The organism is Kitasatospora sp. YST-16 (assembly GCF_026802215.1).
Lineage (GTDB): Bacteria > Actinomycetota > Actinomycetes > Streptomycetales > Streptomycetaceae > Kitasatospora > Kitasatospora cineracea.
The window spans coordinates 963220-1019114 of the sequence record NZ_CP113837.1 but is presented as its reverse complement, the minus strand read 5'-3'; the positions used below and the strand labels follow the sequence as shown (position 1 = coordinate 1019114).

Below are 55895 nucleotides of genomic sequence, written 5' to 3'. Positions count from 1 at the left end.
GGGCGCCGGTGAACATGCGGCGGGCGATGGTGTCGGTGGTGGCCTGGTGGGAGTGGAAGGGCGGGTTCAGCAGTACCAGGTCGGCGGAGGCGTCCGGGAGGTCGGCGAGGGCGTCGCCGACCAGGAACCCGGCGGGGCGGTCCGGGCCCAGGTTGGTGCGGAAGGTCTCCTCGGCGGAGGCCGCGGCCTGGAACGACTCGTCGACGAAGAGCAGTTCGGCGTCCGGGTCGGCGAGGGCGGCGGCGGTGCCGACGACGCCGTTGCCGCAGCCCAGGTCGATGATCCGGCGGGGGGTGCCGGTCGGGGCGGGCAGGTGTTCGAGGAAGAACCGGGTGCCGATGTCGAGGCGGTCCGCGCAGAACACGCCCGCCTGGTTGGCGACCTGACGGCCCGACAGGACGCCGATGCCGTCCGGGAGCCGGTAGCGCAGCGGCCACGGGTTGGCGGGGCGGGCCAGGTCCGGGTCCGGGGTGGTGCGGATCAGGCGGGCCTTGCGGACGGCGAGGGAGGTGCGGGTCGGGCCGAGGATCCGTTCGAACAGGTTCAGGGTGGAGGTGTGGATCTCGGTGACCATGCCGGTGCCCAGCACCCGGGTGTCCGGGTGCACGGCCGGGGCGAGGCGGTGCAGCTGGTCCTCCAGCAGCGCCAGGCTCTTCGGGACGCGCACCAGCAGCACGTCGATCCGCGGCGGCGGGGCGTCCTGGGTGCTGCGGACCGCCACCGCGGCCGGGTCCAGGCCGTTGCGGGCGAGGTTCGCGGCGATCGCCCGGGAGGCCAGGTAGGAGTCGGTGACGGCGGTGAGGCCGGCGGCCTTCGCCGCCAGCGCGGTCGACAGGGCGCCCCAGCGGTCGCCGAGCACGGTGACGGCCCCGTCCAGCGGCACCGCCTGCTCGTGCAGGTCGCGCAGCAGGTACTCGTCGGCGGCGTCCCAGGCGCGCAGCTGCTCGCGCGGATCCTCCGGGAAACGGGCCAGCTCGAACTCGCCCCAGGCGGTGGTGAAACAGTTCATCGTGCCCCCAGGCTAGCGGAGGGCGACGAGGTGACCGGACGGCGACGGACGGCGACGGAGGGTGGCGGTGGGCGTGCTGGAACGGCGGGAGCGGGTGGTCGGGGCGGTGCTCGGCTCGGCGGTGGGGGACGCACTCGGGGCGCCCTTCGAGTTCGGGCCGGCCGGGATGTTCGGGGCGCGGTTCCCCGGCGGGGCCGCGATGTGCGGGGGCGGCGGGTGGGAGCCCGGGGAGGCCACCGACGACACCCAGCTGGCCGTCCACCTCGGCGAGTCGCTGCTGGCGGCCGGCGGGCTCGACCTGCCGGAGATGTTCGAACGCTTCCGGGGCTGGGCGGCGGGCGACCCCAAGGACATCGGCATCCAGACCGAGATCGTGCTCGGCGGCGGCCTGCCCTGGGACCTCGCCGCGGCCGTCCACTTCCAGACCGAGGGCCGGGCCGCCGGGAACGGCGCGCTGATGCGGGCCGTCACCGGCGCGGTGTGGTTCGCCCCGCAGGGGCGCGCGGCGAGCATGGGTGCGGCTCGCCGGATCACCGCGCTCACCCACGGTGACGGCGCGGCCTGGGAGGGGACCGCGATCCTGCACGAACTGCTGCGCGTCGCGTTGGACGGCGGCGACCCGGTGGCGGCCATTCCGGGAGTGCTGGCGGCGGTGCGGGAGGAGCACCGGGGGCGGTGGGCGCGGGTGCTGGACGAGCGGTGGCGGCCGGAGCTGGCGACGGAGAGCAACGGGGCGGTGTGGGCGTGCCTCGGCTCGGCGGTGTGGGCGCTGCGGAGCACCGGGAGCTTTCCCGGTGCGCTGCGGGCGGTGATCGACCTCGGGGGCGACACCGACACGACGGCCGCCGTCACCGGCGGGCTGGCGGGGGCGGTGTACGGGGCCGGGGCGATCCCCGGGGACTGGCGGGAGGCGCTGCACGTGCCGCTGCCCCCGACCGGGCGGGTGCTGCGGGCGGGGGAGTTGGCGGCGCTCGCGGTGGCGCTGGACGCGGGTGGGCGGGCGGCCGCGGGGTGAAGGGGGTGCGGCTCAGGTGGTGAGGACCAGGCAGGCGTTGTGGCCGCCGAAGCCGAAGGCGTTGGTGAGGGCGGCGGTGTGGGGGAGCGGGCCGGCGGTGGTGACCAGGTCGAGCGGGAGGCCGGGGTCGGGGGTGGTGAGGTTGCGGACGGCGGGGGCGTGCTGGTGGTGGAGGGCGTAGGCGGTGGCGAGGGCGGAGAGGGCGCCGGCGGCGCCGAAGAGGTGGCCGGTCATCGACTTGGTGGCGGTGACGGCGGGGCGGTGGGCGCCGAAGACGCGGGTGAGGGTCTCGGCCTCGGTGAGGTCGCCCAGGGGGGTGGAGGTGGCGTGGGCGTGGACCAGGCCGATCGCCTCCGGGGGCAGGCCGGCGTCGGCGAGGGCGCGGCGGACGGCGCGGGTCTGGCCGTCGGGGTGGCCGGCGGTGATGTGGTGGGCGTCGGAGGTGACGGCGGCGCCGGCCAGGGTGGCGTAGCGGCGGGCGTCCGGGCGCAGGTCGGCGCGTTCGAGGACGAGCACCGCGGCGCCCTCGGCGATGACGAAGCCGTCGCGGCCGGTGTCGAAGGGGCGGGAGGCGCCGGCCGGGTCGTCGTTGCGCAGCGAGTGGGCGCGGGCCTGGGCGAAGCCGGCCAGCGGGAGGGGGTGCAGGCAGGCTTCGGTGCCGCCGGCCACGACGACGTCGGCGCGGCCGAGCCGGATCAGGTCGAGGCCGAGGGCGACGGCCTCCGCGCCGGAGGCGCAGGCGCTGACGGGGGTGTGGGCGCCGGCCTTGGCGCCGAGGTCGATGGATACCCAGGCGGCGGGGCCGTTGGCCATCAGCATCGGGACGGTGTGCGGGGAGACCTTGCGGACGCCGGAGCGTTCCAGCACGTCGTCCTGGTCGAGCATGGTGACCGCGCCGCCGGTGCCGGTGCCGATGACCACGGCGAGCCGTTCGCCCTCGACGGCGGGGCGTCCGGCGTCGGCCCAGGCCTCGCGGGCGGCGATCAGGGCGAGCTGTTCGCTGCGGTCCAGGCGGCGGGCCTCGATCCGGTCGAGGACGGTGGCGGGTTCGACGGCGAGCTGCCCGGCGATCCGGATCGGCAGGTCGGCGGCCCAGGGGTGGTCGAGGGCGCGGATGCCGTTGCGTCCTTCGCACATGGCCTGCCAGGTGTCGGGGGCGGTGCCGCCGAGCGGGGTGGTGGCCCCCAGGCCGGTGATGACGACGGTGTCGTGGGCGGTGCGCATGGCGATACTCCCGTTGTGATGGCAGCACAATGATCGGGCTCTCCGGCGTTCGGCCGGACGATCCGATGTGTTCACTCTGCCAAGGGAAACGGGTGTGGAAGGCTGCCGGGCGGAACCGAGTCGCGCACGGTGGGTTTGTAGATTTACGACAAGTTTGGCTGATGGGGTGTCAGGGCAATGGGGTGCGCGCCCGGGCGGGCAGGGCGAGCAGCAGGGCGACGGTGCGCTCGTGCTGTTCGAGCACGCCGGGCGGATCGTCCTCGGGCTGCGCGCCGACCTCGCCGCCTTCGCCCTCGACCCGCTCACCGCCGACGTCGACGTCGACGCGTTCGCGGGGGCGGCGGTGCCGCTCACCATGTCGAACGGCGTGGTGGCCAACCGGGGTGTGGTGTAAGGGAATTCGGGGATCCGGCCGGATCGGGGGGGTGGGGTCAGGCCGGGTGGTCCAGGTAGGCGTGCAGGGCGGCCGCGCCCGCGAGGAGGGCGCGGCCGCGGGCGGTGAGGCGGGACTGCCAGGCGGCCAGGGTGGGGCGGACGGCTTCCGGGGAGCCCGCGGAGCGCAGGTGGTGCAGGATCTCGGCGGTGCGGGCCAGGCCGTGGCCGCCGCGGCGGAGCTGTTCGGCGAGCAGCAGCTCGCGGACTTGGGCGGGCGGGTAGACGCGGTAGCCGGTGCGGGCGTCCCGGAGCGGGGAGACCAGGCCCGCGCGCTCCCACGCGCGGAGGGTGGCCGGGCGCAGGCCGAGGCGGTGGGCGAGCGGGCCGATGTGGGTGCCGGGAGCGGCGGGCGGGTCGTCGACGGGCGGGTCGGCGGCGGGGAGGTGGTCGAGGGCGGTGCGGACGGCGTCCAGGGTGCGGCGGTCCTCGGCGAGCCGGGCGTGGCCGTCGTCGACCAGGCGCAGGGCCGCGGGCAGGTCGCCCGCGTTGACGGCCTGCATGATCGCGGTGGCGGCCGGGTGGCCGTGCCCCGGCAGCAGGGCGAGGAAGGCGCGCAGCGCCGCCGCGTGGCGCTCGCCGTAGCGCCGGTACCCGTGGGCGGAACGGTCGGCGGGCGGCAGGACGCCCGCCCGCTCGTAGTTGCGCACCGCCTGGGTGGACAGGCCGTGCTCGCGGGCGAGGTCGATCGGGCGGAAGGACATGGGGTTTGAAGGTTTTCTGCTCGATTCCCGGGCCGGGAGTGGAAAAGTTTACACCGTGGCTTCAACGATACGGTGGAAGTCATGACTCCCCAGCTCAGGGCCGCCGCCCGCCCCTTCTCCGCCGCCGCCCTCACCGACCTCGTCCCCGCCGGCACCCGGCTGCTCGCCCTCGGCGAACCCACCCACGGCGCCGAGGAGTTCCTCGACCTCCGCAACGAGCTCTTCCGCCACCTGGTCACCGCGCACGGCTACCGCTCGATCGCGGTCGAGAGCGACTGCCTGGCCGCGCTCGCCGTCGACGCGTACGTCGGCGGCGCGGCGGGCGAGTTGGACACCGTGGTGCGGGAAGGGTTCGGCCACGGGTTCGGGGAGTACGCCGGGAACCGCGAACTCGTGCGCTGGATGAGGGAGTTCAACGCGGGTGCAAAGGAGGGGGAACGGCTGCGGTTCTACGGGGCGGACGGGCCGCTGGAGATGACCGGGGCCGCCGCGCCCGGCCCCGCGCTGATCCGGCTGCACGACTTCCTGGCCGAACGGCTCCCGGCCGAACTGCTGCCCGAACGCGAGGAGTTGCTGCGCCGGTGCGGACCGGACGACCGCTGGACCGAACCCGCCGCCGCACTCGACCCGGCCCGCTCGGTGGGGCGCACCGCGGACGCCGACCGACTGCGGCTGCTCGCCGACGAGCTGGGGCTGCTGCTGGCCGCGCACTGGCCGCAGTTCCACGAGGACGCGGACGCGCTCTGGCGGGCCGAACTCGACGCCCGCACCGCCACCGGACTGCTCCGCTACCACGCGGCGACCGCCGGGGACGGGCCCGACCGGATCAACTCCCTGATGCGGCAACGCGACTTGATGATCGCCGACAACCTGGAGGCGATCCTCCACCGCGAGGCCCGCCGCGGCCCGACCCTCGCCTTCGCCCACAACCGGCACCTGCAGCGCGAGGCCAGCCGCATCCCGCTCGGCGACCACCAACTCCTCTGGTGGAGCGCCGGATCCCTCCTCGAATCCCGCCTCGGCGACGGCTACACCTTCCTTGCCACCACCTTCGGCCACCGCGCCCCCGACGACCACCCGGCCCCCAACACCCTCGAAGGCCTCCTCGCGACCCTCCCGGAACCGCGCACCGTCCTCGACCCCGGTCTGCTCGCGGCAGCGCTGGGGGAGGCGGGGGCGGTGAGGGCGCGGGTGCCGGCCGACCACACGTATTTCGGGTTGGATCCGGCGGCGTTGGGGTGGGTGGATGGGGTGGTGTTCGTGCGGGGCATCGGGCGGCAGCGGGGGTTGTTCGGGGGAGAGTGAGGGGGGTGCTGGAATGGCTCGCGGCAGCGTTGGGGGAGGCGGGGGAGGAGGGGGAGGCGGGTGTGGTGAGGGCGCGGGTGCCTGCTGACCATACGTACTTCGGGTTGGATCCGGCGGCGTTGGGGTGGGTGGACGGGGTGGTGTTCGTGCGGGGCATCGGGCGGCAGCGGGGGTTGTTCGGGGGTGGCTGAGGGGGCTCCGGCTGGGGAAATGGGTGGCCGGGGCGGGGGTGGGTGGGGAGGATGGCGGGATGCGGCGTGTGTGGGAGGGGCTGGCGGGGAACCCGGCGTTGCCGGGGGAGGCGGTGGAGCGGCTGGTCGGGCTGGCGGAGCCGGACCTCTCGGTGGAGTTGGCCGGGCGGGCGGACCTGACCGACCGGCAGGTCGAGGTGCTGGCGGAGCGGGGGATCGCGGCGGCCGAGCGCCTGGTGGAGGCCGGTCGGCTGGTGGTGGAGCGGGTCGACCCCCGGCGGCAGCCGATCGCCGCGCTGGCGCTGCTGCGGGCCGGGCGGGCACCCGCCGGGTGGGCGGAGCTGCTGGTCGAACGGCGGGAGCTGTGGCCCGAGTTGGCCTCCACCGAGTGGCTGCCGGCCGAAGCCGCGCGGCGGCTGCTCGCCGGGGCGGACCGGCAGGTCCTGGTGGAACTCGCCGAGGCACAGCCCGACCCCGGCGTCCTCGCCGTCCTCGCCGCGCACCCCTCGCAGCACGTCCGGCAGGCCGTCGCCTGGAACCCGGCCGCCCGGCCCGCCGTCCTCGCCGACCTGCTGAACGACCGTCCGCCGCTGGAGAGTTGCGAGGTCTGCGAACGCCACCCCGTCCCGTGGACGCACCCGCCGGACTGCCCGGACCCGGGCTGCGACCTGCCCGGCGGGGCCGCCTGCGACGGCAGCCACCAGTACGCCCGGCACACGATCGTGCAGGCGGCCCTCGGGCATCCGGCGGTGCCTGCCGTCGACGCCCGGCGGTATCTGGGGGCGGCGTCCCCGTTCCTGCGGGCCCGGCTCGCCGGGCACCCCGGCCTCGACCCGGACGCGTACGCGCAGCTCGCCGCCGACCCCGCGCTGTGGGTGCTCGAGGAGCTCGCCGGGAACCCGGCGATCGGGGAGGGGCTGATCCGCCGGCTCGCCACCGTCCCGCACGAGTCGGTGCGCCGGGCGGTGGTCGGCAACCCGGCCGTGCCGCTGGACGTCCTGGAGCGGGCGTGGGAGGGCGTCGTCCTCAAGCTCGGGACGATGCTGCCGCCCCGGATCGCCGCCGCCGACCCCGCCGAGACCGAGTGGCTCGCCGCCTCCGCGGATTCCGAACTGCGCCGCCTGCTCGGGCTGCGCCGCGACCTGCCGCCGCCCGTCCGGGACCGGCTCGCCGACGACCCGGTGGCCAAGGTCGCCAACGCCGTCGCGCCCCACCCCGGCCTGGACGAACGGCAGTTGAGGGACGTGCACCGGCGCCACGGCCGCGCCGTCGGCCCCGGCATCGCCGCCAACCCGGACGCGACGACCGCCCTGCTGCGGGCCCTGGTCACCGCCGAGCACAACGTCGCCACCCTGCGCGCTGTCGCCCGCCACCCCGCCGCCGACGGCCCGACCCTGACCGCCTGCCTGCGCGACCGCCGGGCCCGGGAGCAGGCCGCCGCCCACCCGGCCCTGCCGCTCGACCGGATCCGCGCCCTGCTCGCCGACCCCGCCACCGTCCACCTGGCCGCCGCCAACCCGGCCCTCCCGGCCGCCGACCTGCTGCGCCTGATGCCCCCGCCGTGAAAGCGGGGCCGCCCCGGACGCGCCGCCCCGGACGCGCCGCCCCGGGCACGCCGACACGGGCCGCCCCCCGGGGAGTGGGGGGACGGCCCGTGGGCAGGGGGAGCCGTCAGCGGGTGGTCTCCTCGCGGCTCTCGACCAGGACGGCGGGCTCCAGCGGGGAGGCGATCTCCTGCGGCTTGCTGCGCGAGGCCCAGTCGCGGATGCCGAGCACCACCATGACGAAGAAGATCGAGTACACGATGCCGGAGAAGTACAGCTCCGAGTGCACCGCCAGCGGCACGCCGACCAGGTCGACCGCCAGCCAGACGAACCAGAACTCGATGTAGCGGCGGGCCTGGCTGTACATGGCGAGGATCGAGCCGACGAAGATCCAGGCGTCCGCGCTCACCATCCACATCGGCGCGCCGGGGTAGAACGAGGCGTCCTGCCACCTCAGCACCGCGGCGAACGCGATCGTGCCGAGCACCATCGCGGCTATCAGCACCGCGCGCTCGCCCCAGTTCGCCCAGCGGACGTTGATGGCGCCCTCCTGCTCGCGGCTGCGCTTCCAGGTCGCCCAGCCCCAGGACGCCGAGACGATGATCACGACCTGCCGGGCGGCGTTGCCGCCGAGGTGCACGTTCAGGCTGGCGACCAGCAGGAACACCGAGCCGAGGATCTGCACCGGCCAGGCCACCAGCGACCGGCGCAGGGCCAGCCAGACGGTGGCGAGCGCCAGGATGTTGCCCAGGAAGTCGGACCAGTAGACGGGGAGGCCGAAGAAGCTGAACTGCTCGTTCAACCAGTGGAATGCGCTCATGACTCACACCTTTGTTCGTACGGAGCGAGGTGGTGGGGAGGAGCGGCCGGCCCGTGGAGGGGGGAGGGGTCGGCCGGGCACGCGGGCATCGGGCGCAGTGACGGGGGTGGGGGTGGGGGTGCGTGCCAGGAGGGGGTTCGTTGTGGAGCGGGGTGGTGCGGTGGAGACGGCCGGCCCGTGGAGGGGGAGGGGTCGGCCGGGCACGCGGGCATCGGGCGCAGTGATGGGGGTGGGGGTGGGGGTGCGTGCCAGGAGGGGTGGGGAACGGTCGGCCCCGCCGGGAAGCGGGGGAGAGGCGGGGCCGACCGGGTTCAGGGGTGGGGGCGGCGGGGCGGGGTGCGGAGGCCAGCAGGGCGTCCGAGCGGCGGACGTCCTCGCGGGCGGCGCGCAGCAGGTCGTCGACGTCGGCGAACTTCTCGGTGTCGCGCAGCCGGGCGACGAACCACAGCTCGACGCGTTCGCCGTACAGGTCGTCCGAGGTGTCGTGGCAGTGCACCTCGACGTGCACCTCGGACGAGTCGCCGAACGTCGGGTTGGTCCCGATGCTGATCGTCGCCCGGTGCACGCCCCCGGTCGCCGGGCGGGCCAGCCAGCCGCTGTAGATCGCGGGCGGCGGGACGGCCGTGCCGGGTGCGGGGGAGAGGTTCGCGGTGGGGAAGCCGAGGCCCTTCCCCCGGCCGGCGCCGTGAACGACCGTGCCGACCAGGGGAGTTGACGGGAACTCAGCCATGGGGGGTGAGCTCGCGGAACTGGCTGGTGTGGAAGACCAGCGGCTCCACGCCCGGGAACAGCTCCGCCGAGAGCAGCTCCAGCAGGACGATCTCGTGGTCCCCGCCGTCGTACACCGGGCCGACCCGGGCGGTCAGCCACAGCGCGGCGTCGTGGATCAGCACCGCGCCGTCGGCCGTCGCCTGCCAGGGCGTGCCGTCGAACCGGTCGCCCGCCCGGGAGGCGAGCTTGCGGCACAGCGCGCCCTGGCCGTGGCTGAGCACGCTCAGGCCGAGCACCGGGGCCTCGGCCAGCCGGGGCCAGGTGGTGGAGGTGCGGGCCACGCTGATGGCGACCATCGGCGGCTCCAGCGAGATCGACACGAAGGAGCTGGCCGCGAAGCCGACCGGTTCGCCGTCGCGCAGCGCGCCGATGGCGACCACGCCGGTGGGGTACGCCCCGAAGGCTTGCCGCAGCGCGCCCGCGTCCAGGGCTGAGGGGTGGTGAACGGTGGTGGCCATGGCCGGTGCCGTCCTCTCGTGGTGCCGAAGGTGGTACGGGGGAGCGGGGGTCAGTGGCGGTGCCGGGCGGCCGGGTGGCCGGCGGGCAGCGCCCGGTCGCCGGAGCCGGTCAGGCGCTCGCGCAGCGACTCGCCGGCCGCGTACTCGCCGCGGAACACGCCGCGCTCGCGCAGGATCGGCAGCACCGACTCGACGAACTCGACCGTGGAGGCGGGCTGCACGGTCGGCGAGAGCAGGAAGCCGTCCAGGTCGGCGCCCTCCGCCAGGGCGCAGATCTCGTCGGCGATCTCCTCGGCGGTGCCGACCACCGGACGGGCGCCCACGCCGTGGGTGTGCCAGTCGGCCAGCACGTCGCCGACCGTCTTGCCGGCGAACCGGGCGACCTGGGTCTGCGACATCTCGGTGGACAGCTCGGTCATCGGGGTGTCCGGCGCGTACGAGGACAGGTCCAGGCCGGTGAACATCGCGTACGAGGCGACGGTCACCTCGGGGCGCTGCGCCTCCAGGATCCGCTGCCAGCGGCGTTCGGCGTCCGAGGTGGTGGCGCCGACCACGCAGGAGAACGCCGACATCACCTTGACCTCGTCGGCCTTGCGCCCGGCGTTCACGGCCTCCGCGCGGATCGCCTTCGCGTGGCCCGCGAGCTGCTCGACGCTGCCGCTGCCGACGAACATGCACTCGCCGTGCCGCCCGCCGACCCGGCGGCCGGCCGGGGAGGCGCCGGCCTGGAACAGCACCGGGGTGCCCTGCGGGGAGCGGGCAGTGTTGCCGTAGCCGTGCGAGCGGAAGTACGGGCCCTCGTGCTCGACCAGGTGCACCTTGGCCGGGTCGGCGAACCGGCCGGCCTTGTCCTTCTCCAGGGCGTCCGGCTCCCAGGCGCCCTCCCAGTACTTGTAGACCAGGTCGAGGAAGTCCTCGGCCATCGCGTACCGGTCGTCGTGCGCGACCATGTCCATCCCGAACGCCTTGACCGCGGTGTCGGCGGTGCCGGTGGTGACCACGTTCCAGCCGAGGCGGCCGCCGGAGAGCTGGTCCAGGGTGGCCAGGCGGCGGGCGAACGCGTACGGCGGCTCGACCAGCACCGAGCCGGTCACCACCAGGCCCAGGTCGGTGGTGGAGGCCAGCAGCGCCGAGGCGATCACGAACGGGTCCAGCCGCGGCAGGTCGAGGGTCTCCTCGGTGGCGATCGGCGGGCGGACCCCGTTGATCTCCGACCAGCCCCAGGCGTCGGCCAGGAACAGGAAGTCCAGCTTGGCGTCCTCGCACAGCCGGGCCACCTCCTGCCAGTAGCCGAGGGTGTCGAACAGGTGGCGGCGGCTGTCGGGGTGGCGCCAGGTGGCGGTGCCGCTGGCGTTGGTCTGGGCGTTCTCGAACAGGCCGAGCTTGAGGCTGCGCATGGGTGTTCTCCGTTGAACAGGCAGGTGGTGCGGGGGAACTGACGGAGGATCAGGGAACGGTGTCGAGCTGCGCCGCGTAGGGCATCGAGGACTGGGCGCCGAGCCCGGTGACGGCCAGCGAGGCCGCCCGGACGGCGCGGGCCGCGGCCGCGGGCAGGTCGGCGCCGCGGGCGAGCGCGTCGGCGAGGGCGCCGCAGAAGGTGTCGCCGGCGCCGACGGTGTCGACGGCGTCCACCACCGGGGCGGGCAGGTGGACGGCCGGGCGGCCCGGCTGCTTGATCAGCGCCCCGTCCGCGCCGAGCGTGACCACCACGGCCCCGCACGGCAGGTCGGCGCGCTCCAGCAGTGCGCGGGCGGCGGCGAGGCCGGAGGCCGGTTCGGCGCCGAGCAGCGCGGCCAGCTCGCCCAGGTTGGGCACCAGGACGTCGACGGCGGCCAGCACGGCGGGGGCGACCGGACGGGCCGGGGCCGGGTTGAGGACGACCGTGCCGCCCTGCTCCCGGGCCCGCAGCACCGCGGCGGCCACCACCTCGGCGGCCACCTCGTGCTGGACCAGCACCACCTCGCCGGGCGTGCGGGCCAGCCACTGCGGCAGGTCCTCGACCGACAGGACGGCGTTGGCGCCCGCGTTGACCACGATGGTGTTCTCGCCGGCCCGGTCGACCACCACCGAGGCGATCCCGGTGCCGGCGTCCGGCGCGGTCAGCACCGCGTCCAGGTCGACGCCCTCGGCGGCCAGCACCCGCCGGATCGGCTCGCCGTCCGCCCCGACCCGGGCCACCAGGCGCACCTGCGAGCCGAGCCGGGCGGCCGCGACGGCCTGGTTGGCGCCCTTGCCGCCGACGCCCTCGACGAAGCCCCGCGCGAGCACGGTCTCGCCGGGCCGCGGCAGGTCCTCGACGGTCAGGACGAGGTCGCGGTTGACCGAACCGACGACGGTGATGGACGGCATCTGGGACTCCTCGGGAGCCGTGGGAGATCGATCTCCCACACTGTGGACCAGCACTCACGAGGCGTCAAGTACCCTCGTGCTGCGCATTGCGCCAGCTCAGGCCCGCCAGGGTGGCGCCTGCCGGAACGAGACCCGGCCGACACCGTTCCGAGACCGGGAACGCGCCGCGCAGCCCGCGCACCGCTTCCGAGACCGCTTCCGACACCGTTCCCGAGACCGTTCCCGAGACCGCTCCGACCGGGGAGGACCCCCACGTGACAGCGCCCCGACTCCTCGACGTGGCCGCGGCCGCCGGCGTCTCCCGCGCCACCGCCTCGCGCGTCCTGGCCGGCACCCCGCGCAACGTCGACCCCGACCTGGCCCGCCGCGTCGAGGAGGCCGCCCAGCGCCTGGGCTACCGCACCAACCACTCCGCGCGGGCGCTGCGCACCGGCACCACCGGCACCGTCGGCGTGGTCGTCCCCTCGCTCGCCAACCCGTACTTCGTCCAGCTCGCCGACGCCCTCGCCCAGCGGGTCCGGGCCGCCGGCGGCCAGCTGGTCGTCTCCGACGCGGCCAACTCGCCCGCCATCGAGGCCGAACAGATCGAGACCCTGCTCAGCGGACGCGTCGACGGACTGCTGGTCGTCCCGGTCTCCGCCGCGGCCTCCGGCGCCGCCGTCCGGGCCGCCGCCGAACGCGCCCCCGTCGTGCTGTTCGACCGCTGGGCGCACGGCTCCGGCACCGTCGCCGTCACCCTCGACAACGCCGCCGCGATGCGCCTGCTGCTCGGCCACCTGGACGCCCTCGGCCGCCGCCGGATCGCGCTGGTCGCCGCCGACCAGGCGTCCTCCTCCGGTGCCGAACGCCTCGCCGCGTTCACCGCCGCCCGCGGCGCCGACGCCACCACCGTCCTGCTGCCCAGCTTCACCACCGACGCCGGCCGCACCGCCGGCCGCCGGATCGCCGAACGCCGCGCCGAGGTCGACGCCGTCGTCTGCGGCGCGGACGTCCTCGCCGTCGGCCTGGTCAGCACCCTGCAGCGCTCGGCGGTCTCCGTCCCCGGCGAGATCGCCGTCACCGGCTTCGACGACACCGAGATACTCGAACTCCTCGACCCCCCGATCACCTCCATCCGCCACCCGCTCACCGACATGGCCGAACGCGCCCTCACCCTCCTCCAGGGCCCGGCCACCGACCGCGCCGAGAACGTCGAACGCTTCGCCCCGCAACTCGTCGTCCGCGCCTCCACGGACGCGGACGCGGGCGCCTGACGGCCCGTCAGATCTGCTCCCCGGAGCGGGACTTCGATCGATCCGCGCCGACCGGGCGCCGCACACCGCCCGGTCCGGGCGCCCCGGGCGGGCGACTCCGGTGCCGTGACAGCGAGTTGACGGCGCGACGGCAGCGGGGCGGCGCAGGCTGGACGGCATGGCAGAACTCCTCGCACCCGTCCCCGGCGGCACCCCCGCCACCGCCCTCCTCGACGACGGCGCCGGGCCGCCGCTGCTGCTGGTGCACGGCAGTGCCGGCAGCCCCGCGGACTGGGACGGTGTGCTGCGCGGGCTGGGCGGCTTCCGGACCGCCCGGGTCCGCCGGCGGCGCTACCTGCCGGGGCCGGGGCCGGTTCCCGCCCACCCGGTGGCGGTCGAGGCGGCCGACGTCCTGGCGGTGGCCGCGCTGCTCGACCGGCCCCCGCTGCTGGTCGGGCACTCCTCGGGGGCGACCGTCGCGCTGGAGGCCGCCGCGGCCCGGCCGGCGACCTTCGCCGGGCTGGTGCTGTACGAGCCGCCGCTGCCGGTGGACGGCCCGGTCGGCGGTGGGGCGTCCCGGCGGGCCCGGGCGGCGCTGGCGGCGGGCGACCGGGCCGGGGCGATGCGGATCCACCTGGGCGAGAACGCCGGGATGCCGCCCGCGCTGCTCGAAGCCGTGTTCGCCGACCCCGCGGAGCGCGAGCGGCTGGCCGCCGGGGCGGACGCCCAGTTCGCCGACCTCGACGCCATCGACGCCCTCGGCCCCGGCACCGACCGCTACCGCCACCTCGCGCTGCCCGTCACCCTGCTGGAGGGCGCCGACAGCCCCCGACACCTCCGGCACACCCTCACCGCCCTCGCGGCCGCCCTCCCCGACGCCCGCCGGGTCACCCTCCCCGGCCAGGGCCACACCGCCCACGTCACCGGCCCGCACCTGCTCGCCGCCGAGATCCGCGCCGCCGCGCAGCGGGCGTTCGCCTGACGCGGTGCGGCGCGGTGCGGTGCGGTGCGCTGCGGCGCGTTCGCAGGTTCGGGCCCGCACCGCCGCGCCTTCATCCGACCCGGCGTCAACTCACCTCCACCGCAGGGAAGTCGGCTCACGCCACCGACGGTCGGCGCGGATCCAGCGGCTCGATCCCGTGTCCGTCGAAGAGCCGCTCCAGCGCCTCGTGGCCGTGCGCGCGCCGGAACGCCGCTTCGGTGGCCGTGATCGGGAGCAGCCACAGGACGCGGGCGTGCCCGCCGTCCGGCAGCGGGCAGTGCTCCAGTTCCGGGCCGTGCAGGTAGGGCAGGCTGACCAGCAGGTGGTCGCAGGCGGAGCCGGGCAGCCACGGCTCGCCGATCGGCAGGCTGTGCTCCACGTCCAACCGGTGGGCGGCGTGGTAGGAGGCGACCATGCCGAGCAGTTCGGCGAAGCGCGGGTCGTCCGCCGCTCCGCACAGCACGAACTCCACCGCCCCGCACCCGGCCGTCAGGTACGACCACCCGCCGCCGCGCGGCCCCGGCCCGGCCGCGAGGATCCGGAGCCCGGAGCCCGGGGCGGGGGTGGTGGAGCGGACGGGGTGGCCGGCGAAGAAGGCGCGGACGTGCGACTCCACGGCCGCGGCGGAGGTGTGGTCGGGCATGCCCGCGATGCTCGCACCCGCCCGGGCCGGGGCGCTGCCCGGGTGCGCGTCAGTCGGTGTGCTGCGGGGAGAACCGGTTGATGTGGGCCTGGAGTTGCAGCCAGGTGGGGTCGCCGGGGGAGGAGTCGGTGACCTCGGCCAGCTTCTCGCGGTCCCAGTCCTGCTCGCCGTCGGTGAAGTCCAGGTGGTGGTCGAGGTCGCCGTCGGCGGGGACGTCCCCGGTGCCGGCCAGGAACGCCGCCGCGTCCGCTGCCGCCGTGGCGGCCGGGGCCGGGGGCTCGCCCCCGGTGGGCGCGGTCAGCAGGGTGAGGCTGCCGTCCTCCCGGGCGACCAGCAGCTCGCCGGCGGCGGTCGAGGTCAGCGCGGTGACCGCCGCCCCGTCCGGGTTCCCTTGCTCGACGGCCTCCCGGGCCTCCAGGTCGAGTTCGACCAGGGTGCCGCCGGGGGTGCCGATCCACAGCACGCCGGGCTGCGGGCCGAAGGCGAGGTTCTGGCGCGGCCACTCCTCGTCCCGGGCCAGGTCGGTGTGCAGGACCTTGCGCAGCGAGGGGAAGGCGAAGACGTCCAGCGTTTCGAGGTAGGCGTTGCCGCGCAGGGCGAGGTACCGCCCGTCGGGGCTGAACAGCGGGGTGCCGTAGCCGTCGACGTCCAGGACCAGGGCCCGCCGCTGCTGCCGCATCGCCCCGCCCTCGCCGTCGGGGCGGGCGAACACGCAGAAGGTGGCGCCCTGGTCGCTGACCAGGGTGGCGACCAGCTCGCCGGAGGGGTGCACGCCGACGCCGGTGTCCCACCAGCGGGCGGGGGAGGCGGCGCCGGTGGCGGGGTCGAGGACCGCCGAGGCGTCGTCGCCGTCGATCGCGGAGACCCACAGGGCGCGGCCGTCGGGGCTGTGGGCGAGCGCCTCGCAGTTCTCGGGGGCGGGCAGCGGCTCGGCCCGGCCGTCGGGGGTCCAGCGGCGCAGCAGGCCCTCGTCGACGACGGTCAGCAGGGGTTCGTGCGGGTGCCAGGCGATCGGGGGCAGCCAGTGGTCGCCCCAGCCGCTGGTGAAGACCGCGACCTCGAAGGAGGCGAGTTCGCGCAGCCGCCCGCCGGAGCAGTCCCAGATCCGGACGCGCGAGCGGTCGGCCTCCTCGTCGGTGCTGATCCCGGCGGCCAGCGGGAGGCGGGGGTGGCAGGCCAGCAGTTCCACCGGGAGGCCGTCCCCGGTCAACAGGTGCGCCGCTGTGGCGAGATCGGTCATGGCCCGCACCCTAGGAGGTGGGGAGGACAGCGCCCGAACTGGCCGCATCCTTGCATGATTTTGCTAGCCTGCGTATATTCATGCTGGGCTTCAGGAGGGAACGCCATGGTATTGCGAGTAGCCGTCGCCGGAGCGAGCGGATACGCGGGCGGTGAGGTGCTGCGCCTGCTGCAGGCGCACCCCGAGGTGGAGATCGGCGCGCTGACCGGGGGCTCCAACGCGGGGCAGCCCTTCGGCGCGCTCCAGCCGCACCTGATCGGCCTGGCCGACCGGGTGCTGGAGCCGACCAACCCGCAGACGCTGGCCGGGCACGACATCGTCTTCCTTGGCCTGCCGCACGGCCAGTCCGCCGAGCTCGCCGCCCAGCTCGGCGAGGACGTCCTGGTGGTCGACCTGGGCGCCGACCACCGGCTGAAGTCCGCGGCCGACTGGGAGCAGTTCTACGGCTCCCCGCACGCCGGGACGTGGCCCTACGGCCTGCCCGAGCTGCCCGGCCACCGCGAGGCGCTGCGCGGCAGCAAGCGGATCGCCGTCCCCGGCTGCTACCCGACCGCCGTCACGCTCGCCATGTACCCGATGTACGCCGCGGGCCTGGCCGAGCCGGAGGCGGTGATCACCGCCGCGTCCGGCACCTCCGGCGCGGGCAAGGCCGCCAAGACCCACCTGCTGGGCAGCGAGGTGATGGGCTCGATGAGCCCGTACGGCGTCGGCGGCGGCCACCGGCACACCCCGGAGATGGCGCAGAACCTGACCCCGGTCGCGGGCGAGCCGGTCACCGTCTCCTTCACGCCCACCCTGGCGCCGATGCCGCGCGGCATCCTCGCCACCTGCTCGGCCAAGGCGAAGCCCGGCACCACCGCCGCCGAGCTGCGGGCCGCGTACGAGAAGGCGTACGGCGCCGAGCCGTTCGTCCACCTGCTGCCCGAGGGCCAGTGGCCGCACACCTCGTCCGTGTACGGCTCGAACGCGGCCGTGCTGCAGGTCGTGCTGGACGAGCACGCCGGGCGGATCATCGCGATCAGCGCGATCGACAACCTGGTGAAGGGCACCGCGGGCGGCGCGGTGCAGAGCATGAACATCGCCCTCGGCCTCCCCGAGGAGCTCGGCCTCCCGCTGAACGGAGTCGCACCGTGACCACCCAGGACCAGAACACCGGCAACGTCGGCGTCACCGCGGCCAAGGGCTTCCGCGCGGCGGGCGTCACCGCGGGCATCAAGGCGTCCGGCACCCCGGACCTCGCGCTGGTCGTCAACGACGGCCCGCGGCACGCCGCCGCCGGCGTGTTCACCTCCAACCGGGTGCACGCCGCGCCGGTCAAGTGGTCGCGCCAGGTGCTGAACGACGGCGAGCTCGCCGCCGTGATCCTCAACTCCGGCGGCGCCAACGCCTGCACCGGCCCCGAGGGCTTCCAGGACACCCACGCCACCGCCGAGAAGGTCGCTGCCGAACTCGGCATCGGCGCCATCGAGGTCGCGGTCTGCTCCACCGGCCTGATCGGCGTCCGGCTGCCGATGGACAAGCTGCTGCCCGGCGTCGAACTCGCGGTGGAGGCCCTCAGCGACACCGGCGGCGAGAGCGCCGCGATCGCCATCAAGACCACCGACACCGTGCACAAGACCGCCCAGGTCACCGCCCCGGCGGGCTGGACGGTCGGCGGCATGGCCAAGGGCGCGGGCATGCTCGCCCCCGGCCTGGCCACCATGCTGGTCGTGGTCACCACCGACGCCGTGGTCGACTCCGCCGCCCTGGACGCCGCGCTGCGCGACGCCACCCGCACCACCTTCGACCGGGTCGACTCCGACGGCTGCATGTCCACCAACGACACCGTGCTGCTGCTCGCCTCCGGCGCCTCCGAAGTCGCCCCCGAGCAGGCCGAGTTCGCCGAGGCGGTGCGCACCGTCTGCGCCGACCTGGCCCGCCAGCTGATCGGCGACGCCGAGGGCGCCTCCAAGGACATCCGGATCGACGTCGTCAACGCCGCCACCGAGGACGAGGCCGTCGACGTCGCCCGCACGATCTCCCGCAGCAACCTGCTCAAGTGCGCCATCCACGGCGAGGACCCCAACTGGGGCCGGGTGCTGTCCGCGATCGGCACCACCTCCGCCGCCTTCGACCCGGACCGGCTGGACGTCGCCATCAACGGCGTCTGGGTGTGCCGCGACGGCGGCGTCGGCGAGGACCGCGACCTGGTCTCGATGAAGGACCGCGAGGTCGTCATCACCGCCGACCTGAAGGCCGGTCAGGCCACGGCCAGCATCTGGACCAACGACCTGACCGCCGAGTACGTGCACGAGAACAGCGCCTACTCCAGCTGACCCCAGGGGGGACGACCCACCGCCATGCAGATCGCACCCAAGGGCGAACAGGCCCGCAGCAACGCCGCCCTGCCCAAGGCCCGCACCCTGATCGAGGCGCTGCCCTGGCTGGAGCGCTTCCACGGCAAGACCGTGGTCATCAAGTTCGGCGGCAACGCCATGGTCGACGAGGACCTCAAGGCCGCGTTCGCCCAGGACGTCGTCTTCCTGCGCTACGCCGGCCTGCACCCCGTCGTCGTGCACGGCGGCGGCCCGCAGATCAGCGCCCAGCTCGACAAGCTCGGCCTGGAGTCCTCGTTCACGGCCGGCCTGCGGGTCACCACCCCCGAGACCATGGACGTGGTCCGGATGGTGCTCGCCGGGCAGGTCCAGCGCGAACTGGTCGGCCTGCTCAACACCCACGGCCCGTTCGCCGTCGGCATGACCGGCGAGGACGCCCACACCATGACCGCCGCCAAGCGCTACGCCGTGGTCGACGGCGAGCAGGTCGACATCGGCCTGGTCGGCGACATCGTCAACATCGAGGCCGGCGCCGTGAAGGCGCTGATCGCCGACGGCCGGATCCCGGTGATCTCCTCGATCGCCCGGGGCACCGACGGCCACGTCTACAACATCAACGCCGACACCGCCGCCGCCGCGATGGCGGTCGCGCTCGGCGCCGAGATGCTGGTCGTGCTCACCGACGTCGAGGGCCTCTACAAGGACTGGCCGAACTCCGACGACGTGATCAGCCAGCTGAACGCCAGCGAGCTGGAGGAGATGCTCCCCACCCTGGCCACCGGCATGCTCCCCAAGATGGAGGGCTGCCTGCGCGCCGTCCGCTCCGGCGTGGGCACCGCCCGCGTCCTGGACGGCCGGGTCCAGCACAGCCTGCTGCTGGAGATCTTCACCGACGAGGGCATCGGCACCATGGTCGTGCCGGACGACGAGAGCACCGTACTGGGGGGCCTGGCATGAGCAACGAGAGCGTCATCGAGCGGTACGAGCACACGCTGATGCACAACTACGGCACCCCGCGGATCCCGCTGGTCCGTGGCGAGGGCGCGTTCCTCTGGGACGCCGACGGCAAGCGGTACCTCGACCTGGTCGGAGGCATCGCCGTCAACGCGCTGGGCACCGCCCACCCCGCGATCGTCGAGGCCGTCACGCAGCAGATCACCACCCTGGGCCACGTCTCCAACCTGTTCATGGCCGAGCCGACGATCCGGCTCGCCGAGAAGCTGGTCGAGCTGAGCGGCCGTCCGGGCCGGGTGTTCTTCTGCAACTCCGGCGCCGAGGCCAACGAGGCCGCCTTCAAGATCTCCCGGCTGACCGGCCGGACCCACCTGGTTTCGCTCCAGGGCGCCTTCCACGGCCGGACGATGGGCGCGCTCGCGCTCACCGCCCAGCCCGCCAAGCAGGACCCGTTCAAGCCGCTGCCCGGCGACGTCACGTACGTCCCGTTCGGCGACGTCGAGGCCCTGCGGGCGGCCGTCACCACCGAGACCGCCGCGGTCTTCCTGGAGCCGATCCAGGGCGAGAACGGCGCCATCCCGCTCCCGGCCGGCTACCTGAAGGCCGCCCGCGAGATCACCCGCGCCACCGGCACCCTGCTGGTCCTGGACGAGATCCAGACCGGCATCGGCCGCACCGGCCACTGGTTCGCCCACCAGGCCGAGGAGGGCGTCGACCCCGACCTCGTCACCCTCGCGAAGGGCCTCGGCGGCGGCCTGCCGATCGGCGCCGTGCTCGCCTTCGGCGACGCCGCCGAACTCCTGACGGCCGGCCAGCACGGCACCACCTTCGGCGGCAACCCCGTGGTCGCCGCCGCCGGCCTCGCCGTGCTGGACACCATCGAGCAGCAGGGCCTGCTGGAGCACGCCACCAAGCTCGGCGAGCGGCTGCGCACCGGCATCGAGGCGATCGGCGACCCGCTGGTCGACCACGTCCGGGGCAAGGGCCTGCTGCTGGGCATCGTGCTCACCGCGCCGGTCGCCGCCAAGGTGCAGGCCGCCGCCCAGGAGGCCGGCTTCCTGGTCAACGCCGCCGTCGCGGACGCCGTCCGGCTGGTCCCGCCGCTGGTGCTCACCGAGGAGCAGGCCGACGCCTTCCTCGCGGCGCTGCCCGCGATCCTCCGAACGGTCCGCGAAGCCGCCCCCGACGCGAACAGCTGAGCGTCCTTCAGGAGAATCATCAGTTATGACCGCACCCCGCCCCGAGCACACGACCCCCGCCACCGGCCCCACGCCGCAGGTCCCGCAGACCCGCACCGCGCGCCACCGGCGGATCGTGGACCTGCTGACCCGTCAGCCCGTCCGCTCGCAGAGCCAGCTCGCCAAGCTGCTCGCCGACGACGGACTCGTGGTCACCCAGGCCACCCTCTCCCGGGACCTGGACGAGCTCGGAGCGGTGAAGATCCGCAACCGGGACGGCGCGCTCATCTACGCCGTCCCGGCCGAGGGCGGGGACCGCACCCCCCGCGCTCCCATGGGCGAGTCCGCCAGCGAGGCCCGGATGGCCCGGCTGGCGGGCGAGCTGATGGTCTCCGCCACCGCCTCCGGCAACCTGGTGGTGCTGCGCACCCCGCCGGGCGCGGCCCAGTTCCTGGCCTCGGCGATCGACACCGCCGAGGTGTTCGAGATCCTCGGCACCATCGCGGGCGACGACACGGTGCTGCTGATCAGCCGCGACGCGGCCGGCGGGCAGGCGCTCGCCGACCACCTGATGCAACTCGCCCAGGCCAAGTCGCAGTAGTTGCGGGCCGTTCCGAACGCGCTGTGCGGTACTGGTTTGTGGACTCATACGCGGTGGTGCATACTTATGCCTAACGCCGCATGGAACCTGTGTTTGTGAATGGAGATAGCCGTGACCGATCGCGTCGTACTCGCCTACTCGGGCGGTCTGGACACGTCCGTCTGCATCGGCTGGATCGCCGAGGAGACCGGCGCCGAGGTCATCGCCGTCGCGGTCGACGTCGGCCAGGGCGGCGAGGACCTGGACGTCATCCGCCAGCGCGCGCTCGACTGCGGCGCCGTCGAGGCCGAGGTCGCCGACGCCCGCGACGAGTTCGCCGACGAGTACTGCCTGCCGGCCCTCAAGGCCAACGCGCTGTACCAGGGCCAGTACCCGCTGGTCTCCGCGCTCTCCCGCCCGGTGATCGTCAAGCACCTGGTCGCCGCCGCGCAGAAGCACGGCGCCACCACCGTCGCCCACGGCTGCACCGGCAAGGGCAACGACCAGGTCCGCTTCGAGGTCGGCATCCAGTCGCTGGCCCCGAACCTGAAGTGCATCGCCCCGGTCCGCGACTACGCGATGACCCGCGACAAGGCGATCGCCTTCGCCGAGGCCAAGAACCTCCCGATCGTCACCACCAAGAAGAACCCGTACTCGATCGACCAGAACGTCTTCGGCCGCGCCGTCGAGACCGGCTTCCTCGAGGACATCTGGAACGCCCCGATCGAGGACGTCTACGAGTACACCCAGAACCCGGCCACCCCGCGCGAGGCCGACGAGGTCGTCATCACCTTCGAGGCCGGCGTCCCGGTCGCGATCGACGGCCGCAAGGTCTCCGTGCTCCAGGCCATCGAGGAGCTGAACAAGCGGGCCGGCGCCCAGGGCATCGGCCGCCTCGACATGGTCGAGGACCGCCTGGTCGGCATCAAGTCCCGCGAGATCTACGAGGCCCCCGGCGCGATCGCCCTGATCACCGCCCACCAGGCCCTGGAGAACGTCACCGTCGAGCGCGAACTCGCCCGCTACAAGCGGCAGGTCGAGCAGCGCTGGGCCGAGCTGGTCTACGACGGCCTGTGGTTCTCCCCGCTCAAGCGCGCCCTGGACGGCTTCGTCAACGAGGCCAACCAGCACGTCTCCGGCGAGATCCGGATGGTCCTGCACGGCGGCCGCGCCGTGGTCAACGGCCGCAAGTCGGAGAAGTCGCTGTACGACTTCAACCTCGCCACCTACGACACCGGCGACACCTTCGACCAGTCCATGTCCAAGGGCTTCATCGAGATCTTCGGCATGTCCTCGAAGATCGCCGCCCGCCGCGACCTGGCCTGATCCACCGTCAGTACCCGCCCCGGCCGCACCCCGCGGCCGGGGCACTGTCACAGCCCCCGAAGGAGCCCACGCGATGACCGCCGACCAGCCCGCAGACGTCCGCCTCTGGGGCGCGCGCTTCGCCGACGGCCCCTCCGAGGCCCTCGCCAAGCTCTCCGCCTCCGTCCACTTCGACTGGCGGCTCGCCCCCTACGACATCGCCGGCTCCAAGGCCCACGCCCGGGTCCTGCACCAGGCCGGCCTGCTCAGCGACGAGGAACTGTCCGGCATGCTCGCCGGGCTGGACCAACTGCTCGCCGACGTCGAGTCCGGCGCGTTCGTCGGCACCGTCGCCGACGAGGACGTGCACACCGCCCTGGAGCGCGGCCTGCTGGAGCGCCTCGGCCCCGACCTGGGCGGCAAGCTCCGGGCCGGGCGCTCGCGCAACGACCAGATCGCCACCCTGTTCCGGATGTACCTGCGCGACCACGGCAAGGCCATCGGCGCCCTGGTCCTCGACCTCCAGCACGCCCTGGTCGGCCTCGCCGAGGCCCACCCGGACACCGCGATGCCCGGCCGCACCCACCTCCAGCACGCCCAGCCGGTGCTGTTCGCCCACCACGTGCTCGCCCACGTCCAGGCCCTCGGCCGGGACGCCGAGCGGCTGCGCCAGTGGGACGCCCGCACCGCCGTCTCCCCCTACGGCTCCGGCGCGCTGGCCGGCTCCTCGCTCGGCCTCGACCCGCAGGCCGTCGCCGCGGACCTCGGCTTCGAGCGCGGCTCGGTGGGCAACTCGATCGACGGCACCGCCTCGCGCGACTTCGTCGCCGAGTTCGCCTTCGTCACCGCGATGATCGGCATCAACCTCTCGCGGATCGCGGAGGAGATCATCATCTGGAACACCAAGGAGTTCGGCTTCATCACGCTGCACGACGCCTTCTCCACCGGGTCGTCGATCATGCCGCAGAAGAAGAACCCCGACATCGCCGAGCTCGCCCGCGGCAAGTCCGGCCGCCTGATCGGCAACCTGACCGGCCTGCTGGCCACCCTCAAGGCGCTGCCGCTCGCGTACAACCGCGACCTCCAGGAGGACAAGGAGCCGGTCTTCGACTCCTGCGACACCCTGGAGGTCCTGCTGCCCGCCTTCACCGGCATGATCGCCACCCTGACCGTGCACCGCGAGCGGCTGGAGGAGCTGGCCCCGGCCGGCTTCTCGCTCGCCACCGACATCGCCGAGTGGCTGGTCAAGCAGGGCGTCCCGTTCCGGGTCGCGCACGAGGTGGCCGGCGCCTGCGTCAAGGTCTGCGAGGCCGAGGGCATCGAGCTCTCCGACCTGACGGACGCCCAGTTCGCCGGGATCTCCCCGCACCTGACCCCCGAGGTCCGCAGCGTGCTGTCGGTCCACGGCGCGATCGCCTCCCGCAGCGGCCGCGGCGGCACTGCCCCCTCGGCCGTCGCCGTCCAGCTCGCCGAGATCAAGGAGGACCTGGCCACCCAGCAGTCCTGGCTGGCCTGAGCCCCCGCCGCCCGCCGTTCCCCGGGCCCCGGCCCGCTCTCCGGCCTACGCTGGATCCATGTCCAAAGCAGCCGCCGCGCTCGCCGAGGGGTTCCGGGGCGACATCGTGGTGCCCGGGGACGCGGACTACGACGCGGCCCGGGCGGTGTGGAACGGGGCGGTGGACCGCCGGCCCGAGGTGATCGCCCGGTGCACCGGCGCCGCGGACGTGCTGCAGGCCGTCGCGGTGGCCCGGGAGCACGGCCTGCACGTCGCGGTGCGCGGCGCGGGCCACAGCCTGGCCGGGCTCGGCACCTGCGACGGAGGGATGCTGGTCGACCTGTCGCGGCTGACGGGCGTCCGGGTCGACCCGTCCCGCCGGCTCGCCCGGGCCCAGCCGGGGGCGACCTGGGGGGCGTTCGACCACGAGACGCAGGCGTTCGACCTGGCGACCACCGGCTCGCCCTACTCGGGCTCCGGCGTCGCGGGGACGACGCTCGGCGGCGGCCTCGGCTGGCTGGCCCGGTCGTACGGCCTGACCTGCGACAACCTGGTGGAGGCGGACGTGGTGACCGCCGACGGGCGGCTGCTGACGGTGAGCGCGGCGGCGCACCCGGAGCTGTTCGCGGGGCTGCGCGGGGGCGGCGGCAACTTCGGGGTGGTGACCTCCTTCACCTACCGGCTGCACCGGGTCGGGCCGCACGTGCTGTGCGGGGCGGTGTACGTGCCGGTCGAGCTGCTGGCGCCGACCCTGGCCGCGGTGCGGGACTTCATGGCGGCCGCGCCGGACGGCCTGACGGTGATGGTGGAGTTCGGGCGGCCGCGCGGCATGCCGCAGCTGCCGGCCCGGACCGTGCTGCGGATCGGCCTGTGCTGGTCGGGCCGGGCCGACCGGGGCCGGGAGGCGGTGGCGCCGCTGCGCGCGCTGCCGGGCGTGGTCGCGGACACCGTGCAGACCCGCCCGTACCCGCTGTGGCAGAAGATGCTGGACGTGGACCGGGGGCCGGGCGCCGGGAACGTCGGCCGCTCGGAGTTCCTGTCGGTGCTGGACGGGACGGCGATCGACCGGCTGGCCGCCCAGGTGGAGGCGCTGCCGGGCCCGTCGGCCCAGCTGCAACTGGCGTTCCTGGGCGGGGCGGTGGCCCGGGTCGGCCCGGAGGACACCGCCTACACGTACCGGACGGCCCCCTACCTGCTGAGCGCGGTGGCGCGCTGGACGGACGGCCCGGCGGAGCCGCACGCGGCCTGGGTGCGGCGCTGCTGGGAGGAGATGCGGCCGTTCTCCTCCGGCGGGGCGTACGTCAACCTGATGGGCGCCGAGGGGCAGGGCCGGGTGGTGGAGGCGTACGGGCTGGCGAAGTACGAGCGGCTGGTGGCGCTGAAGGACCGGTACGACCCGGCGAACCTGTTCCGCGTCAACCAGAACGTCCGGCCGAGCGGGTGAGCGGGCCGCCCGCGCGGGCGTGACGCTCGCCACGTCGGACGTCGGGAAGGTTGAGAACAGCTGGCGGCTGGGTAGAGCGGTGGCGAACGTCTCTCTTGACGGTCGCCCGGCTGCCCGGATACTGAGCGTGAGCGTGTCAGTTCCGGCTGTCCGGGCCACCGTCCGGCGGGGCGCGTCGCGCTTTTCCCGGGCCGGGCAGATCCCCGTCCGGGCACACCTCGGACAAGAACCGGTGCCAGACCCTCACTCGCACGCGCCGGGCACTTAACGATGGAGGCCCCCGCACATGGGCATGAGTGTGATCATCGCAGCGGCACGACCGGAAGAGGCGGAGCAGATCCTCAAGCTCCAATACCTCAGCTACCAGAGCGAGGCGGAGCTGTACAGCGACTGGACGCTGGAGCCGCTGACCCAGACCCTGGAGAGCCTGCGGGCCGAGCTGTCCGAGCACCGGTTCCTGGTGGCCCGGCTCGGCGACGAGGTGGTGGGCAGCGTCCGCGGCTGGGTGGACGCCGACGGCGTCGGCCGGATCGGCCGGCTGGTGGTGCACCCGCGGATGCAGCGGCACGGCCTGGGCCGCCGCCTGCTGGAGGGTCTGGAGGCGCAGCTGGCCGAGGACGGCGCCACGGGCGGCTTCGAGCTGTTCACCGGCCACCGCAGCCTGGGCAACCTGCGGCTGTACCGCAAGCTCGGCTACCGCGAGACCGAGGTGCGCGAGGTCTCCCGCCGGCTGTCGATCGTGACGCTGGCCAAGCCGGTGGCGACCACCCTGGCCGCCTGAGCGCGACCGTCCAGCCCGCGGCGCCCGACCCGAACGAGGGGTCGGGCGCCGCGGGGCTTGTGCCGCAAGGGTCGTGTCCGCAATGCGGACAGCGCGTCCCGGGAATTGGGACGTAGACCAAATGTCTGATTTACTGGGTTCCATGACCACGACGACGACATGCATCCCCACCGGCGCGACGCCGGCAGGTGAGTCGCGCATGTGCGGCCGTCGAATGTGTCGCCGCTGAGGGCCTGCGCCCGGCGCCCGCTGACGCCCCGTCCGCTGATGACTCGTTAGGGCCACGCCCACGGGCGGCCCGGCCGGCCGGCGGACATGATCGGAACGAAGCCGGCAGCCCCATCTTCCCGGGCACCCGCGTGCCCGTCCCGCCACTGGCGCGGACGTCCCCACGGCCGTCCGCCGACGAACACGGAAGCAGCTGTGATCACCACCAAGGGCCTGACCAAGGTCTACCGCTCGGGAGACCGCGAGGTCCGGGCACTGGACGACGTCGACCTGCACGTGCGGCAGGGCGAGGTGTTCGGGGTCGTCGGCACCAGCGGCGCCGGCAAGTCCACCCTGATCCGGTGCGTCAACCTGCTGGAGCGGCCCACCTCCGGCACCGTCACCGTCGACGGCCTGGAACTGACCGCGCTGTCCGGCGGCCGCGAGCGCGCCGGACGCGAACTGCGCGAGGCCCGGCAGCGGATCGGCATGGTGTTCCAGCACTTCAACCTGCTGTCCTCGCGCACCGTCCAGCAGAACGTCGAACTCCCGCTGGAGATCATCGGCCTGGACCGGCGCGAACGCCGCCGCAAGGCCGCCGAACTGCTCGACCTGGTCGGCCTGGCCGACAAGGCCCGGCAGTACCCCGACCAGCTGTCCGGCGGCCAGAAGCAGCGCGTCGGCATCGCCCGCGCCCTGGCCGGCGACCCCAAGGTGCTGCTCTCCGACGAGGCCACCAGCGCCCTCGACCCGGAGACCACCCGCTCCATCCTCAAACTGCTGCGCGAACTCAACCAGCAGCTCGGCCTGACCGTCCTGCTGATCACCCACGAGATGGACGTCATCAAGTCGGTCTGCGACTCGGCCGCCCTGATGCGCGGCGGCCGGGTGGTCGAGAGCGGCCGGCTCACCGACCTGCTCGCCGACGGCCACTCCCGGATCGCCCGGGACCTCTTCCCGCTCGGCGACCTCGGCATCCGCACCGCGACACCGGAGGAGGGCGAGCACACCGTCCTGGAGATCACCTTCCAGGGCGACGCGCCCGCCCAGCCGTTCGTCTCCCAGCTGGCCCGCACCTACCAGATCGACATCAACATCCTCGGCGCGGCCGTCGAGACCATCGCCGGCCGCCTGGTCGGCCGGATGCGGGTCGAACTGCCCGGCAGCCACACCGACAACGTGGTGCCGATCGGCTACCTGCGCCAACAGGGACTCCAGGTGGACGTCCTCGACCCGTCGAACGGAGCGGCCGCATGACCTGGGACCAGATGCAGGAACTGCTGTGGCCCGCCACCCGGGAGACCCTCGGCATGGTCGGCATCGCCGGACTCGCCACCCTGGTGATCGGCCTGCCGATCGGGCTGCTGCTGGTCCTCACCGACAAGGGCGGCCTGCTGCAGAACCTCGCGGTCAGCCGGGTGCTCGGCGCGGTCGTCAACATCGGGCGCTCCATCCCGTTCGTCATCCTGATCGTCGCGGTGATCCCGTTCACCAAGCTGCTCATGGGCACCTCGCTCGGCTGGCAGGCCGCCAGCGTGCCGCTGGCGATCGGCGCGATCCCGTTCTTCGCCCGGCTGGTGGAGACCTCCGTGCGCGAGGTGGACGGCGGCCTGGTCGAGGCGCTCAAGTCGATGGGCGCGAGCACCGGCACCATCGTCCGCAAGACCCTGCTGCCCGAGGCGCTGCCCTCGCTGGTCGCCTCCGCCACCACCACGGTGATCGCGCTGATCGGCTACTCCGCGATGGCCGGCACGGTCGGCGGCGGCGGACTCGGCGACCTCGCCATCCGCTACGGCTACCAGCGCTTCGAGACCACCTTCATGTGGGTGATCGTCGCCGAACTCGTGATCATCGTCACCGCGATCCAGCTGCTCGGCGACCTCGCCGCCCGGCGGCTCTCGCACCGCGGCGACTACCGCAGCCCGCTCAGCTTCTTCCGCTCCGCCACGGCGAAGCCGGAGGACACCGAGGAGGACCTGCTCTCCTCGCACTGACTCCCCGTCCCGCACCACCGGACGGGCACCCCGGCCCCACCAGGGCCGTTCGCACCCCGCAGAAAGGCACTTTTCGTGCGTAACGTTCTGAAGACCACCGCCCTGACCGCCACCGCCGCCGGCCTCGCGCTCACCCTCGCCGCCTGCTCCTCGGGCTCCTCCGGCTCCGGCGCCTCCGCCGACCCGAACAAGCCCCTGGTGGTCGCCGCCAGCCCCACCCCGCACGCGCAGATCCTCAAGTTCGTGCAGGACAACCTGGCGGCCAAGGCCGGGCTCAAGCTGGACATCAAGGAGGTCAGCGACTACGTGACCCCCAACACCTCGGTCCAGGACGGCTCCGCGGACGCGAACTACTTCCAGCACCAGCCCTACCTCGACGACTTCAACAAGAAGAACGGCACCGACATCGTCTCCGTCGAGGCCGTCCACCTGGAGCCGCTCGGCGTCTACTCCAAGAAGGTCAAGAGCGTCGCCGAGCTCAAGGACGGCGCCCAGGTCGCCGTCCCCAGCGACGCCACCAACGAGGGCCGGGCGCTCAAGCTGCTCGCCGACAACAACGTCATCACCCTCAAGTCCGGCGCCGGCACCACCGCCACCGTCCAGGACATCTCCGGCAACCCGAAGAACCTCAAGTTCAAGGAGCTGGAGGCGGCCCAGCTGCCGCGCGCCCTCGACGACGTCGACGCCGCCGTCATCAACGGCAACTACGCGCTGGGCGCCAACCTCAAGCCCGCCACCGACGCGCTGGTGCTGGAGAAGGCCGAGGGCAACCCCTACGCCAACATCCTCGCCGTCAAGAAGGGCCACGAGAGCGACCCGCGGGTGCAGAAGCTCGCCGAGCTGCTGCACTCCGCCGAGGTGAAGAAGTACATCGACGACACCTTCCAGGGCGCCGTCATCCCGGCGTTCTGACCGACCCGTTGACACCGCGGTGCCCCCGGCCTCCCCGCCGGGGGCACCGTGCTGACGAGCCGTGAGGTACGGAGCGGGTACGCTGGCACGCCCGACGAAGGGCGGGGCGTACGGTGTGTCCACGACCCGGCGAGGAGAGACGGCATGGTTGCGAACTTCCCCGAGACAGCCATCAGCACCGAACGGCTGCTGCTGCGCGCCCTTGAGGAGCAGGACGCCCCCGGACTGGCCGCCATGCTCGACGACGAACTCGTCCAGACCTGGACCGGCCACCCCCGCCCCTACCGCCCGGCCGACGCGCACGAGCTGATCACCCGTCGGGCGCCCGAGCGGCGCGCCCGGGGGCGCGGAATCGTTTTCGCCGTCACCGAACACCTCACCCAGCGCCTCGTCGGCCTGCTCGAACTCGACCGCACCGACTGGCACCTGCGCGCCACCGAGGTCCGCTTCGTCACCGCCCCCTGGGCCCGCGGCGAGGGCTACGCGCCCGAGGCCGTCCTCGGCACCGCCCAGTGGCTGTTCGAGGACCGCGGCTTCCAGCGCCTCGAACTGCGCACCGCCGCCGGCAACACCGCCGCCCAGCAGGTCGCCCAGAAGACCGGCGCGATCAGCGAGGGCGTGCTGCGCAACGCCGCCATAGTCCGCGGCGGCGAATGGGGCCCCGGGCCCGAGGAGCACACCGACCTGATCGTGTGGAGCCTGCTCCCCGAGGACCTCGACCCGCCCGAACCCGCCCACCCCGACGACCGCTACCACGCGCTGCGGCACTGAAACCCGTCCCCCGCGGAGCCCGCACGTCCGTACGCCCGTTGTTCACGCCCCGGCGCGCGCCTCGGCTCCGCACCACCCCGGACAGGCGGTAGCCTCTGCCCCAGGGGCGCGCCCGCGGCGCACCCCACCAGGGGCGGAACACGGCATGAGGGAGAGCGGCCGCAGATGGCTGACCGGATCACGGTCATCGGGTGGGACGGCACCCCACTGACCCAGGCCGCCGCCGGCGCACTCGCCGGAGCCACCCTGGTCGCCGGGGCGGGCTACCAGCTCGACGCCCTCCCCGTCCCCGAACGCGCCGAACGCATCGGCCTCGCCGACCTGCGGGCCGCCGCCCGGAGGATCGCCGACCACCGCGGCACCGCCGTCGTCGTCGCCGAGGGCGACCCCGGCTTCTTCGGCGTCGTGCGCACCCTGCGCCGCCCCGAGTACGGCCTCGAACTCGAAGTCCTGCCCGCCGTCTCCTCGGTGGCCACCGCCTTCGCCCGGGCCGGCATGGCCTGGGAGGACGCCCAGGTGGTCTCCGCGCACGGCGGACGGCTGCGCCGCGCCGCCAACGTCTGCCGCGCCCACCCCAAGGTCGCCGTCCTCACCACCGGCGGCGCCGGCCCCAGCGAACTCGCCCTGATGCTGCGCGGCGTCCCCCGCACCTTCGTGGTCTGCGAGGCCCTCGGCACCTCCGAGGAGGACGTCACCGTCCTCACCTCCGAACGCGTCCCCGACCACGACTGGCGCGACCCCTCCGTCGTCCTGGTGATCGGCAACGTCCCGCCCGCCGAGGCCGCCTCCGGCTGGCTGGCCGGCCGCCCGCTCGACCACCCCGGCCCGCAGCGCGGCTGGGCGCTCCCCAACCGGGCGTACGCCGGAGCGGACGCCGACGCCCGGCGCCCCCGCGCACTCCCGCCGCACGTCCGCGCGCTGGCCCTGGCCCGGCTCGCCCCCGCGCCCGGCGACCTGCTGTGGACCGTCGGCGCCGGGGACGGCGCGCTCGCCGTCGAGGCCGCCCGGTTCGGCGCCGCCGTGGTCGCCGTCGAGACCGAACCCGCCGACTGCGCCCGGATCTCCGCCAACGCCCGCAAGGCCGGCGTCGAGGTCGAGACCGCCGCCGGCACCGGCCCCGAAGTCCTCGGCGCCCTCCCCGAACCCGACGCCGTCGCCGTCGAGCAGGGCGGCCCCGCCATGGTCCGCGCCGTCGCCGCCCGCAAGCCCGGCCGCGTGGTCGCCGTCGCCCGCACCCTCGCCGAAGCCGGCGAGACCCGCCGGATCCTGGACGCCGCCAGCTACCGCACCGACGGCCTGCTGCTCCAGTCCGCCCCCCTGCGCGCCGAACAGGCCGCCGGCGCCGGACCCTCCTTCGGACGCGGCGACTACACCCTGCTGATCTGGGGCGAACCGCACGACTGACCCCCGCGGACACCCCGTGGACACCCCCGCGGACGGTCGGCCCCCGGCGGTACGGTGATCCCCGTCGCATCCGGACAGGGTTTCGAGATCGGCCCGGCCACGGCCGGTAGGGTTTCCCCGGGGGACCAGCCCGTCGAAGCAGCACCGTGTCCGATCCGGCACGGTTCGCGGCGATTTGACGCGTTGCAACCCGAACGGCCCGCTTCGCGGGCATTCGACGTGGTGCGCACCCGCCCGGAAGAATGCCGTGAGGGTCCGGAGCGGCCGCGCCGTCGTGCCGGTTGCCCGGGGCCGTCGTTGTTTCTGATGGCACGCCACCCGTGCGGGTGACGGCCGATGGAGTAAGGGACGGGTCGGTGCGGTTCCGTTCCGGCGAAGTGGGCGGGGCCTCCGGGGACCTCGCCGAGGACGCGCAAGCGGCCTGGAAGGAGCATTGACATGACCGACGGCGGCCACGCCCCCAGTGCCGGTCCCCTCGCGCCCGAACCCGGGCCCGGCGGACCCGTCCCGGAGCACCACCTCGGCGCGCCCCTCCAGCCCGCCGCGCCCGCCGGGGCCTGGCACGGCGACCAGCAGCGGCCCGCGTACACCTTCCTCGACCAGCCCGACGGCGACGAGGAGGACGACGTCCTGCTGATGCCCGGCCCGCAGACCGCCTGGGGCGACGCCGTGCACGGCACCGTCGAGGCGGTCGAGCCGGCCGAGCCGGTCGCCGGTGCGAGCGCGGTTCCGGGCACGATTCCGGGCGCGGACGTGCCGGTCGGCGGGGAACAGCCGCCCGGCACCCCGGTCGCGCCGTCCTGGCCGCCGCTCGAACCCCCGCTCCTCACCGTCGCCCCGCCCGTCGAGCCGACGCCGCTCACGCCCGCCGCGCCGACCGCGCCCGCCGGGGCCGAGGAGGCCGCCGGGAACGGCACCCTGCACCTCGGCGCCCCGCAGGCGCAGCCCGCGGCCGCCGCACCCGCAGTCGCCGCGGCACCCGCCGCCGTGCAGCAGCCGGTGCCGCCGCAGCCGCGCCGTCCGCTGCACGCCGGGCCGCCGATCCCCGACCCGTCGCTGATGACCGGTCACGTCCCGGTCCGCTCGCTCGCCGACCGCGGCCCGTCCGCGCCCGGCGGCACGCCCGCGTACGGGGTGCCGGTGCTGACCGCCGAAACGGTGCAGCAGGCGCAGGCGCAGGTACAGGCGCAGGCCCCGCAGCCCCTCGCTTCGCAGGTACCGGCCCAGCAGGCGGCGCCCGCGCCCGCGCCCGTGCAGCCGCAGGTGGTGGAGGCCGCCGCTGAGGCGCCCGCGGTCGTCGCGGAGCAGCCCGTCGCCGAGCAGCCCGTCGCGGTGGAAGCCGCGGCCGAGGCTGTGGCGGAGGCCGTGGCCGTGGTGGCCGGGCCCGTCGCCGAACCGGCCGCCGTCGAGCAGCCGGTGGTCGCCGGGGCCGCGCCCGCCGCGAACCTGGCGCCGGTGTTCGTCGAACCGGCCGAGTCGGCCGAGCCGACCGCGCCCGCCGAGCCGACCGCGCCGGTCGAGCAGCAGGCCGCGCCGGTGGCGGAGGCCGCCGGGGCCGTTGAGCCCGCCGGGGCCGTCGAGGTTGCCGAGGTCGTTCCGGCCGTCGAGGCGACGGAGGCCACGGAGACTGCTGAGGCCGCCGAGCCTGCCGCCGAGGCCGTGGTGGCCGAGGCCGAGGCGGCCCCCGCGCCGTCGCAGGCGCAGCCCGAGGCCGCTGCGCCCGCCGCCGCTGCGGCGGCAGTTGACGCGCCGTCGGCCGAGCAGCCGGTGGCCGTCGAGGCCGCGCAGCCCGAGGCCGTCCCGGTGGCGGACGCGGAGACGGTGAGCGGCGAGGCCGCCGCGGAGCCGATCCCCGCCCCGGCCGCGAAGTCGTCCGGACGGGGCGCGCACCGGCGGATCTCCGCGTTCCTCGCGGCGCCCGCCGGACTGCCGCTGCTGGAGCCCGAGGCCGCGCAGGCCGCCGAGGCCCCGCAGCCGGAGGCCGCGCCGGTGGCCGAGGCCCAGCCGGAAGCCGCCGCCGAGCAGCCCGCGGCCGTCGAGCCCGCGCAGGCGCCCGTCGCCGCCGAGGCCCCCGTCGCCGCCGAGGCCGTTGCGGAACCGGCGGCCGAGCCGCCGCGCAGGCCCCCGCCGCCGAGGCCGAGGCCCCGCAGCCGGAGGCCGTGCCGGTGGCCGAGCCCCAGCCGGAAGCCGCCGCCGAGCAGCCCACGGCCGTCGAGCCCGCCGAGGCCGTCGAGAGCGCCCCCGGAGCCGAGCCCGGGGCCGAGTCCGCAACCGTCGAAGAGCCCGCGGCGGCAGCCGCCACCGAGCAGACCGCGGAGGCGGCCGCCGAAGAGCCCGCGGACGCAGCGGTCGAAGCCGCCGAGGAGGCCGTCGAAGCAGCCGCGGAAGAGGCCGTCGAGGAGGTCGCGGAGGAGGAGCGCCCGCCCGCCGCGCCCGGGTACGACGAGGCCGGGCGGGAGGCCGTGCACCAGGTGATCCGGGAGCGGCGCGACGTGCGCAACGGCTTCCGGTCGGACGCGATCCCGCACGAGGTGCTGATCCGGGTGCTGGAGGCGGCGCACACCGCGCCGAGCGTCGGCTACTCGCAGCCGTGGGACTTCGTGGTGATCCGTTCCGCGAAGACCCGCCGGAAGATGCACGAGCTGGCGGCGCGTCAGCGCGAGGCGTACGCGGACTCGCTGCCCAAGGGCCGGGCGAAGCAGTTCAAGGAAATCAAGATCGAGGCGATCCTCGAGACGCCCGTCAACATCGTGGTGACCGCCGACCGCACCCGCGGCGGCCGGCACACCCTGGGCCGGCACACCCAGCCGCAGATGGCCCCGTACTCGGCCGCGCTGGCCGTGGAGAACCTGTGGCTGGCGGCCCGCGCCGAGGGACTGGGCGTCGGCTGGGTGAGCTTCTTCGACGACGAGGAGCTGGTCCGCGAGCTCGGCCTGCCCGAGCACCTGGAGGTCGTCGCCTACCTGTGCGTCGGCTACGTGGACGCGTTCCCGGACGAGCCGGAGCTGCAGCAGCAGGGCTGGGCGAAGAAGCGGCCGCTGTCCTGGGTGGTGCACGAGGAGCAGTACGGCAACCGCGCGCTGCCCGGCGAGGAGCCGCACGACCTGCTGCCCGACACCCTGCGCGGGATCCGTCCGCTGGACGCGAAGGCGCTCGGCGAGGCGTGGGACCGGCAGAAGCGGATGACCAAGCCCGCCGGTTCGCTCGGCGTGCTGGAACTGATCGCGGCCCAGCTGTCCGGCCTGGCCCGGCAGTGCCCGCCGCCGGTCCCGGAGCCCGGCTGCGTGGCGATCTTCGCGGGCGACCACGGCGTGCACGCCCAGGGCGTCACCCCGTGGCCGCAGGAGGTCACCGCGCAGATGGTCGGCAACTTCCTGGCCGGCGGCGCGGTGGTCAACGCCTTCGCCGCCCAGGTCGGCACCGAGGTGTGCGTGGTGGACGTCGGCGTGGCCGCCGAACTCCCGGACGCCATCCAGCAGGGCCGCACCACCGGCCTGCTGCCGCGCAAGGTCAAGCCCGGCACCGACGACATGACGCAGGGCCCGGCGATGAGCCGGGACGAGGCGCTGCGCGCGATCGAGGTCGGCATCGAGACCGCCCGCGACCTGGTCGCGGCCGGCAACAAGGTGCTGATCACCGGCGACATGGGCATCGCCAACACCACCGCCTCCGCCGCGCTGATCTCGGTCTTCACCGAGACCGACCCGGCCGAGGTCACCGGCCGCGGCACCGGCATCGACGACGAGACCCACGCCCGCAAGGTCGAGGTGATCCGGCAGGCCCTCGACCTGCACAAGCCCGACCCGGCCGACCCGATCGGCGTGCTGTCGGCCGTCGGCGGCCTGGAGCACGCCGCGATCGCCGGGTTCCTGCTCGGCGCGGCCTCGCTGCGCGTCCCGGTGATCCTGGACGGCGTGATCGCCGGCTCGGCGGCCCTGGTCGCCAAGGCGATCGCCCCCGAGGCGCTGGCCGCCTGCATCGCCGGGCACCGCTCCGCCGAACCCGGCCACCAGACCGCGCTCGCCAAGCTCGGCCTGCGCCCGCTGATCGACCTCGACCTGCGGCTCGGCGAGGGCACCGGCGCCCTGCTGGCCCTCCCGCTGGTGCAGAGCGCGGCCCGGGCGATGCACGATGTAGCCACCTTCGACTCCGCCGGAGTCACCGAGAAGGCCTGACCACCGGGGTCACCGAGAAGGTCCGACCACCGGGGTCACCGAGAAGACCCGATCGCCAGGTTCACCGAGAAGGTCCGACCACCGTCCGGCGCCGGCCGCCCCCGCAGTGCGAGGGGGCGGCCGCCCGCCGAACCCGTACCGGCTCAAGGGCGCGCCGGTACGGGGCTCCCCGCACCGCCCGCCCAAGGAGCTCCCCTCATGACCGCGCCCACCCCCCACCCGTCCACCCAGGGCCTCACCCCGTACCCCGTCGGGCTGCTGCTCACCGGCCGCCGCGTCGTGGTGGTCGGCGGCGGACAGGTCGCCCAGCGCCGGCTGCCCGCGCTGATCGCCGCCGGCGCCGACATCCACCTGATATCCCCGGCCACCACCCCCGCGGTCTCCGCGATGGCCGACGCCGGTGAACTCACCTGGCACCAGCGCCCGTACGCGGACGGCGACCTCGCCGACACCTGGTACGCCTTGGTCGCCACCGACGACCCGGCCGTCAACACCGCCGTCTCCGCCGAGGCCGACCGCCTGCGGGTGTTCTGCTCGCGCAGCGACGACGCCTCCGCCGCCACCGCCTGGACGCCCGCCTCCGGCCACGACTCCGGCGCCACCGTCGCCGTCCTCACCGGCGACCCGCGGCACTCCGCCGCGCTGCGCGACTCCATCGTGGCCGGCCTGCGGGACGGCTCGCTGGCCGCCCGCCAGTACCGGGCCCGGGACGCGGGCGTCGCGCTGGTCGGCGGCGGGCCCGGCGACCCCGACCTGATCACCGTCCGCGGCCGCCGCCTGCTCGCCGACGCCGACGTGGTGGTCGCCGACCGGCTCGCCCCGCGCGAACTGCTCGCCGAACTGCCCCCGCACGTCGAGGTGATCGACGCGTCCAAGATCCCCTACGGCCGGTACATGGCGCAGGAGGCGATCAACAACACGCTCATCGAGCACGCCAAGGCGGGCAAGTTCGTGGTCCGGCTCAAGGGCGGCGACCCGTACGTCTTCGGCCGCGGCGGCGAGGAACTGCTCGCCTGCGTCGAGGCGGGCGTCCCGGTCACCGTCGTCCCCGGCATCTCGTCCTCGATCAGCGTCCCCGCGGCGGCCGGCGTCCCGGTCACCCACCGCGGCCTGACCCACGAGTTCACCGTCATCTCCGGCCACGTCGGCCCCGGCGACCGCTCCCTCACCAACTGGGCGGCCGTCGCCGGGATGACCGGCACCCTGGTCCTGCTGATGGCCGTCGACAAGATCGGCGCGATCGCCGCCGAGCTGATCGCCCACGGCCGCGCCGCCGACACGCCCGTCGCGGTCGTCCAGGAGGGCACCACCGCCACCCAGCGCCGCGTCGACGCGACCCTCGCCACCGTCGGCGAGACCGTAGCCGCCGAGGGCATCAAGCCCCCGGCCGTCATCGTCATCGGCGAGGTGGTCCACGTCCTGGGCTCCTAGGCCCTAGCCGGACGGGCAGGCAAGAGAAGGGGAACGGCCGTCGCTCCGGACGGGCCGTTCCCCTTCGTCGTAGGACCGACCGCCGCGCTCAGACCGCCGGACGGGCGGTGCGGGCGGTGCGGGTGTCATCGGCGCTGCGGGCCGCGCGGGCCTCGCGGCGCAGGTCCCGGGCGGCCAGGGCGATCATGACGGCGGGGATCAGCAGGTCGTTGGCCAGGATGCCGCCGGTGTTCCCGGCGGCGTGGTCGCCGTGGGCGAACCACTGGTGGAGGTGCCCGCCCGCCGCCCCCCACAGGAACGCGGCCGCCGCCAGCCCGCTGGTGAGGCGTTCGCGGGGGGAGGCCGACGCGGCGCGGAAGCCCAGCAGGGCGAAGCCGATGTTGGCGCAGGCGATCTCGAACTGGAACGGCGAGTGCGCGAACCCGATGGCGTCGGCCATGCCGGACGGGGTGGCCAGGAACGCGACCGCGACCCAGAGGCCGCCGAAGCCCAGGGCGCCGACGGCCCACCAGCGCTGCCAGACCTCCGCCGCCGCTCCGGCCCCGACCGGCGCCTCTCCGACAGCCAACTCCGGCTGCTGGGCACCCTCGAGGAGATCCAACCCGCCACCCAGCACCGGCTCGCCGAGGCCCTCGCCCTGTCCGACCCCGCCGTCAGCCGCGCCCTGCGCCCGCTGGAGGCCGAGGGGTACGTCGCGGTCGACGTCGACCCCGCCCACCGGCGCCGCCGCCTGGTCACCCTCACCCCGGCCGGCCAGGCCGCCTTCCTGGCCGAGGGCAAGCCGCTGGAGGAGGAGTTCCGCGTCGCCCTGCTGGCAGCCGGCTTCCCCTACGAGCAGTACCTCGCGGACACCCACCGGCTCGCCGCCCTGCTCACCCCCGCACCGCCGCGCCGCGCGGCCGCGGCTCCGGAGCCGGACTGAGTTTCCGGCCGCCCACCGTCCGCTCCCGTCCCGGCGGGCCACCCGCGACGTGCGAAAATCGTCCGGTGTCCGAGCCACTCACCGTCACCGACGCCGCCGACCCCCGGCTGAGCGACTACACCGACCTGACCGACGTCGAACTGCGACGCCGCCGGGAGCCCGCCGAGGGGCTGTTCATCGCCGAGGGGGAGAAGGTGATCCGGCGGGCGCTGGCCGCCGGGTACCGGATGCGCTCGATGCTGCTGACCGCCAAGTGGCTGGGCGTGATGGGGGACGTGATCGCCGAGGCGGACGCCCCCGTCCACCTGGTCGAACCGGCCCTCGCCGAGCAGGTGACGGGCTACCACGTGCACCGCGGCGCGCTCGCCTCGATGGAGCGCAAGCCGCTGCCCACCGCCGCCGAGGTGCTCGCCGGGGCCCGCCGGGTCGCCGTCCTGGAGGGCCTGGTCGACCACACCAACCTCGGGGCGATCTTCCGCTCCGCCGCCGCGCTCGGCATGGACGCCGTGCTGCTCTCGCCGGACTGCGCGGACCCGCTGTACCGGCGGGCCGTCAAGACCTCGATGGGCGCCGTCTTCTCCGTCCCGTACGCGCGGCTCGACCCCTGGCCGGCGGCGCTCGGCGCGGTGCGGGAGGCGGGGTTCGAACTGCTGGCGCTGACGCCCTCCGGCGCGGAGGACTTCACCGCGGCCCGCCCGCACCTGCTCCCCAGGGCCGCGTTGATGCTCGGCGCCGAGGGCGACGGCCTCACCCCGAAGGCCCTCGCGGCCGCGGACCAGCGGGTGCGGATCCCGATGGCCCACGGCATCGACTCGCTGAACGTCGGCGCCGCCGCCGCGATCGCCTTCTACGCCGTCAACCACGGCTGACCGGGCCGTTCGACGCAGCCGGGGCACGGGCCGTTCGACGCAGCCGGCGGGCCCGGGCGGCAGCCACAGCCGGCGGACGCGGTCAGAGGGCGGCGAACACCGCCCCGTCCGCGTCGTCCAGCACGAACCCGTTGTCGAACCGCACCCGGACCGAGGACAGCGGGCCCCGCGCCTCGAACTCCCGCCAGTGCGGCTCCAGTTCGGCCAACTGCGCCTCCAGCCGGCGCAGGCTCTCCGCGGGCATGGTGTGCCCGTAGTCCTCGAACAGGGCCCGCAGCCGCTCGTACTCGCGGACCTCCCCGGGCGGCGGCAACTCGCCGGTCACCCGCACCACCGTGCCCTCCACGCCCGCACCCAGCAGCAGCACGCCCACCAGCGGGCCGTCCTCCCCGGCGGACGCCCCGCCCAGCGCCAGGTCCTCGACCAGCCTGACACGCTGTCCCTCCACCAGGGCCATCGCTCCCGCACCTCCCGGATCACCGTCCACCGCCGCCGCCACCGGCCCACGGTGCGCACCATTATCCGGCGGCCGACGGGCCCACCCGCGCCGGGCACTCCGGCGAACAGCGCGGTGTGATCATCGACATGCCGCGCTCGCCCCCCTGCCCACCACCACCGTCACGCTGCCCCCGTCACGCCGCCCGGCGCGCCGCCGGAGGCCGGATCGGCTGCGGCGCCGGCCGCCGCGGATCGTGGTGCCGACGGCCCGTCAGGTCGCCGACCCGCAGCACCAGATCGGGCGCCGGGGGAGCGGGCCACACCGTCAACCGGTGCTCCTCGACCGGCCGGGCCGCCGTGTCGGCCTCCCGCCCCCGGTCCCGCCCCCGGGTCTGCACCCGCACCCGGTACCAGCCGCGCCCGGCGTGCGCCAGGTTCCCCGCCCCGTCGACGTCCACCCCGTCCCAGGCGCGCAACCGCAGCTCACCGCTGCTGTACAGCGACAGCTCCACCGCGCTCTCCCACTCCGCCCCCGGCTCCGGCGGCCGCTGCGCGCAGCGCTCCACCCCCAGCCGGATCAGCCCGGTGTGCGTGCCGCACAGCACCGTCAGGTGGTCGGGACAGCCCGCAGCCACCCCGTTCCCGTGGAACAGCCGGTCCAGCGCGTGCGCGTCCCAGCCGGCCGGCAGCTCCGGCCCGTACAGGAAGTACTGGCAGTACGCGACGTGCATCGCGTCGGTCGTCCACATCATGCGCACATGCTGCCGCCGACTACTGACAAGCCGTCACCACCGTTCGCCCCCGTCCGGTAGCGTCCCGGCCATGCCGACCGCACCGACAGCCGTCGTCCTGGAGGGCCGCCGGGTGCGGCTCGAACCGCTCACCGCCGCCCACGTCCCCGCGCTGTTCGAAGCCTCCGGCCGGGACGAAGAGGTCTGGCGCCACCTGAGCGCCCCCACCCCGCAGACCGAGGACGACCTGCACGCGATCGTCGCCGCCCGCCTCGCCGACGCCGCCCGCGGCCACCGCCTCCCGCTCGCCGTCCTCGACCGCGCCGCGGGCCGTGCGATCGGCACCACCAACCTGCACGGCTGGGACACCGTCACCGGCCGGATCGAGATCGGCGGCACCTGGTTCGGCCGCCGCTGGTGGCGCACCGGCGCCAACCGCGAGACCAAGCTCCTGCTGATGGCCCACGCCTTCGACACCCTCGGCTTCACCGAGATCCGCTGGCGCGTCGACGCCGCCAACACCCGCTCCCGCCAAGCCGTCACCCGCCTCGGCGCCCGCCCCGCCGACCCCGCCGCCCCGCCGCACGGCCTGCTCCAGTACACCCTGACCGCCACCGACTGGCCCGCCGCCCGCACCCGCCTCACCACCGGCTGAAGGAGCCCCACCCCCGTGCCCGACGTCCCGTACGAGACCCTGGCCGGCCTGGCCGCGAACCCGGCCCTGCCCGCCGACCTGGTCGACCGCCTGCTCGCCCACCCCGGCAGCCGCCGCACCCTCGCGGGCCGCCAGGACCTGACGGAACCCCAGGTCGCCCGGCTGCTCGCACACGTGCCGGCCTCCGTCGCCCTCAAACAGCGCCTGCCGGCCGCCGTGCGCCGCCGCCTCACCGACCACCCCGACGTGTGGGTCCGGATCTCCCTGGTCCACAACGCCGACCTCGCCGACGGCACCACCCCCGAGAACCGCGAACTCCTCGAACGACTCGCCGCCGACCCGGCCCCCGAGGTCCGCAAGGAACTCGCCGAGTCCGCCCGCACCCCCGCCGACCTGCGCGCCCGCCTCGTCCACGACCCCGACCCGAAGGTCCGCGCCGCCCTCGCCCAGTGGTGGACCGACGCGCCCGAGCCCGTCCGCCGCACCCTGCTCACCGACCCCGAGGGCAGCGTCCGCGCCGCCGCCTGCGCCAGGTACTTCCGCCGCCTGCCGCACCCCGTCCCGCCCGCCGACCTCGTCCCCGCCCTGCTCGCCGACCCGCTCACCCGGGCCGGAGCCGTCCCGCACTGCACCCTGGACGCCGACACCGCCCGCAGCCTCGCCGCCGACCCCGACCCGGACGTCCGCCGCGCCCTCGCCGCCCACCCCGACCTGCCCGCCGACACCCGGGCCCGCCTCGCCGCCGACCCCCGCGCCCTGGTCCGCCTCGCCGTCCTCGCCCGCCCCGACACCCCCGCCGCCGACCGCGCCGCCCTCCACGACTCGGTCACCGGCCCGTTCGAACCACCCGGCGAGGACGTGGACGAGGAGACCGCCATCGAGCTGGAGATCGACCACATCGGGGTCCGGATCGAGCTCCGGATGCTCCAGCTGCCCTGGGTCACCGCCGACCCGCTGCCGCACCTCGACTCGCCCCACCCGGCCTTCCGCCGGGCCGCCGCCGCCTCGCCCGACCTGTCCGCCGAGGCCCGCGCCCGGCTGCTCGCCGACCCGGACAACGAGGTCGCGCTGGCCGCCGCCGCGAGCAGCCCTGACCCGATCGACCCGGTCACCGCCGAACGCCTCGACCGCGAGCACCGCCCGGCCAAACGGATGCACTGGCGCCCCGCCGACAGGTACCCGCTGCCCGTCGAAACCCTCCGCCGCCTCGCCACCGACCCGGACCCCCGGATGCGCCAACTCGCCCTGCGCGAACCCGAGTTGCCCGCTGCCCTGCTGGAACGCCTCGCCGCCGACCCCGAGGAGCCGGTCCGCCGCACCACCGCGAGCCACCCCCGCCTCACCCCGGCCACCCTGCGCGCCCTGCTCGCCGACCCGTGCGAGCACGTCGCCCGCTCCGCCGCCGCGAACCCGGCCCTCCCGGTCGAGGAGATGCGCGCGGTCCTGGACGCCGCCGGCCTGTGAACCCGCCCGGGGCCGGTCAGTCCGCCGAGCCCGAGACGCCCGAACCCGGCCAGGACTCCTCCAGCCCCCCGTCCGCCCGGACCGTGTACCGGGTGGAAGAGACCGCGCCGGTCCGGTCGACCCGCTCCTCGCGGATCAGCGCGCCGTTCTCCACCCGCCACACCGCGCCCGCCTCCGGATTGGCCGCCGAGGCCCGGTCGGCGAGCAGCACGGGGGAGCCGCCGGTGAAGCCGTACAGCTGGACCAGGTCGACCGGCACCGCGCCCTCCAGCCGGCGCAGCACCACCAGCGCGGCCTGCGCGTCCCGGTAGCGGGCGGGCAGCACCGCGGAGAGCGAGATCGGCGGGCCGTTCTCGGTGGAGCGCCCGTCGCGCAGCCGGATCGCCGGGCCGCCGGACGGGTCGGGGTAGCTGAGGTTGGGCCAGTCGACCTGCGGCGGGCTGCCGAAGGAGGGGGCGAGCCCGGTGTCGCTGTGCCCGGTGGCGTTCACGCCGTCCACGGACAGCGTCGTCCCGGCACTCGGCGCCCCCGGGCCGCCGGACACCACCGCGCCGGGCTGCGGGCCCAGGCCCTGCGCCTCGCGGTTCTGGCAGCCCTGCGCGACGGCGATGGCCAGCGCCACGCCCAGGGTGACCGTCACGAACACCACCAGCCGCTGCCGCAGCAGCCGCTGACGGGGCGTCGGCCGCCCGCCCAGGGTGTGCGGGGCGCGCCCGGGCGGGGAGTGCGGTCCCGGCCGGGCACGGGGGTGCGCCCGGCCCCGGCCGCCGGGCGGCGCTCCCGGACGGTGTCGCCGTCCCGGACCGGACGCCGCGGCCCCGGGCCGCGGGTCTCCGGACGGGCCGCGTCCTGCCGGGGCATCGCGGGCGCGGCCACCGCCCGCCCGCCGGGCCCGGCCGCCCCGTCCGCCTTCGCCGCCACCGGCCGGACGCCCGCGGCCGCGCCGCGCACCGGCTCGGGCCGCCCGCCCGCCGCGCCGCGCACCCCGTCGGGCCGCCCCTCCGGCCGCCGCACCGCGCCGGGCGCCGCACCGGCAGCCGCCCGGCGGGCCGGGGGAGCGCCCTCCGCGGGGCCGTCGGCGGGCGGCGCGGCGGGCGCGTGCGCCTCGTCGGCCCGGACGGCGGCGCCGCCGCTCCGCCCGGCCCGGCCGCCGCCGCGCGCCGCGAGCTCGCTCAACCGCTCGTGCAGCGCCGCGGCCGGCGGGCGCTCGGACGGCTCCTTGGCCAGGCAGGCGCGCACCAGCGGTGCCAGCACCGGCGGGATGCCGGTCAGGTCGGGCTCCTCGTGCACCACCCGGTACAGCATCACCTCGGAGGAGGCGCCGGACCCGAACGGCGACTCCCCGGTCAGCGCGAAGGCCACCGTCGCCCCGAACGCGAACACGTCGGTGGCGGGCGTGACGGCCGCGCCGCGCACCTGCTCGGGCGCCAGGAAGCCGGGCGAGCCGACCGCGGTGCCGACGTGGGTGAGCGTGGAGGCGCCGCGCGACCAGGCGATGCCGAAGTCGATGATCCGCGGGCCCTTGGGGGAGAGCAGGATGTTCGACGGCTTGAGGTCCCGGTGCACCACCCCGGCCTCGTGCACCTTCACCAGCCCGTCGGCCAGCGCCGAGCCGATCCGGGCGGCGTCCGGCCAGGCCAGCGGCCCCTCCTCGGAGACCTGCTTGTACAGCGAGGGCCCGGGCACGTACGCGGTGGCCAGCCAGGGCCGTTCGGTCTCGATGTCGGAGCCGACCACCCGGGCCGTGCACCCGCCGCGGATCCGGGAGGCGGCGGCGATCTCCCGGGCGAACCGGGTGCGGAACTCGGCGTCCTCGGCCAGCTCGGCGCGGATCAGCTTCAGCGCGACCCGCTGCCCCTTGCGGTCGGAGCCGAGGTACACCACGCCCATCCCGCCGGCGCCCAGCCGCCGGTGCAGCCGGTACGGGCCGACGATGCGGGGGTCCTCACGCCTCAGCCGCATCATTGCCATCTGCCCGTACCCGTTCCCGTTCCGTCAGCTTGTGGGATGAGGCCCCGTCGGATGTGGGGCATCGTCAGGCAACCGTCTCGGGACAGCTTACGGACAGGTGGTGGCCCCGCGTCGACACGCAACACGCGAACCGCCGGTCGGATTGTCGGATTGGTGCCGTACGCTCCGTCCCCGGACGCCCGGACCCCGCCCGCCACCGGCTGCGATCCGTGCCCGAACCGCCCGGCGCCCGCCGTTCACGCCCCGTCAGAACCCGGGCTCCGCCGCCGATCGAGCCGACCCCCAGGGGGCGCCCCCAGGGTGGTCTAGGGGTACCCGCGCACCGGTCTCCGCCTCCAGGAGTAGGCCGCCGCACCACGCCTCATCCCAGCGGAGGCGATCGGAACGGTACGCGGGCATGACGACCCGGACACCCACCCCGCCATACGGTTGTCCACAGCGAGGGCGGGCCCGCTCGTCCCCCGAGAACCCGCCCCCGCTGCCAGACCGCACCACCCGTCCCACCCCCTCCGAACCCGACCCGCAGCACCCAGCCCGGCAGGAGCCCGCACACCATGGCACCGCTCACCAGAGCCCTTCGCCGCCGCCACCTCCCCGCCACGGAGACCCGGCACCCGGTCGTCGCCCTCGCCATCGTCCTGCCCTGCGCGGTCCTGCTGCTGGCCCTGTTCGGAGCGTGGGACCAATTGGCGACCCAGACCAGAGCGGTCGCCGACCTGATCGGGCGCTGACCCCCTCATGGGGTGGGGGTCTTCGCCGGCCGGAGCCGCCCTCACAGTCGTGGACGGACTCAAGTGAGTGGCACAGGCTGCAGCTCCGGCCCACCCGATGGCCGGGAACGACACGTCGGTGAGGGCGTGCCGTTCCCGGCCACCGGTCGTTCCCGCAACGGCCCGCGGGTCGTCTCCCGCGCAACGGCAGAAACGCGCAGAAACGCCGAGAGCCGCAGTCCGGACGGACTGCGGCTCTCAACCGTGGTGCGCGATACTGGGATTGAACCAGTGACCCCTACCGTGTCAAGGTAGTGCTCTCCCGCTGAGCTAATCGCGCGGGTGCGCCAGGAATCCCCTGCTGGGAAGCCTGAGTGCGCGATACTGGGATTGAACCAGTGACCCCTACCGTGTCAAGGTAGTGCTCTCCCGCTGAGCTAATCGCGCGGGTCGATCCGAAGGACCGGGATCCGAAGACCAGTGCGCGATACTGGGATTGAACCAGTGACCCCTACCGTGTCAAGGTAGTGCTCTCCCGCTGAGCTAATCGCGCGGGGAGGGCCTCCGGTCGGAACCGGACGGCACCTCTTTGAGGTGGAGACGGGATTTGAACCCGTGTACACGGCTTTGCAGGCCGTTGCCTCGCCTCTCGGCCACTCCACCAGGCAACTCACTTCTGAAGAACGATCTTACCCGTTCTCCATCGAGCGGACGACGAGATTCGAACTCGCGACCCTCACCTTGGCAAGGTGATGCTCTACCAACTGAGCCACGTCCGCCTGTCGGCCCGGGTGCTTTCCGGTTTTCCCGGCTGCGCTCCCTGGCGACGTGTTGAACTCTAGCGGATTCCCGGCCCAGCTGAAAAATCCGTTCCCGCAGCGTGGCGCGGGGGTGGCCGCCGCATGCCGAACCGCCCCGCCCGGCCCGGGCGTTCTCCCAGGCCCCCGACCTAGACTTTCCGGTACCGGGGCGATCCCCCGGGGCCCGTCCCGCGCCCGCGCGGACCGGCGCCGCCACCAGGCCCCGCCCGGCCGGTCCCGCCGGGCGCCCGGCCCGGCGCCGCCGGCGGGCAGCACCGAAATCCGCGCAGGAGAACCGTGTCCGGCCGCACCGCCCCCCTCAGCCCCGACCAGCCGATGGCCCGCTTCGCCGGCCGCCTCGCCACCGGACTGCGCGAAGTCGGCCACGACCCGGCCGTCCTCGACCGCGGCGGTTTCTGGGCCGTCGCCCACGACTTCGAGGGCCGCCTCACCTGCGCCCGGTTCGCCGACGTCCGCCCCGACCCGGCCCCGCCCGCCACCGCCCGCTGGCAGGGCCCCGCCCCCACCGCCTGGCACAGCTCCCTCGACGCCGACGCCTACCGGGCCGGAGTCCGCCGGATCCGCGAGCACATCGCCGCCGGCGAGGTCTACCAGGCCAACCTCTGCCGGGTGTTGAGCGCCCGGCTGCCCGACCCCGCCCGCACCGACATCGACGCCCTCACCGGCCTGCTCGCCGCCCACAACCCCGCGCCGTACGCAGGAACGATCCGCCTCCCCGAGCACGGCGTCGAGATCGCCACCGCCTCCCCCGAGCTCTACCTCGCCCGCCGCGGCCGCACCGTCCGCTCCGGCCCGATCAAGGGCACCGGCCGCACCGAGCACGACCTGCTCGACAAGGACCACGCCGAGAACGTGATGATCGTCGACCTGGTCCGCAACGACCTCGGCCGGGTCTGCGGGACCGGCACCGTCACCGTCCCCGACCTCTGCGCCGTCGAGAAGCACCCCGGCCTGGTCCACCTGGTCTCCACCGTCGAGGGCACCCTGCGCCCCGACGCCGGCTGGCCCGAGCTCTTCGCCGCCACCTTCCCGCCCGGATCCGTCACCGGCGCCCCCAAGAGCAGCGCCCTGCGGATCATCGACGCCCTGGAGACCGCCCCCCGCGGCCCCTACTGCGGCGCCGTCGGCTGGGTCGACGCCGACCGCGGCGAGGCCGAACTCGCCGTCGGCATCCGCTCCTTCTGGATCGAACGCCCCGCCACCGGCGCCCCCGTCCTCAAGTTCGGCACCGGCGCCGGCATCACCTGGGACTCCGACCCCGACCGCGAATGGCGGGAAACCGAGCTCAAAGCCGCCCGACTGGTGGCGATAGCCTCCACCGGCACCCCCGAAACACCCGAAGGAGCAAGCCGCCGATGATCTGGGTCAACGGAACCCTCAGCACCGAGGACACCGCCGCACTCCCCGTCCTCGACCACGGACTCACCGTCGGCGACGGCGTCTTCGAAACCGTCAAGGCCGAGCACGGCGAACTCTTCGCCCTCACCCGGCACCTCGACCGCCTCACCCGCTCCGCCCGCGGCCTCGGCCTCCCCGACCCCGACCACGACCTGGTCCGCGAAGCCTGCGCCGCCGTCCTCGCCGCCAAGTCGCTGCCGCTCGGCCGCCTGCGCATCACCTACACCGGCGGCACCTCCCCGCTCGGCTCCGAACGCGGCACCGCCGCCCCCAGCCTGGTCGTCGCCTTCGGCAGCGCCCACCCCCGCCCCGAGACCACCGCGGTCGTCACCGTCCCCTGGCGCCGCAACGAGCACTCCGCCGTCACCGGCCTCAAGACCACCTCCTACGCCGAGAACGTCGTCGCCCTCGCCGCCGCCCACCGGGCCGGCGCCAGCGAGGCCCTCCTCGCCAACACCGCCGGCCTGCTCTGCGAGGGCACCGGCTCCAACGTCTTCCTGGTCCTCGACGGCCGCCTGCTCACCCCCACCCTCGCCTCCGGCTGCCTGGCCGGCATCACCCGCCACCTGGTCGTCGACTGGACCGGCGCCGAGGAGGCCGACGTCCCGATCGAGGCCCTCGCCGAAGCCGAGGAGGTCTTCCTGACCTCCACCCTCCGCGACGTCCAGGCCGTCACCCGGATCGACGACCGCGAACTCCCCGGCGTCGGCCCGGTCACCCGCAAGGCCATGGAGGTCTTCGCCGAACGCGCCGCCCAGGACCGCGACCCGGTCTGAACACCGGCGGCAGCACGGGGATAGAAGAACGTCCGGGGCGGGAAAGGGAGACGGCATGACCACCACGTTGCGGCCCGACGGGCCCGAGGAAGCGGGCGTCGGCGGCGGGCGGACGCAGCGCTGGCACATCATGGTGAACGGCCGCCGGGCGGGCGGCCTGCGCACCAACGCGTGGGCCCGCACCGGCCAGTACCCCGGCGAGATCTGCGAACTCGAAGTGGCCGAACCGGACCGCCGCCGCGGCCGCGCCACCGTCGCCGCCCTGGCCGCCGAGGAGGTCCTCCGCTCCTGGGGCTGCGCCCGCGCCCAGGTCACCGTCCCGGCCGGAGCCACCGTCGCCCTGCACCTCGCGCACACCCTCGGCTACACCGAACAGATGCGCAACCTCGGCAAGGACCTCGCCCAACTCCCGCCGATACCAGACGGATTGACGGACCGTCCGATCACCGCCGAGGAGTACCCGGACTGGCGCCGGGACGCCGTCGCCGGCTACCGCGAGGAACTGCTCACCGCCGGCCTCGGCCCCGACGAAGCCACCGCCCGCGCCGAGAACGACCACCGCCGCGCCCTCCCGGTCGGCCCCGGCACCGTCGGCACCGCACTGCGCCACCTGCTGGACGCCGACGGCCGCGTCCTCGGCAGCATCTGGGTCACCCTCCACCAGGACCGCCTCCCCGACGGCAGCCCGCTCGCCTGGGTGATGCTGGTCAAGGTCGCCCCCGAACACCGCGGCCGGGGCCATGGCCGCACCCTCATGCACATCGCCGAACGCGAGTGCCTGCGGGCCGGCGTCCGCCACCTCGGCCTCAACGTCTTCCGCGACAACGGGGTGGCGATCGGGCTGTACGAGTCGCTCGGCTACCGGACCACCCGGCACCTGCTCAGCAAACCCCTGGGCTGACCACCCCCCGCCCCGGGCCGCCCTCAGCCGTTCAGCAGCTCGACGATCCGCTCCCGCAGCCCCTCCTGCGACTGCCCGCCGTCCAGCCGCTTCCCGGCCACCACGTACGTCGGCGTGCCCTTGACCCCGATCGCCCGGCCCTCCGCCACGTCCGAGTCGACCCACAGCATGTGCCGCCCGTCGACCAGCGCGGTGTCCACCTCGTCCGCGTCCACGCCCACCGCACCGGCGATCTCCACCAGCACCGGAGCCCCGCCCCGCTCGACGTCCGCCAGCCGCTCCAGCACGGCCTCCACGAACTCCCAGCCGCGCCCCTGCTCGAACGCCTCCGCCGCCGCCTCGGCCGCCGGGTACGCGTACTTGTGCTTCTCCAGCGGGAAGTGCCGCAGCTCGACGGTCAGCGCGTCGCCGAACCGCTCCCGCAGCGCCCGGACGTCGTCCAGCGCGGTACGGCAGTCGGGGCACAGCAGATCGCACCAGAACTCGACACGGGGCAGCGAGGAATCACTCATGCCGCCAAGTCTCCCAGGTCGGCGGCGCCCCGCCGACCGCCGCCTCAGCGCCCCGGGGCCGGCACCGCCTCCGCCTCGGCCGCGGCCTCCGCCGAGCGCTGCCGGGCCCGGTACGCGGCGACGTGCAGCCGGTTGCCGCAGGTGCGGCTGTCGCAGTAGCGGCGCGAACGGTTGCGGGACAGGTCGACGAAGACCCGGGCGCAGCTCGGCGCCTCGCAGCGGCGCAGCCGCTCCAGCTCGCCGGCCATCACGATGAACGCCAGCGCCATGCTCAGCTCGGCGGCCAGGTGCCGGCCGATCGCGGCGTGCGGGGCGAAGTAGTGGATGTGCCAGCCGTGGTGGTCGTGGTTGGTCAGCCGGGGCGTGGTCCCGGCCTCCGCGACCAGGGCGTTCACCAGCCCGGCGGCCCGCTCGACCGACCCGGCCGAGAACACCTCGCGCAGCCGGGAGCGCAGCTCGTGCACGGCGGCCAGGTCCGCCGGACCGAGCGAGTCGATCTCGCTGATCTCCTGCCGGACCACGAACGCGCTCAGCGCCGCCACGTCGGGCAGCTGTTCGCTGCCGCACGCCTCCGGCGCCGTGTTCAGCAGCTCCACCAGGATGCTCAGCGCGCACTCGGTGTCATGGGTGATCAGCACGTGGGGGCTCCTCACGCGGCGCCGGCCGGGGGCCGTCGCGTCGGTCATCGCGCGCCGACTCTACCGGCCCGGGCCGTCACCGGGGCGGGTGCGCGGGCCGGGACGTGACCAGGCCGTGACGTGAAGCGACCGGATCCGACCGGACGCGGCCCGGACCCGGACGTGACTGGGCCCCGGGCGTCCGCTCCGGTGGGAGGGACGCCCGGGGCCGGCCCCGAGGCCGCCGTGGCGGCTGCGAGCTGCGACCGTGCCCCCGAGTAGGACGGTGCGCATCGAGGCGTTCCCGCCGCCGCGCGACGGCGGGCCGTACTCGTTCGGGGCTCAGTTCTCGGCGAGGATGTGGGAAAGCTCCCGGTCGAGGTCGAAGTGACGGTGTTCGGTGCCGGGGGGCACCGCGGCGTCCGTCCGCTTGAGGAAGGACTCAAGCGCCCGGGCCGGGGCCTCCAGCAGGGCCTCTCCTTCCGGAGAGCTCAGGGCGATGCAAACCACGCCTTGACCGTGGCTGCGGGACGGCCACACCCGGACGTCGCCGGTACCGGTCGGTCGGTGCAGCCCCTCCGCGAGGAGGTCGCGGGCGAACACCCACTCCACGGTCTCGTCTGCTCCGGTGTGGAACGTCGCGTGCACGGCATAGGGGTCGGCAGTGTCGTAGCGCAGGCCCGCGGGGACGGGCAGTGACGACTCGCTGGACACGATGAGGCGCAGGTGCAGCTCGCAGCTGACCGTGGTGTTCATAAGCGCCAGGGCCTTTCGCTCAGTGTGCGCTCGGGGAATCGCACGTCGGCGAACGGACCATCCCACCTGAAAGCCCGGTGTAAACCCGTCTGTCCCGATTCCGGTGCGAGTCGTACCCCTTCCGGCGCATTGCGGAATCCCCCGGCCGGTCCGGTCGCCCGAGCGGCGGACCGGTAACGGCAGGGCATTACCGGGGGTCGCACCGGGGCGGCCGCGGCGGGACTGGAGGAACCCACGAACCTGGTCCGGCGCGCGCCTGGCCGGCCCCCCGTCCGGCCCGGCCCGGCGACCGCCCCGACCGGGGGCGTCACTCGGCGTGCCCGGCCCGCGCCGCTGGTCGGGGCGGTCGGGCGGGGGCCGGCCCCGGGGGCGGGGGAGCGGGGCGGGCGCGGCGGTGGCGAGGGTGTTCGGAGCACCCGCGCGGATGGGGTAATGTTTTCCCTGCACCCGGGCGATTAGCTCAGCGGGAGAGCACTTCGTTCACACCGAAGGGGTCACTGGTTCGATCCCAGTATCGCCCACCGGAATGCACAGGCGTAGGGCTCCGACTTGTTTATCAGGTCGGGGCCCTACGCCTTTTCCGCGTACCGGGCGCCGAGTTCTGACGGTCATTCAACGTGCCGTCCCGGAACGGGAACTGGGGGACCGTCCGGGGAACGGATTGTGAACCGGGGCCCAAGTGGTGCTACAGTTCTTCTCGTTGCCCGGGCGATTAGCTCAGCGGGAGAGCACTTCGTTCACACCGAAGGGGTCACTGGTTCGATCCCAGTATCGCCCACCGAGCACCAACCGCAGGCCCCGACCACGCTGTCGGGGCCTGCGGCGTTTCCCGGGCCGGGCGGTCCCGACGGGGCGTCAGGCCGCCAACTCGCAGGCGTGGCCCGGCTCCAGGCGCTCGCCGCAGTGGCAGCGGGCCGGACGCATCGGCCAGGCCGTGTCCACCCGTTCCGGGGTGCCCGCGCGCTCGAACCACCGCTCCAGGCCGCGTGCCTGCGCCGCGTGCCACACCGCCTGCCGCAGGTGCAGCTCGGCCGGCGTCAGCGCACCGAGGCGCGCCTCGTGCCGGGAGGCCACCGCGCGCACCAGGTCCATCGCCGCCAGCGCGTCCGCCGCCGCGTCGTGCGCGCCCACCAGCGAGACCCCGTAGTGCGCGCACAGGTCGGTCAGCGTGCGGCGGCCCTTGCGGTAGCGGTCCAGCTGCTTGTCCAGTACCCGCGGGTCGAGCACCAGCAGCTCCGCGCCGCCCAGCACCTCCGGCAGCGAACCCGCCCCGTGCCGGCGCAACTCCCGGTCCAGCAGCGTCAGATCGTACGGAGCGTTCATCACCACCAGCGGCACGCCCGCCCGGGACTGCTCGGCCAGGGCCAGTGCCACCTCCACCGCGACCGCCCGCGGCGGCCGGCCGTGCGCCCGCACCTGCTCGTCCGAGATGCCGTGCACCGCGCGGGCCGGCTCCGGGATCGGCACCCCCGGATTCGCCAGCCACGTCCGGACGGCGGCCTCCCGGCCCGGTGCGGGCTGCACCACCAGGGCGGCCGAAACGATTCTGTCCCGCTCGACGTCGACACCCGTGGTCTCGGTGTCGAAGGACGCCAGCGGGCCGCGGTACCAGGAACGGATCTGCTGCATGACGCCCCCTCAGACGCCGCACGGTCCTTGCCGGGCGGCCGCTGCCACCGAGGACCGGTGCAGCGGCAGCGCCGTGCAGGAGTGATACCGCACTTGGCGGGCGGCCAACCGTCCCGGCGGCCGGATCGTCGCGGAACGTGACCGGACGATCACCCGGGCCGCGAACGGGCCTTGGCGACGGGGACGCGGCCCGGCTCGGTACCATGCACGGTGCAGCGGTTCAGCTGCGCCACGGTAGCCAGAACGTCAGGAGAGACCGGTGACGGACGTCCGGATCATCATCAACCGCGAACCCGATCGGGAAGAGCGCGTGGTGACCACGGGCACTACGGCCGCCGAGCTCTTCGCCGACGACCGCGCCGTGATCGCCGCCCGGATCGGCGGCCAGCTCAAGGACCTCGCCCACGTCGTCCGGGACGGCGACGAGGTCGAACCCGTCGTGATCTCCAGCCCCGACGGCCTCGACATCCTGCGGCACTCCACCGCCCACGTGATGGCCCAGGCCGTCCAGCAGGTCTTCCCCGAGGCCAAGCTCGGCATCGGCCCGCCCGTCCGGGACGGCTTCTACTACGACTTCGACGTCGAGCGGCCGTTCCAGCCGGACGACCTCAAGACCATCGAGAAGAAGATGCAGGAGATCATCAAGCGGGGGCAGAAGTTCTCCCGCCGCGTGGTCACCGACGAGGCCGCCCGCGAGGAGCTCGCCAAGGAGCCCTACAAGCTCGAACTGATCGGCCTCAAGGGCTCGGCCGCCACGGCCGGCGAGGGCGCCGACGTCGAGGTCGGCGCCGGCGAGCTCACCATCTACGACAACCTCGACCCGAAGACCGGCGAGCTCTGCTGGGGCGACCTCTGCCGCGGCCCGCACCTGCCCAGCACCCGGCACATCCCGGCGTTCAAGCTGATGCGCTCGGCCGCCGCCTACTGGCGCGGCAGCGAGCGCAACCCCATGCTGCAGCGCCTCTACGGCACCGCGTGGCCCACCAAGGACGAGCTCAAGGCCCACCTCGACTTCCTGGAGGAGGCCGCCAAGCGCGACCACCGCAAGCTCGGCAACGAGCTCGACCTGTTCTCGATCCCCGAGCAGATCGGCTCCGGCCTCGCCGTCTTCCACCCCAAGGGCGGCATCATCCGCCGCACCATGGAGGACTACTCGCGCAAGCGGCACGAGGAGGAGGGCTACGAGTTCGTCTACACCCCCCACGCCACCAAGGGGAAGCTGTTCGAGACCAGCGGCCACCTCGACTGGTACGCCGACGGCATGTACCCCCCCATGCAGCTGGACGAGGGCGTCGACTACTACCTCAAGCCGATGAACTGCCCGATGCACAACCTGATCTTCGACGCGCGCGGCCGCTCCTACCGCGAACTGCCGCTGCGCCTCTTCGAGTTCGGGACGGTCTACCGCTACGAGAAGTCCGGCGTCGTGCACGGCCTGACCCGCGCCCGCGGCTTCACCCAGGACGACGCGCACATCTACTGCACCCGCGAGCAGATGGCCGACGAGCTGGACCGCACGCTGACCTTCGTGCTGGACCTGCTGCGCGACTACGGCCTGAACGACTTCTACCTGGAGCTGTCCACCAAGGACCCGGAGAAGTTTGTCGGCGGCGATGACGCGTGGGAGGAGGCCACCGCCGTCCTGGCCAGCGTGGCCGAGAAGCAGGGCCTGCCGCTGGTGCCGGACCCGGGCGGCGCGGCCTTCTACGGCCCGAAGATCTCGGTGCAGGCGCGCGACGCGATCGGCCGGACCTGGCAGATGAGCACCATCCAGCTGGACTTCAACCTGCCGGAGCGCTTCGACCTGGAGTACACCGCGGCGGACGGCTCGCGGCAGCGGCCGGTCATGATCCACCGGGCGCTGTTCGGCTCGATCGAGCGCTTCTTCGCGGTGCTGCTGGAGCACTACGCGGGCGCCATGCCGCCGTGGCTGGCCCCGGTCACCGTCACCGGCATCCCGATCACCGACGAGCACGTGCCGTACCTGCTGGACGTGGCGGCCGAGCTGAAGAAGCACGGGATCCGGGTCGAGGTCGACACCTCGGACGACCGGATGCAGAAGAAGATCCGCAACGCCCAGAAGACCAAGGTGCCGTTCATGCTGATCGCGGGCAACGACGACGTCGAGGCGGGCGCGGTGTCGTTCCGCTACCGCAGTGGTGAGCAGAAGAACGGCGTGCCGAAGGCCGAGGCGATCGCGGAGATCGTCGAGGCGGTGCGCAGCCGGGTGCAGGTCTGAGACCTGCGGGACTGACGTGACGGTGCGGGGCGGCCTCCTTCGGGAGGGCGCCCCGCACTGCTCTGTTCGTGGGCCGTGGCGCTTATGCTGGCGGGCATGACGAGTGAGCCGGAACTGCAGCGGGGCGTGGGGGAGCCGGACGGCTTCCGTCGCCTGTGGACACCCCACCGGATGGCGTACATCCAGGGCGAGAACAAGCCCACCGGGCCGGCTCCCGACGACGGTTGTCCGTTCTGCTCGATCCCGAAGCTGAGCGACGAGGACGGGCTGATCGTGCAGCGCGGCGAGTCGGTGTTCGCGGTGCTGAACCTGTACCCGTACAACGGCGGGCACTTGATGGTGGTGCCGTACCGGCACGTCGCGGACTACACCGAGCTGGACGGGCCGGAGACGGCCGAGCTGGGGGAGTTCACCAAGAAGGCGATGACGGCGCTGCGGGCGGCGTCGGGGGCGCACGGGTTCAACATCGGGATGAACCAGGGGGCGGCCGCGGGGGCCGGGATCGCCGCGCACCTGCACCAGCACGTGGTGCCGCGCTGGGGCGGGGACACGAACTTCATGCCGGTGGTGGGGCAGACCAAGGTGCTGCCGCAGCTGCTGGCGGACACCCGGAAGATGCTGTCCGAGGTGTGGCCGGTCTGACAGCGGCTCAGGGGCGTGCGGGAGGGTTCCCGTACGCCCCTGCTGCTCGTGCGGCGGGTCCGGTCAGCCGGCGTCGTACTTGTCGGCGCGGAACGGGCGGGTGCCCTGGATCTCGCTGCGCAGGATGTTGGAGCGGTTGGTGATCCGGTCGGTGGCGACGTCGTGCTCCTCGAGGAACTCGATCACGGCGGCGTGGATGATGCCGACGATCGGGCGGGGCAGGTAGATGGTGTCGTCCGACTTGAAGCGGCTGTTCCAGGTCGGGTCGGCCCAGGCCTGGCGCAGGCAGAGCGGTTCGGGGAAGGCGATCGAGCCGCCGAGCCACTTCTGCAGGCCGGGGATCTTGTGGAAGGGGGCGCGGACGGCCTGCCGGACCACTTCGAGGTCGGTGACGACCGGGAGTTGGACGGTGCGGGTCTCCCAGAACCGGAAGGTCTTGGTGACGTCCTTCTCGGGGACCTTCGGCTTGCCGGTGAAGTAGCCGTTGATCGGGCCGAGGGTGTGCGGGGTGACGTGGATCTGCAGGTTGTGGGCGAGCACCATCACGTTGACGACGATGGTGGCGACCAACTGGCCCTTGTGCAGGACGAACTGGACGGCGATCCGGTGCCGGGTCTCGGCGCCGAGGCTCTGCTTGCTGGCGAGTTCCTGGACGGCGAAGTCGCGCATCCGGTCGCCGTCCATGTCGGGGCCGGAGGGGCGGCCGATCTCGTCGGCGCCCTCGCCGATGTCCAGCAGCACCCAGTGGCTGATCTGCGGGCGGGGCAGGCCGCCGTTGGGCACGTCGCTGCTGGTCAGGCCGGAGAGGCGGTCGGCGATCCGGCGGGTGAGGTCGGCGACGTGGAAGGTCCGGAAGTCGGTGTGGCCCTCGGCGGGGCGGAGGTCCTCGGCCAGGGACCACTCGGCCCAGCGGGCGCCGATGCCGAGGATGCCCTTGGGTCCGGCCTGGTGCTGGACGTTGGTGGCCTGTTCGGTGGTG

Annotated in this window: 50 protein-coding genes, 7 tRNA genes and 2 pseudogenes (2 of these 59 only partly in view); 34 read left to right on the top strand and 25 right to left on the bottom strand. The window is 74.6% G+C overall.

From position 1 onward, the window contains the following. On the bottom strand, positions 1 to 1009 hold the 5' portion of the coding sequence (locus OU787_RS04720; RefSeq protein WP_268658630.1) for a methyltransferase. 146 nt of this gene lie to the left of the window's left edge; only the first 1009 of its 1155 coding nucleotides appear in the window; the start codon lies at positions 1007 to 1009; its stop codon lies beyond the left edge, outside the window. 76 nt (positions 1010 to 1085) lie between these two features. Between OU787_RS04720 and OU787_RS04715 the strand changes: the two genes are divergently transcribed. Further along, a complete protein-coding gene (locus tag OU787_RS04715) occupies positions 1086 to 2024 on the top strand; it encodes an ADP-ribosylglycohydrolase family protein (RefSeq protein WP_268661803.1) in 939 nt (312 codons plus the stop codon). 12 nt (positions 2025 to 2036) lie between these two features. Here OU787_RS04715 and OU787_RS04710 read toward each other — a convergent pair whose 3' ends face one another. Next, positions 2037 to 3248 carry a beta-ketoacyl-[acyl-carrier-protein] synthase family protein gene (locus tag OU787_RS04710; protein ID WP_268658629.1) on the bottom strand — a complete coding sequence of 404 codons (1212 nt, stop codon included), beginning with the start codon at positions 3246 to 3248 and terminating at the stop codon, positions 2037 to 2039. A gap of 166 nt (positions 3249 to 3414) precedes the next feature. On the opposite strand from OU787_RS04710, the gene OU787_RS04705 reads away from it, so the two are divergent. Further along, on the top strand, positions 3415 to 3642 hold the full coding sequence (locus OU787_RS04705) for a hypothetical protein (protein WP_268658628.1): 228 nt from the start codon (positions 3415 to 3417) through the stop codon (positions 3640 to 3642). 37 nt (positions 3643 to 3679) lie between these two features. Here OU787_RS04705 and OU787_RS04700 read toward each other — a convergent pair whose 3' ends face one another. Beyond that, entirely contained in the window at positions 3680 to 4384 is a 705-nt protein-coding gene (locus tag OU787_RS04700) for a MerR family transcriptional regulator (protein ID WP_268658627.1), read from the bottom strand. 81 nt (positions 4385 to 4465) lie between these two features. Here OU787_RS04700 and OU787_RS04695 point away from each other — a divergent pair, with 81 nt between their 5' ends. Both OU787_RS04695 and OU787_RS04690 read left to right on the top strand, forming a co-directional pair. After that, positions 4466 to 5689 (top strand): erythromycin esterase family protein, encoded by a 1224-nt coding sequence (locus OU787_RS04695; RefSeq protein ID WP_268658626.1) that lies wholly within the window; start codon positions 4466 to 4468, stop codon positions 5687 to 5689. A 250-nt stretch (positions 5690 to 5939) separates the two neighbouring features. Continuing rightward, positions 5940 to 7445, top strand: coding sequence for a hypothetical protein (locus tag OU787_RS04690; RefSeq protein WP_268658625.1), 1506 nt, complete (start codon positions 5940 to 5942; stop codon positions 7443 to 7445). A gap of 106 nt (positions 7446 to 7551) precedes the next feature. On the opposite strand, the gene OU787_RS04685 is transcribed toward OU787_RS04690, so the two are convergent. The 5 genes and pseudogenes from OU787_RS04685 to OU787_RS04665 form a co-directional block, all read right to left on the bottom strand. Then, entirely contained in the window at positions 7552 to 8244 is a 693-nt protein-coding gene (locus OU787_RS04685; RefSeq protein ID WP_268658624.1) for a nicotinamide mononucleotide transporter family protein, read from the bottom strand. Between the two features lie 364 nt (positions 8245 to 8608). Continuing rightward, positions 8609 to 8974 (bottom strand): annotated as a pseudogene (locus OU787_RS04680) (riboflavin kinase); the annotation flags it as partial. Next, positions 8967 to 9473: a flavin reductase family protein gene (locus OU787_RS04675; RefSeq protein ID WP_030462891.1), complete on the bottom strand. Its 507-nt coding sequence runs from the start codon at positions 9471 to 9473 to the stop codon at positions 8967 to 8969. The gene OU787_RS04675 and the pseudogene OU787_RS04680, both read right to left, overlap by 8 nt. A 50-nt stretch (positions 9474 to 9523) precedes the next feature. Continuing rightward, entirely contained in the window at positions 9524 to 10870 is a 1347-nt protein-coding gene (locus OU787_RS04670; protein WP_030462892.1) for an NtaA/DmoA family FMN-dependent monooxygenase, read from the bottom strand. A gap of 49 nt (positions 10871 to 10919) precedes the next feature. Further along, positions 10920 to 11822: a ribokinase gene (locus tag OU787_RS04665; RefSeq protein ID WP_268658623.1), complete on the bottom strand. Its 903-nt coding sequence runs from the start codon at positions 11820 to 11822 to the stop codon at positions 10920 to 10922. Between the two features lie 254 nt (positions 11823 to 12076). Between OU787_RS04665 and OU787_RS04660 the strand changes: the two genes are divergently transcribed. Together OU787_RS04660 and OU787_RS04655 are read left to right on the top strand one after the other, a co-directional pair. Continuing rightward, positions 12077 to 13075 (top strand): LacI family DNA-binding transcriptional regulator, encoded by a 999-nt coding sequence (locus OU787_RS04660; RefSeq protein ID WP_268658622.1) that lies wholly within the window; start codon positions 12077 to 12079, stop codon positions 13073 to 13075. Positions 13076 to 13232: 157 nt separating this feature from the next. Further along, entirely contained in the window at positions 13233 to 14036 is an 804-nt protein-coding gene (locus OU787_RS04655; RefSeq protein ID WP_268658621.1) for an alpha/beta fold hydrolase, read from the top strand. Positions 14037 to 14151: 115 nt separating this feature from the next. On the opposite strand, the gene OU787_RS04650 is transcribed toward OU787_RS04655, so the two are convergent. After that, the gene (locus OU787_RS04650; RefSeq protein WP_268658620.1) at positions 14152 to 14679 is read right to left on the bottom strand and encodes a suppressor of fused domain protein; all 528 of its coding nucleotides are present in this window, start codon (positions 14677 to 14679) and stop codon (positions 14152 to 14154) included. A gap of 49 nt (positions 14680 to 14728) precedes the next feature. Next, positions 14729 to 15919: a hypothetical protein gene (locus OU787_RS04645; RefSeq protein WP_268658619.1), complete on the bottom strand. Its 1191-nt coding sequence runs from the start codon at positions 15917 to 15919 to the stop codon at positions 14729 to 14731. A gap of 105 nt (positions 15920 to 16024) precedes the next feature. Between OU787_RS04645 and argC the strand changes: the two genes are divergently transcribed. The 16 genes and pseudogenes from argC (at position 16025) to cobA (ending at position 36865) form a co-directional block, all read left to right on the top strand. Next, the gene (gene argC / locus OU787_RS04640) at positions 16025 to 17053 is read left to right on the top strand and encodes an N-acetyl-gamma-glutamyl-phosphate reductase (RefSeq protein WP_030462898.1); all 1029 of its coding nucleotides are present in this window, start codon (positions 16025 to 16027) and stop codon (positions 17051 to 17053) included. Continuing rightward, positions 17050 to 18234 carry a bifunctional glutamate N-acetyltransferase/amino-acid acetyltransferase ArgJ gene (argJ, locus tag OU787_RS04635; RefSeq protein WP_268658618.1) on the top strand — a complete coding sequence of 395 codons (1185 nt, stop codon included), beginning with the start codon at positions 17050 to 17052 and terminating at the stop codon, positions 18232 to 18234. The genes argC and argJ overlap by 4 nt, the downstream gene beginning before the upstream one ends. Positions 18235 to 18258: 24 nt before the next feature. Continuing rightward, positions 18259 to 19191: an acetylglutamate kinase gene (gene argB / locus OU787_RS04630; protein WP_030462900.1), complete on the top strand. Its 933-nt coding sequence runs from the start codon at positions 18259 to 18261 to the stop codon at positions 19189 to 19191. Next, positions 19188 to 20387 carry an acetylornithine transaminase gene (locus OU787_RS04625; RefSeq protein WP_268658617.1) on the top strand — a complete coding sequence of 400 codons (1200 nt, stop codon included), beginning with the start codon at positions 19188 to 19190 and terminating at the stop codon, positions 20385 to 20387. The genes argB and OU787_RS04625 overlap by 4 nt, the downstream gene beginning before the upstream one ends. Before the next feature lie 25 nt (positions 20388 to 20412). Then, positions 20413 to 20967, top strand: coding sequence for an arginine repressor (locus tag OU787_RS04620; protein ID WP_030462902.1), 555 nt, complete (start codon positions 20413 to 20415; stop codon positions 20965 to 20967). Between the two features lie 111 nt (positions 20968 to 21078). Then, complete coding sequence (locus OU787_RS04615) at positions 21079 to 22272, top strand: argininosuccinate synthase (protein WP_030462903.1); 1194 nt, start codon at positions 21079 to 21081, stop codon at positions 22270 to 22272. Positions 22273 to 22345: 73 nt separating this feature from the next. Then, complete coding sequence (argH, locus tag OU787_RS04610) at positions 22346 to 23767, top strand: argininosuccinate lyase (RefSeq protein WP_268658616.1); 1422 nt, start codon at positions 22346 to 22348, stop codon at positions 23765 to 23767. A 58-nt stretch (positions 23768 to 23825) separates the two neighbouring features. Further along, positions 23826 to 25190: an FAD-binding oxidoreductase gene (locus tag OU787_RS04605; RefSeq protein WP_268658615.1), complete on the top strand. Its 1365-nt coding sequence runs from the start codon at positions 23826 to 23828 to the stop codon at positions 25188 to 25190. A 286-nt stretch (positions 25191 to 25476) separates the two neighbouring features. Beyond that, positions 25477 to 25971 (top strand): GNAT family N-acetyltransferase, encoded by a 495-nt coding sequence (locus OU787_RS04600; RefSeq protein WP_030462906.1) that lies wholly within the window; start codon positions 25477 to 25479, stop codon positions 25969 to 25971. Positions 25972 to 26394: 423 nt separating this feature from the next. Next, the gene (locus OU787_RS04595; protein ID WP_030462907.1) at positions 26395 to 27435 is read left to right on the top strand and encodes a methionine ABC transporter ATP-binding protein; all 1041 of its coding nucleotides are present in this window, start codon (positions 26395 to 26397) and stop codon (positions 27433 to 27435) included. After that, the gene (locus OU787_RS04590; RefSeq protein WP_030462908.1) at positions 27432 to 28172 is read left to right on the top strand and encodes a methionine ABC transporter permease; all 741 of its coding nucleotides are present in this window, start codon (positions 27432 to 27434) and stop codon (positions 28170 to 28172) included. The genes OU787_RS04595 and OU787_RS04590 overlap by 4 nt, the downstream gene beginning before the upstream one ends. A 75-nt stretch (positions 28173 to 28247) precedes the next feature. Next, positions 28248 to 29084 (top strand): MetQ/NlpA family ABC transporter substrate-binding protein, encoded by an 837-nt coding sequence (locus OU787_RS04585; protein ID WP_030462909.1) that lies wholly within the window; start codon positions 28248 to 28250, stop codon positions 29082 to 29084. A 144-nt stretch (positions 29085 to 29228) separates the two neighbouring features. Beyond that, positions 29229 to 29855 (top strand): GNAT family N-acetyltransferase, encoded by a 627-nt coding sequence (locus OU787_RS04580; protein ID WP_030462910.1) that lies wholly within the window; start codon positions 29229 to 29231, stop codon positions 29853 to 29855. Between the two features lie 165 nt (positions 29856 to 30020). Then, positions 30021 to 31259 (top strand): precorrin-6y C5,15-methyltransferase (decarboxylating) subunit CbiE, encoded by a 1239-nt coding sequence (gene cbiE / locus OU787_RS04575; protein WP_268658614.1) that lies wholly within the window; start codon positions 30021 to 30023, stop codon positions 31257 to 31259. Between the two features lie 636 nt (positions 31260 to 31895). Beyond that, positions 31896 to 35434 (top strand): annotated as a pseudogene (gene cobT, locus OU787_RS04570) (nicotinate-nucleotide--dimethylbenzimidazole phosphoribosyltransferase). A gap of 198 nt (positions 35435 to 35632) precedes the next feature. After that, a complete protein-coding gene (gene cobA, locus OU787_RS04565; RefSeq protein ID WP_051817531.1) occupies positions 35633 to 36865 on the top strand; it encodes a uroporphyrinogen-III C-methyltransferase in 1233 nt (410 codons plus the stop codon). A gap of 88 nt (positions 36866 to 36953) precedes the next feature. On the opposite strand, the gene OU787_RS04560 is transcribed toward cobA, so the two are convergent. Next, a complete protein-coding gene (locus OU787_RS04560; RefSeq protein WP_327059451.1) occupies positions 36954 to 37358 on the bottom strand; it encodes a DUF6790 family protein in 405 nt (134 codons plus the stop codon). Between OU787_RS04560 and OU787_RS04555 the strand changes: the two genes are divergently transcribed. Further along, positions 37278 to 37787 carry a MarR family winged helix-turn-helix transcriptional regulator gene (locus OU787_RS04555; RefSeq protein ID WP_268658612.1) on the top strand — a complete coding sequence of 170 codons (510 nt, stop codon included), beginning with the start codon at positions 37278 to 37280 and terminating at the stop codon, positions 37785 to 37787. The genes OU787_RS04560 and OU787_RS04555 overlap by 81 nt on opposite strands. 65 nt (positions 37788 to 37852) lie before the next feature. After that, positions 37853 to 38656, top strand: coding sequence for a TrmH family RNA methyltransferase (locus OU787_RS04550; RefSeq protein ID WP_268658611.1), 804 nt, complete (start codon positions 37853 to 37855; stop codon positions 38654 to 38656). Positions 38657 to 38738: 82 nt separating this feature from the next. Here OU787_RS04550 and OU787_RS04545 read toward each other — a convergent pair whose 3' ends face one another. After that, positions 38739 to 39113 carry a hypothetical protein gene (locus tag OU787_RS04545; protein ID WP_030462916.1) on the bottom strand — a complete coding sequence of 125 codons (375 nt, stop codon included), beginning with the start codon at positions 39111 to 39113 and terminating at the stop codon, positions 38739 to 38741. A gap of 175 nt (positions 39114 to 39288) precedes the next feature. Then, positions 39289 to 39846 carry a hypothetical protein gene (locus OU787_RS04540; protein ID WP_268658610.1) on the bottom strand — a complete coding sequence of 186 codons (558 nt, stop codon included), beginning with the start codon at positions 39844 to 39846 and terminating at the stop codon, positions 39289 to 39291. A gap of 70 nt (positions 39847 to 39916) precedes the next feature. On the opposite strand from OU787_RS04540, the gene OU787_RS04535 reads away from it, so the two are divergent. After that, on the top strand, positions 39917 to 40480 hold the full coding sequence (locus tag OU787_RS04535) for a GNAT family N-acetyltransferase (protein ID WP_268658609.1): 564 nt from the start codon (positions 39917 to 39919) through the stop codon (positions 40478 to 40480). A 15-nt stretch (positions 40481 to 40495) separates the two neighbouring features. Continuing rightward, positions 40496 to 41944, top strand: coding sequence for a hypothetical protein (locus tag OU787_RS04530; RefSeq protein WP_268658608.1), 1449 nt, complete (start codon positions 40496 to 40498; stop codon positions 41942 to 41944). 16 nt (positions 41945 to 41960) lie between these two features. Here the strand turns inward: OU787_RS04530 and OU787_RS04525 are convergent, their stop codons facing one another. Then, complete coding sequence (locus OU787_RS04525) at positions 41961 to 42584, bottom strand: hypothetical protein (RefSeq protein ID WP_268658607.1); 624 nt, start codon at positions 42582 to 42584, stop codon at positions 41961 to 41963. Further along, a complete protein-coding gene (locus OU787_RS04520; protein WP_268658606.1) occupies positions 42581 to 43906 on the bottom strand; it encodes a serine/threonine-protein kinase in 1326 nt (441 codons plus the stop codon). Before OU787_RS04520 ends, OU787_RS04525 begins: the two co-directional genes overlap by 4 nt. A 563-nt stretch (positions 43907 to 44469) precedes the next feature. Between OU787_RS04520 and OU787_RS04515 the strand changes: the two genes are divergently transcribed. Next, entirely contained in the window at positions 44470 to 44646 is a 177-nt protein-coding gene (locus OU787_RS04515) for a hypothetical protein (RefSeq protein ID WP_157852248.1), read from the top strand. Between the two features lie 244 nt (positions 44647 to 44890). Here OU787_RS04515 and OU787_RS04510 read toward each other — a convergent pair. The 5 genes from OU787_RS04510 to OU787_RS04490 all read right to left on the bottom strand — a co-directional run bounded on the left by OU787_RS04510 (position 44891) and on the right by OU787_RS04490 (position 45404). Continuing rightward, positions 44891 to 44965, bottom strand: a tRNA-Val gene (locus tag OU787_RS04510). A 35-nt stretch (positions 44966 to 45000) separates the two neighbouring features. Beyond that, positions 45001 to 45072 (bottom strand) — tRNA-Val (locus OU787_RS04505). 34 nt (positions 45073 to 45106) lie between these two features. Beyond that, positions 45107 to 45178, bottom strand: a tRNA-Val gene (locus tag OU787_RS04500). Between the two features lie 39 nt (positions 45179 to 45217). Next, a tRNA-Cys gene (locus tag OU787_RS04495) sits at positions 45218 to 45288 on the bottom strand. Positions 45289 to 45331: 43 nt separating this feature from the next. After that, a tRNA-Gly gene (locus OU787_RS04490) sits at positions 45332 to 45404 on the bottom strand. 357 nt (positions 45405 to 45761) lie between these two features. On the opposite strand from OU787_RS04490, the gene OU787_RS04485 reads away from it, so the two are divergent. The 3 genes from OU787_RS04485 to OU787_RS04475 are packed head-to-tail and all read left to right on the top strand — an operon-like array spanning position 45762 to position 48521. Then, positions 45762 to 46805, top strand: a complete 1044-nt coding sequence (locus OU787_RS04485) for a chorismate-binding protein (protein ID WP_268661802.1) — start codon at positions 45762 to 45764, stop codon at positions 46803 to 46805. Continuing rightward, complete coding sequence (locus tag OU787_RS04480; protein WP_268658605.1) at positions 46802 to 47620, top strand: aminotransferase class IV; 819 nt, start codon at positions 46802 to 46804, stop codon at positions 47618 to 47620. The genes OU787_RS04485 and OU787_RS04480 overlap by 4 nt, the downstream gene beginning before the upstream one ends. 55 nt (positions 47621 to 47675) lie before the next feature. Continuing rightward, positions 47676 to 48521, top strand: coding sequence for a GNAT family N-acetyltransferase (locus tag OU787_RS04475; protein ID WP_268658604.1), 846 nt, complete (start codon positions 47676 to 47678; stop codon positions 48519 to 48521). A gap of 23 nt (positions 48522 to 48544) precedes the next feature. Here OU787_RS04475 and OU787_RS04470 read toward each other — a convergent pair whose 3' ends face one another. The 3 genes from OU787_RS04470 to OU787_RS04460 all read right to left on the bottom strand — a co-directional run bounded on the left by OU787_RS04470 (position 48545) and on the right by OU787_RS04460 (position 50406). Next, the gene (locus OU787_RS04470) at positions 48545 to 49033 is read right to left on the bottom strand and encodes a DsbA family protein (RefSeq protein WP_030459105.1); all 489 of its coding nucleotides are present in this window, start codon (positions 49031 to 49033) and stop codon (positions 48545 to 48547) included. Positions 49034 to 49077: 44 nt separating this feature from the next. Further along, on the bottom strand, positions 49078 to 49671 hold the full coding sequence (locus OU787_RS04465) for a CGNR zinc finger domain-containing protein (protein WP_030459106.1): 594 nt from the start codon (positions 49669 to 49671) through the stop codon (positions 49078 to 49080). A gap of 321 nt (positions 49672 to 49992) precedes the next feature. Continuing rightward, the gene (locus OU787_RS04460; RefSeq protein WP_030459107.1) at positions 49993 to 50406 is read right to left on the bottom strand and encodes an SsgA family sporulation/cell division regulator; all 414 of its coding nucleotides are present in this window, start codon (positions 50404 to 50406) and stop codon (positions 49993 to 49995) included. Positions 50407 to 50855: 449 nt separating this feature from the next. On the opposite strand from OU787_RS04460, the gene OU787_RS04455 reads away from it, so the two are divergent. Both OU787_RS04455 and OU787_RS04450 read left to right on the top strand, forming a co-directional pair. After that, a tRNA-Val gene (locus OU787_RS04455) sits at positions 50856 to 50927 on the top strand. Positions 50928 to 51112: 185 nt separating this feature from the next. Next, positions 51113 to 51184: transfer RNA gene (locus OU787_RS04450), tRNA-Val, on the top strand. Positions 51185 to 51261: 77 nt separating this feature from the next. Here OU787_RS04450 and OU787_RS04445 read toward each other — a convergent pair. Next, entirely contained in the window at positions 51262 to 52026 is a 765-nt protein-coding gene (locus OU787_RS04445) for an exonuclease domain-containing protein (protein ID WP_268661801.1), read from the bottom strand. Between the two features lie 268 nt (positions 52027 to 52294). On the opposite strand from OU787_RS04445, the gene thrS reads away from it, so the two are divergent. Together thrS and OU787_RS04435 are read left to right on the top strand one after the other, a co-directional pair. Continuing rightward, a complete protein-coding gene (gene thrS / locus OU787_RS04440; RefSeq protein WP_268658603.1) occupies positions 52295 to 54274 on the top strand; it encodes a threonine--tRNA ligase in 1980 nt (659 codons plus the stop codon). A gap of 84 nt (positions 54275 to 54358) precedes the next feature. Continuing rightward, complete coding sequence (locus tag OU787_RS04435) at positions 54359 to 54916, top strand: HIT family protein (protein ID WP_030459110.1); 558 nt, start codon at positions 54359 to 54361, stop codon at positions 54914 to 54916. A gap of 63 nt (positions 54917 to 54979) precedes the next feature. On the opposite strand, the gene OU787_RS04430 is transcribed toward OU787_RS04435, so the two are convergent. Beyond that, positions 54980 to 55895: the 3' portion of a hypothetical protein gene (locus OU787_RS04430; protein WP_030459111.1), read on the bottom strand. The gene runs 728 nt beyond the window's last position; only the last 916 of its 1644 coding nucleotides appear in the window; the start codon falls outside the window, past its right edge; the stop codon is at positions 54980 to 54982.

Excerpts from the sequence above, each read along its gene's own strand:
- OU787_RS04710 (WP_268658629.1), bottom strand. The coding sequence starts at position 3,248 with ATGCGCACCGCCCACGACACCGTCGTCATCACCGGCCTGGGGGCCACC.
- OU787_RS04700 (WP_268658627.1), bottom strand. The coding sequence starts at position 4,384 with ATGTCCTTCCGCCCGATCGACCTCGCCCGCGAGCACGGCCTGTCCACC.
- OU787_RS04695 (WP_268658626.1), top strand. The coding sequence starts at position 4,466 with ATGACTCCCCAGCTCAGGGCCGCCGCCCGCCCCTTCTCCGCCGCCGCC.
- OU787_RS04690 (WP_268658625.1), top strand. The coding sequence starts at position 5,940 with ATGCGGCGTGTGTGGGAGGGGCTGGCGGGGAACCCGGCGTTGCCGGGG.
- OU787_RS04685 (WP_268658624.1), bottom strand. The coding sequence starts at position 8,244 with ATGAGCGCATTCCACTGGTTGAACGAGCAGTTCAGCTTCTTCGGCCTC.
- OU787_RS04675 (WP_030462891.1), bottom strand. The coding sequence starts at position 9,473 with ATGGCCACCACCGTTCACCACCCCTCAGCCCTGGACGCGGGCGCGCTG.
- OU787_RS04670 (WP_030462892.1), bottom strand. The coding sequence starts at position 10,870 with ATGCGCAGCCTCAAGCTCGGCCTGTTCGAGAACGCCCAGACCAACGCC.
- OU787_RS04665 (WP_268658623.1), bottom strand. The coding sequence starts at position 11,822 with ATGCCGTCCATCACCGTCGTCGGTTCGGTCAACCGCGACCTCGTCCTG.
- OU787_RS04655 (WP_268658621.1), top strand. The coding sequence starts at position 13,233 with ATGGCAGAACTCCTCGCACCCGTCCCCGGCGGCACCCCCGCCACCGCC.
- OU787_RS04650 (WP_268658620.1), bottom strand. The coding sequence starts at position 14,679 with ATGCCCGACCACACCTCCGCCGCGGCCGTGGAGTCGCACGTCCGCGCC.
- OU787_RS04645 (WP_268658619.1), bottom strand. The coding sequence starts at position 15,919 with ATGACCGATCTCGCCACAGCGGCGCACCTGTTGACCGGGGACGGCCTC.
- argC (WP_030462898.1), top strand. The coding sequence starts at position 16,025 with ATGGTATTGCGAGTAGCCGTCGCCGGAGCGAGCGGATACGCGGGCGGT.
- argB (WP_030462900.1), top strand. The coding sequence starts at position 18,259 with ATGCAGATCGCACCCAAGGGCGAACAGGCCCGCAGCAACGCCGCCCTG.
- OU787_RS04625 (WP_268658617.1), top strand. The coding sequence starts at position 19,188 with ATGAGCAACGAGAGCGTCATCGAGCGGTACGAGCACACGCTGATGCAC.
- OU787_RS04620 (WP_030462902.1), top strand. The coding sequence starts at position 20,413 with ATGACCGCACCCCGCCCCGAGCACACGACCCCCGCCACCGGCCCCACG.
- argH (WP_268658616.1), top strand. The coding sequence starts at position 22,346 with ATGACCGCCGACCAGCCCGCAGACGTCCGCCTCTGGGGCGCGCGCTTC.
- OU787_RS04605 (WP_268658615.1), top strand. The coding sequence starts at position 23,826 with ATGTCCAAAGCAGCCGCCGCGCTCGCCGAGGGGTTCCGGGGCGACATC.
- OU787_RS04600 (WP_030462906.1), top strand. The coding sequence starts at position 25,477 with ATGGGCATGAGTGTGATCATCGCAGCGGCACGACCGGAAGAGGCGGAG.
- OU787_RS04590 (WP_030462908.1), top strand. The coding sequence starts at position 27,432 with ATGACCTGGGACCAGATGCAGGAACTGCTGTGGCCCGCCACCCGGGAG.
- OU787_RS04580 (WP_030462910.1), top strand. The coding sequence starts at position 29,229 with ATGGTTGCGAACTTCCCCGAGACAGCCATCAGCACCGAACGGCTGCTG.
- cbiE (WP_268658614.1), top strand. The coding sequence starts at position 30,021 with ATGGCTGACCGGATCACGGTCATCGGGTGGGACGGCACCCCACTGACC.
- cobA (WP_051817531.1), top strand. The coding sequence starts at position 35,633 with ATGACCGCGCCCACCCCCCACCCGTCCACCCAGGGCCTCACCCCGTAC.
- OU787_RS04545 (WP_030462916.1), bottom strand. The coding sequence starts at position 39,113 with ATGGCCCTGGTGGAGGGACAGCGTGTCAGGCTGGTCGAGGACCTGGCG.
- OU787_RS04540 (WP_268658610.1), bottom strand. The coding sequence starts at position 39,846 with ATGATGTGGACGACCGACGCGATGCACGTCGCGTACTGCCAGTACTTC.
- OU787_RS04535 (WP_268658609.1), top strand. The coding sequence starts at position 39,917 with ATGCCGACCGCACCGACAGCCGTCGTCCTGGAGGGCCGCCGGGTGCGG.
- OU787_RS04520 (WP_268658606.1), bottom strand. The coding sequence starts at position 43,906 with ATGCGGCTGAGGCGTGAGGACCCCCGCATCGTCGGCCCGTACCGGCTG.
- OU787_RS04515 (WP_157852248.1), top strand. The coding sequence starts at position 44,470 with ATGGCACCGCTCACCAGAGCCCTTCGCCGCCGCCACCTCCCCGCCACG.
- OU787_RS04485 (WP_268661802.1), top strand. The coding sequence starts at position 45,762 with ATGGCCCGCTTCGCCGGCCGCCTCGCCACCGGACTGCGCGAAGTCGGC.
- OU787_RS04480 (WP_268658605.1), top strand. The coding sequence starts at position 46,802 with ATGATCTGGGTCAACGGAACCCTCAGCACCGAGGACACCGCCGCACTC.
- OU787_RS04475 (WP_268658604.1), top strand. The coding sequence starts at position 47,676 with ATGACCACCACGTTGCGGCCCGACGGGCCCGAGGAAGCGGGCGTCGGC.
- OU787_RS04470 (WP_030459105.1), bottom strand. The coding sequence starts at position 49,033 with ATGAGTGATTCCTCGCTGCCCCGTGTCGAGTTCTGGTGCGATCTGCTG.
- OU787_RS04460 (WP_030459107.1), bottom strand. The coding sequence starts at position 50,406 with ATGAACACCACGGTCAGCTGCGAGCTGCACCTGCGCCTCATCGTGTCC.
- OU787_RS04435 (WP_030459110.1), top strand. The coding sequence starts at position 54,359 with ATGCTGGCGGGCATGACGAGTGAGCCGGAACTGCAGCGGGGCGTGGGG.